This is a genomic window from Acidobacteriota bacterium (genome assembly GCA_040752915.1).
GTDB lineage: Bacteria > Acidobacteriota > UBA4820 > UBA4820 > DSQY01 > JBFLVU01.
Window position 1 is genome coordinate 1 of the sequence record JBFMHB010000018.1, and the last position, 46,065, is coordinate 46,065.

Sequence of the window (46,065 nt, forward strand, 5' to 3'; positions counted from 1 at the left end):
AGGCTCCGGGCCGCCGCCGCGGGCAGCACCAGGAGGGCGAAGGAGAGCAGGACCCCGAGGAGCCGGATGGAAACCGACAGCATGAGGCCCAGGCCTCCGAAGAAGGCCGCCTCCACGAGCGCCACCCGGTACCCCAGGACCTCCGAGGTCTCCGGGTCGAAGGCCGTGGCGAGGAACCATCTGTGGCCGAGGAGAGCCACGGCCCCCACCGCCGCCCCCACGACCAGAAGGACCCATACGTCGGACCGGACGACGCCCAGAAGCGATCCGAAAAGGAGCGTGGCTTCGTCCATCCCGCCGTGGGCGCTCCGGCTCAACAGGATCACGGTGACCCCGCCCAGGACCACGTACAGGACGCCGAGGACGGCGTCTCCCGGCAGGAAACCCCTCTCGCCCCGGCCTCGGGCCAGGGCGGCGATGACGAGGGACGTGGCCAGGAAGGCCGTCGCCCGGGGATCCGCGTGGAGGAAGGAGGCGGCCGCGGCTCCGGCCATGGCCGCCTGGGCGAGGGTCACGCTGACGAAAACCATGCGCCGTTCGAGGAGGAAGACACCGTAATATGCCAGGGGAAGGGCCGCCACGAGCACGCCGGCCAGGGGCCACTTCAGGAGGAAGAGGGTCTCAAACACGGTCCACCTCCCCCTCCTCGCAGGTCCAGGCCAGGGAGGGGCCCGACGGACCTTGAACGAGGGCCAGGCCGCCTCCGTAGGCGGCCTTCAATCGGTCATCCGAGAAGACCTCCTCCATGGAGCCGGCCAGGCACAGGCCCTCCCGCGCGTCGAGCCAGAGGATCCGGTTCACTTCGGGTCCGATCTCCCCGAGGTGGTGGGTGACGAGGAGGATCGCCGTGCCCTCCCGGTTCAGGTCCCTCAGCAGGTGCATGAGGGCGTGGCGGGTCAGGAGGTCCACGTTGTTCCCCGGCTCGTCGAGAACGAGAACGTCGGGGCGCCGGTGCAGCGCCCGCGCCACCATCACGCGCTGGCGCTGGCCTCCGGAGAGGGAGGCGAAGGGGGCCTCGGCCAGGCCCTCCAGCCCCAGGCGGGCCAAGGCCTCCTCCGCCTGAGAGAGGCCGCGAAGGTCCAGGGCGCCCAGATCCACAACCTGCCGCACCGAGAGGGGCAGGCTGTCCCCCAGAGTCGAGAGCTGGGGCACGTATCCCACGCGCAGGCCGGGCTTTCTGTCCAGCCGTCCGGCGAGGGGCTTCAGGACCCCCAGGACGGTCTTGATGAGGGTCGTTTTGCCGGCCCCGTTCGGGCCGAAGATGCCCCAGTAGTCCCCGGCGCACACCCGGGCGTCGATCCCCGACAGGAGGGGCCGCCCGAAGCCGACGGCGACGCCTTCCAGGGTGATGAGGTTCTCACCCCCGGGCCGCATCCGCCAGCCTCGACGCGAGCGTGCGCATCATCTCCCCGTACGTGGCGGCGCCCTCCTGCCCCCCCGTGTAGGCCGGGACGAGGACGAGGCGCGCGCCCGTGTCCTGGGCCACCCTCCTCGCCACCTTCAGGTCCATATAAGGCTCGGCGACGACGACCCGGACGGCCCTCTCCCGCATGGTTCTCTCCAGTTCGAGGAGGCTGGCCGGTCCCGGCTTGATGCCCGGCTTGGGCTCCACGTACCCCGCCACGGGGATCTCGTAGCGGAAAAAGAAATAGTTGAGCGTGGAGTGGTAGGTCACGACGGGAGACCCGCGAAGGGGGGCGAGCAGACGACCGAGTTCGGCGTCCAGGTCCAGGAATTCGCGGGCCGCCGCCTCTCCCCTCCTCCGGTGGCCTTCGGCTCCCGCTGGATCGATGCGCCCGAAGGCCTCGGCCATCCCTCGCGCCAGGGCGGCCATGTTGCGGGGATCGAGGTGGTAGTGCGGGTTTCCGAAGGGGTGAACGTCCCCCATGGAGCGGTCGGCGCCCGCGCGGGGGACCTCGATGGGCGTGACGAATCGGGAGAGATCCACATGGCCCGGGGCGCCCGGCTGAATCTTCTTGTTGCCCGACTGTTGAAGCAGGGCCGGAAGGAAGCCGACCTCCAGGTCCAGGCCGTTCAGGAGGAGTGCGTCGGCCCTGTGAAGGGCCACGAGGTAGCTGGGTTTGGCTTCCACGTAGTGGGGATCCTGGCGTCCGTCGGCGAGGGCCGAGACCTCCGCCCGGTCGCCTCCCACGGCCCGGGCCAACTGTGCGTACACGTCGTAGGTGGCCACCACCCGGAAGCGGTCCCCGCCGTTCGCCGCGATCCCCGCCAGGAGAAGAAGGGCGGTCAAGGTCGTCTTCATGTTCGTCCTTTCTCGAACGAGCCGGGGGACCGGCTCAATACGGGTGCGCGCCGTGGGGGCCGAGGGAGAACCCGTACTCCACGACGAGCGCGTTCTTCGGGCCGAGCACGGCGTAATCCACGCGCTGGAATTGGACCCTCAGTTTCTGGTACTCGCTGGGATACCAGGTGAGCACGAGGGCTCCGCCCTGATCCCTGCGGCCGGGCCCCGGATACCGGACCCAGTCGGCCCGGACGCCCACCGACCAGCCGCGGGCCACCTGCCAGTCCACGTAGGAAAAGAGGCCTTCGGTGCGCTCCGTCCAACGCATCGGGGAGGAGGAAACGCCGGTGCCCGGCGCGGGGCCGTGGACCCGGTAGTCCCTCCGCATGTACTCGGTGCGCCACAGAAAGGTCCGGTAGCGGTCCGAGAGCGGCCGCCGGCGGTAGGTCAGGGACAGGTTGCCCAAACGCGTGGCCCCGCCCGTCGCGTTCCGTCCCCCCAAGCCCGTGAGGAGCGCCTCCACGCTGGACCCTTCCGACAGGTCCAAAAAGTGGCGCCACGCCAGGAGGTAGGCGAGGTCCGACCGCCGACCGCCGAAGAGATCCTCGGACCGCCCGCCGAGCGCTTCGACGGTGACATCGCTCAGCCAGGGAGTGGGCAGGATCTTTGTCGCGCCGATCCCCACGTCGCTCAGGCCGTGGCCCTCCCCTCCCAGGACCGCGTTCAGCGCCAGGGGTCGGTCGGCCTGGCGCCACGTGTGGGTGTGCTGCCCGTTCTCTTTGCCGAAACCCGCGTAGAAGCGCCCCGCCTTCAGCGTCCAACCTCCCGGAAGTCCAGGAAAGACGGCGTACGCCTCCTCCACTTCGGCGGTGTAGCCCTCCGAATGGGCGCGCTCCTCTTCCGCTCGGCCCCCTGCCCCCGCGAAGCGGTCCGCGAGCGCGTCGCCGTGTCCGTGCCTGTGCAGGGCCACGGACGCAAAGGCCTGGGCATAGGGGTCCACGCTGGCGGAGAAGGACAGCTCCAGCTCCCTCAGCGAGGCGGCGTCGGTGGCCCTCCAGCGCGGGTCGTTGCCGGCCGAGAAGGCGAAGTCTGGGATCACGGAAAGGGCAGGGTTGAGCAGGTTGGCCGCGGGGCGCGAGGCGGGGGCGGACGGCAGGCCGTGGGCCTCGTGCCCGGACGTAGCGGCCTGCCTCAGGGCGGCCACCTCCCTCCTCAGTTCTGCGATCTGGGCTTCGTACCGCGCCGCCAGGTCGGCCATGCGGCCTTCGAGGACGGCCAGTTTCTTCTCGATTTCCTCCGGTCCCGTCTGCGCCCTGGAGGCCGTCGGAACGGCCAGGGACATGCAGAGGGCCGAGAGGAGAAGGATCTTCCTCATGAGCGAGCCTCCCGAAAACGAAGCGAGTCAAGAATTCGAAGGCGGTGGAGCCCGATCCGGAAAGGGGATCAGGCGGGAGGCGCTCGGCCCTTGGGCGTCTCCCTCCCGCAGGAGGCCGGGCGCGATCGCTCGGTGGCCGGGGGCGGAGAGGCCGGCGCGTCCGGAGAGCCCAGGGAGGGCGGCTCCCCGGGCCGGTCCAGGCCCGCGCCGACGCTCGCGCAGACGGGGCAGGGGCGGTCCGCACGGCGGAGCCCTTCGCCGCCCGCCGGAGCGTGAAGGTGCACGAGCAGGCCAAAAAGGCCCGCCGCCAGCAGGATCACGAAGGTATTTTTCAGGATCCTCATGGCCCGCACCCTCAGGCTACTCTAACACGCGCGACCTTGAGCCATTTCCCGACCTTCTCCTCAATCGGGGAGAGCCTCGTATTTCCGCCGCCGTCGCCGGTAGGCCGCCGCCACTGCGGCGAAGAAGAGGAGGAGCACCCCCGTCCACAGGAGGCCGGGCGAAGAAAGGACCACCACCCACTCCCCCCACCAGGGGAGGTTCTTGGCCCACGCTCGGAAGGCGGCGTCGGGCGGCATCCCGAAGGTCACGGCGAAGGCGGCGTCCACCGACCCCATCCGTCGCGCCTCGTCCAGGAAAAGCCGCAAGGACGCGTCGTCCTTGAAGAGGTCCCGCACGAAGCCCTTGGCCAGCGCGTAAGAGCGCCGCACGGCGCCCTCGCCCTGGGCGAAGTCCTCCTCCATCTGGGCGATCCGCCAGCGGCCCCGGGCCACGTCCCTCAGGGCGAGCGCCGCGTTCCATTCGTCCCGAAGGTCCCACTCCCCCGAGGCCCGCATGGCCAGGCCCTCGTCGAACCAACGGGGGGGGCGCTTGCCCAGGGCCCGGTAGAGGGCCACGTGGGAGACCTCGTGGACGAGGGTCTGACGACCGTCGCCGAAGGGGTAGCGACCGCAGCGGGAGAGGATGACGACGATCCTCCCCTCCTCCTCCACCGCCGCGCCCGCCGCGAAGGACGGAAGACCGGCCCATTCGGCAGGCAGTTCGCCCGGCACGGCGGCCACCGTCACCCGGATGGGGGCTCCCCTCAGGGCCGGGGGCACCCCGTAAAGGCCCTCCAGGCGGGCCCGCGCTTCCAGGAAGACGCGCTCGTACTCACGGGGATCGGGCTGGCCGAGAACCGCCATCGAAAACAGGACGGCCGCCGCCGCCCGGACCGCCCTCTTGCTCACCGGGCCCTCCCGCGGGTCATGGCGGGCATCGATTTCTTCCGCTCTTCCCGCAAGACGACGGTATGGGCCACACGGTCGTGGGGCATGCGGCGGTTGGGGTCCCGCCATAGGGACAGCAGGGCAAGGCCCAGCGTGCCGGCGATCTCAAGGTATCCCGCGAAGCGCTCGAAGCTCTCCAAAAGGGAGAGCCGTTCGCCGCCGAGGTGGGCCACCCGGATGCCCGCCATCCGCTTTCCGAGGGTTCGCCCCCATCGGGCCGTGAGCACCGTGAAGTAGAGGGCCGCCACGCCGAAGAGCGAGATCCAGCGGAGGGGGCCGGGAATGGCCTTCTCCACCCTGAAGACGACCGTCCCCTCCTGGCGTTTCAGTTCCTCGTGCTCCCCGATGGCCAGCGCGATGAGGAGGTGCCAGTCCAGAAGGGCCTGGGCCGCCTCGTCGAGGTCCCCGCGCTCCACCGCGTCGGCGGCGCGGGGCGGAACCCCTGGAGATTCCAGGCGCACCAGAAGAGGAGCCAGGTCTCTCCACGCCCGCCGGACCGTTTCCGGTTCCTCCCTGACGTCGGCGCGCTGGAGGGCCCAGAGGGCCTTCACGGCGGCGGGATCGGTGATCCGGAGGGAGACGTACGCCGCCGCGACGGCGACGGCCAGGGTGGGCAACAGGAGGATCAGACCGTCCAGGAAGAGGGCCAGGAACCGCCGTCCGGGGGAGGCGAGGGGCTTTCCCACGAGGGCCTGAGCCACGTGGAGGACGTCCGCAGTCAGGCGGCGGGGCTCCCTGGGCTTTCCGGCGCGGGGAGCCGGGGCTTTGGGCCCGGCGGTCATCGGATCACGGCGTGAGAACCGGCGTGGGCCGGCCCTGCGCGTCCAGCGCCACCATGTGAAACAGCCCGGAGGTGCACAGGTGGCGCGCGCCCGTCGCCGCCTCCTCCCGGGACATCTTCACCTCAACGACCATGGAGGTCCGGCCCACGGTGAGAACCTGCGCCTCCACCACGGCGATGTCCCCCCACTTGACCGGGACCTTGAAATCGAGGCGCTCGATGGAGGCCGTCACGCAGGTCTTGCCGGATAGGCGGATGGCCGCAAGCCCCGCCGCGATGTCCATCCACTGGACCGCCCGGCCGCCGAAGAGCGCCCCGAGGGGGTTCGTGTCGATGGGCAACACGAGGTGGCTGGCCGACGCCCTTCCCTTGCTCAGGTCCAGTTCCATGGTGGCCTCCCGATCGGAACCGCCCCCTCACACATTGAAGCGGAAGAGGCACACGTCGCCTTCCCGCATGACATAGTCCCGCCCCTCGGACCGGTAGAGCCCCCGCTCCTTGACCTTCTTCTCGTCCCGGGAGCAGGCCACCCAGTCCTCGTAGGAGTAGACCTCGAGGCGGATGAAGCCCCGCTCCAGATCCGAATGGATCTTGCCCGCGGCCTGGGGCGCCCGGGTGCCGCGCGCGATGGTCCAGGCGCGGGTCTCCTTTTCGCCGGCCGTGAGGAAGGTCATGAGGTCCAGGGAGGAGAAGGCGGCGTGGATCAGCTTGGAGAGACCCGATTCGCTCAGGCCGTAGGCCGCCATGAATTCCTGCCGGTCGGCCTCGGGCAGGAGGGCCATTTCGGCCTCCACCTTTCCGCAGATTCTCAGGCAAGCGCGGCCTTCGCGCGCCGCCAGGGCCTCCAGGGCGGAAGCGTGAGGGTGGCCCGGATCGAGGCCGGCTTCGTCCACGTTGGCCACGTAAATGACGGGCTTGACGGTGAGGAGGAACAGGTCGGACAGGAGGGGCGCCTCTTCGGGGCGGACCTCCGCCTGGGCGGCGAAGCGTCCCTCCTCCAGGACCGCCTTGAGTCGTTCCAGGACTTCCATGAGTTTCCGGGCGGGCGCGTCCCCCGAACGGGCCAGCTTGATCGTCCGCTCCATCCGCCGCTCCACGGCCGACAGATCGGCGAGGGCCAACTCGAGGTTCACCGTCTCGGCGTCACGGACGGGATCCACGGAGCCCTCTTCGTGGGGAACGTTCGGGTCGTCGAAGCACCGCACCACGTGGACGACGGCGTCCACTTCCCGGATGTGGGCCAGGAACTGGTTTCCGAGCCCTCCGCCTCGAGACGAGCCCCGGACCAGGCCGGCCACGTCCACGAACTGGAGGGTCGTAGGGGTGATCTTCTTCGACTTGAAGACCCGCCCGAGATCCGCCAGCCGCGGGTCAGGCACCTGGGCCTGGCCGATGTTCGGATCCGACGAGGCGCCCGTAAAGCCGCCCACCTCCGCGCTCGACGCGGTGAGGGCGTTGAAAATGGTCGTCTTGCCCGCCTTGGCCGACCCCACGATGCCGCACGACAACGCCATGCTTCCCTCCGGCCCGCGCCACCGGAACCCGCCGGGGACGCGGCCATCCTAGCACAGGCGCCGCGGATTGCGCTCCCATCCTGGAAGCATCCTTGACAGGGGACGCGCTTCTGTCCTCTCCGCGTCGACACTTCGGGCACGCTCCGCGCAGGGCCCTTGACAAGCAGGCGGGGGGCTCCCATGTTGGGAGGAAACGGAGGCGAGGATGTACACGGTGAAGGTGGATTACAACGAGTGCGAGGACAACAGGATGTGCCTGGAAGTGTGCCCCGAGGACGTTTTCGAGGTCGTGAATTCGCTCATCAAGGTCGTCCGCGAGGAGAGCTGCACGGGCTGCAACCTCTGCGTGGAGAACTGCCCACAGGGCGCCATCACCGTGGATTGAGGAACTGGGTTCTCGGCGGCCGATCTTCCCTGGCTCCGCGTCTCCCGTCTCACGTCTCCCGTCCCCCCTCTCCCGTCTAACGTCTCGCGATTCTCCCCAGGATCTCCGTCGTCGCGTGGTTTTTCGGGTCGCCTACGATGGCCACCCGGCCGCCGTGAGCCCGGACGGCCTCCCGTTCGGGAACGGTCTCGGCCGTGTAGTCGGTGCCCTTGCAGTGGACGTCGGGTTCCAGGGCCTCGATGAGGGGGACCACGGTGTCCTCCGGAAAAACGGTCACGTAATCCACGCAGGCCAGCGAGGCCACGATCTCGGCACGGTCCGCCTCGGTCTGCAGGGGCCGTCCCTCGCCCTTGAGGCGGCGCACGGAGGCATCCGCGTTCACCGCCACCAGGAGGAGGTCTGCCTCGGCCTTGGCCCCCTGAAGGTACCGCACGTGGCCCACGTGGAGGAGATCGAAGCACCCGTTGGCGAGCGCCAGGGTCTTGCCCGAGCGGCTGGCGCGGGACAGGAGAACCTCGGCCTCCTGGCGCGTCAGGACTTTTCTGGCGACGGCTTCGGAGAAGCCGGTCCCGGGAGTCCCCATCAGAGCCGCCCCTCCCCCCAGGCCTGGAGGGTCCGCTTCAATTCGACCACACTCGTGGTGGCCGTGCCGTGCTTCTGGACCACGATGCCTCCCGCCACATTGGCCAGGGCGGCCGCCTCGAGAAAGGAGGCCCCGGAGCAGAGCGCAAGGACGTACGTGCTGATGACCGTGTCGCCCGCTCCCGTCACGTCCACCACCTGGTCGGAGCCGACGATCGGAAGGAGAACCGGCGGAGCCCCTTCCTCGAAAAGGGCCATCCCGCGGGCCCCCCGGGTCACGAGGAGGGCTTTCAAGCCCTGCCGGGCTCGAAGCGCCTCCCCCCTCACCGCCAGGCCGGCCTCGTCGTCTCCGGCCGGAGCGCCGCAGGCGTCGTCGAACTCCTCCTCGTTGGGCGTGGCCGTCGTGAGCCCGGAATAGCGGAGGAGGCCAAAGCGCGAGTCGAGGGCCACGATGGGGACCTTTTCCACGCAGTCCGGACTCCAGGCCGCCTCCACGAGCCCGTACCCGTAGTCCGAGAGAACCAGGGCCCGGGCCCCGCGCGCGGCCGCCTCCAGGCGCGTGCGAACCTGGGCCAGGAGGTCGCCGGGGAGGGCGTTCTCCTCGCCCGAATCCACGCGGACGAGCTGCTGGCGCGGCCCGTGGAGGGTGCCGGCGAGGACCCGAGTCTTGGTGGGCGTCTCCCATCCGGGTCGAGAAACGATCCCGTCCACGGACAACCCGCGCTCCCGGAAGAGGTCCAGGAGCTGGCGTCCTGTTTCGTCTTCCCCGGCGACGCCCACGGGCCGCACGTCGGCGCCGAGGGCGGCCAGGTTCCAGACGGTGTTGGCGGCGCATCCGGGCAGAAGGCGCGCGCGGGTGAGGCGGACGATGGGGACGGGCGCCTCCCGGGAGATGCGTTGGACGGCGCCGTACCAGAACCGGTCGAGGACGAGGTCGCCGAGGACGGCCACAGGGGTCCCCGCGAAGGCGTCCGCCACGTCGGCCAGGCGCCTCCACCTGTCTCGGAGATCCACGGTTTTCGCCGAAATTCCAGCACTCATGGGCGGCCCTCCCCGGACGTCCCCTCCGCCTTATGGGCCAGCCCCTCCTGCCCAAGGATCCAGCGCACCGCGCCGTACGCGTCCTCGGCCACATGGTCGGGCGTCACCGTCCACTGGTCCCGCTGAAAGGCGTGTTCTCCTCGCCCGTAACCCGTGAGGACGAGAACTCCCTTGGCCCCCGCGGCCCGGGCGAAGCCCACGTCGCTGATCTTGTCCCCCACGACATAGCACCGTGCGAGGTCCAGCCCGAAGGCTTCCGCCCCCCGAAGGAGCATGCCCGGTCTGGGCTTGCGGCAGTCGCATGCCGTCCGGTAGGGCGCGGGGCCCACGGTGGGGTGGTGGGGGCAGTAGTACAGCGCGTCGAGGCGCGCGCCCAGCCGGGCGAGCAGGTCCTCCAGGCGCTTCAGGACCTGCAGGACCATCTCCTCGGTGAAGTAGCCGCGCGCCACCCCCGCCTGGTTGGTCGCCAGGATGGCGGGAACCCCGACCCGGTTCAGAAGGGCGACCGCTTCGGCGGCACCGGGAATCAGGGCCAGTCGGTCGGGGTGGTTCACGTAGCCCACCTCCTCGGTCAGGGTTCCATCGCGGTCGAAGAAGACCGCCCACCGGCCGCCGCCGCTCCTCTCCATCCGCCACTCCTTCGCAGAAGGACAGTATGCCGGATGGAGGGCCAATCGGGAATGGGTCAGGGCCCGTCGTCGGGGCCGTCGGGACGGGTCCGCCACCGCCGGTGCATCCAGAACCAGGCCCCGGGGCAGGCGCGGACCGCCTCTTCGATGCGGGCCGTCGCCGCCGCCGTCACCGAGATGGCGTCGGCCTCGGGGTCTCCCGTGGAGGGCGCCTCGATGGGAGGGCCGTAGACGATCCGGTACCAGCCGCCTTCCTCCGGGAACGCAAAGACGGGAAGGACGGCCGCCCCGGTCCGCACGGCGAGGCTGCCCAGGACGGGCGTGGTGGCCGCGGGGCGGCCGAAGAAGGGAACGAAGACCCGGCCCGGCTCCCCGAAATTCTGGTCGATGACGAGGGCGATGCCCCGGCCCTCGCGCAGGCCCTTGACCATCTCCCGCACGGCCCGTCTCTTGTGGATGACCCGGTTCCCCGTGCTCTCGCGCCGCCGGGCGAGGAAGGCCTCCAGCCTGGGGTTATCCAGGGGCCGGGTAATCATCCAGAGAGGATAGCCGAGGGCCGCCTGGAGAAGGGCGACCCTCTCCCAGTTCCCGAAATGGGCGGAAACGAGAAAATACCCTCGACCCGCCTCGGCGGCGGCCCTCAGGTGCTCGAGGCCCTCGAATCGGCAGCGGCCCAGCAGGGCCGTGGGCGGCTCCTTGTGCTCCAAGATCTCCACGAGAAGCCGGCCAAGATGAGAGAAAGCACCCCTGGCGACAGCCCGGCGCTCCCGGGAGGAAAGGGCGGGGAGGGCGCGCTCCAGGTTATGCAGGGCCACTCGGCGGTGGCGGGCGTCCAGGAGGTAGACGGCCGACCCGAGGGCCCGCCCCAGGGAGCGGCGCGTGGCAGGGGTGAGCCGGGAGACCAGGTGGGCCAGGGACTGCACCGCGGCGAACTCGACGGCCCAGCGGGCGGACTTAAAGGACACCGCGATTCTCCAGGAGCGCGAGGATTCGCCGGTGAACCGTTTCCACGCCCCCCGAGGCGTCCACGGGGTGAATCCGCTCGGGGAATTCGGCGGCCAGCGCCTCGTACCCTCTCGCCACCCTCCCGTGGAACTCCATGGACTCGTCCTCGAACCTTCCCTCCCGGCTCGCCCTCGCCCCGTTCCTCGCCCGGGCTCGGGAAAGGCCCTCCTCTGGAGGGAGGCGAAGGTAGAGCGTGAGGTCCGGCTCCAGCCCTTCGGTGGCCGCAAGGTGGACCGCCTCCACCACCTCCCTCGGAAGGCCCCTCCCGAAGGCCTGGTACGCACGGGTCGCATCCCCGTACCGATCGCAGAGGACCCATACCCCCCGCGCCAGGGCGGGACGGATCACCCGGGCCACGTGCTCCGCGCGCTCGGCGCCGTAGAGAAGGAGTTCGCACCGGGAACTGGGGGAGTACTCGCCGGAGAGGAGCAGGTGCCTCAAGGCCCCCCCCACCGGAGAGCCGCCGGGCTCACGCGTGAGCAGCACCTCCCGCCCTCGGCTCCGCAAAGCGTCGGCCAGCAGGGACGCCTGCGTCGACTTGCCGCTCCCCTCGATGCCCTCCAGCGTCAGGAACACGACCGGGCCTCCCCTCCCGAAGGCCCGCCGCGGAGCCCCCGCCGGCGCGCCCTCGTGATCCATGGTACCAGATGCGGCCCTGGACTCCCTCCGTTGAGGGCCGGGAGCGTTTCGAAATTCCACTTATCACATGGGGCATATCCCCCAACACTTGGGGCATATGGCCTTCGCGAGGTTTCTGACCCCGCCGGCCCGGCGACCGGCGCGGCCGCGGAGTGTATGTTTCCTTCGGAGCCCGTCCGCTTCCGTTCCGTCGGCCCGACCGAGGGGCCGAAACCATCGGTTCGGGCCCGGGGGAAGATCATGCGGATTCAGCTCAAGGATTCCATCACTTCGGAAGCCCTTCTGGAGGATCTGGTCCAAGCCTCCTTTTCCGTCTTCGAATGCCACTGTTCGCCCGGGCTTCGGGACGATCTTCGGATGGGATTGTACGTGGCTCTCCGCCAGGTGCTGAGCGCGGATCTCGTGAAGCGCTCCGCCTGCGGCAACCTGCCCGATTGCGCCGACCTTCCCGAGGACACGGCCTTTCCCCCTACGGAACGGTACGCGCGACCCCACCACTCGATGCACCGCGCCTGAAGCGCCCGCCCCCGGCGCGGGCTGCCGCACCACGTCCCGCCGCGCTCCCGCAGGCTCACTTCCGCCTTCGGGTTCCCTGGCCGTCCTCGCGGCGGAGCAGGGCCGCCGCCTCCTTGGCGAAGTACGTGAGAACGATGGACGCCCCGGCCCGCTTGATGGCCGTGAGGGATTCCATCATGGCCCGATCGTGGTCGATCCAGCCGAGCCGCGCGGCGGCCTTGATCATGGCGTATTCCCCGCTCACGTTGTAGGCCGCCACGGGCATCTGGAAGGTCTCCTTCACCCGCCGGATCACGTCCAGATAAGGCAGGGCGGGCTTCACCATGACAATGTCCGCCCCTTCCTCGATGTCGAGGGCCACCTCTCGGAGGGCCTCTTCCGAGTTGGCCGGGTCCATCTGGTAGGAGCGCCGGTCTCCGAACTGCGGCGTCGAATCGGCCGCGTCCCGGAAGGGGCCATAGAAGGCTGAGGCGTACTTGGCCGAGTAGGCCAGGATGGGAACCCGCTCGAACCCGGCCCCGTCGAGGGACGCGCGGATGGCCCCCACCCGGCCGTCCATCATGTCCGAGGGCGCCACCACGTCCGCTCCGGCCTCGGCGTGGGACAGGGCGGTCTTGCAGTGGATGGCCACGCCCGGATCGTTGAGGATCCGCCCCTCGGCGACGGGGGCGCAGTGTCCGTGGTCCGTGTACTCGCACAGGCACACGTCGGTGATCACGAGGAGGTCGGCGCCGAAGGCTTTCTTGGCCGCTCGGATGCCCTTCTGAATGATGCCCTGGGGGGCGTAGGCCTCCCGGCCGAGGGGATCCTTCCTCGAAGGAATGCCGAAGAGGATCACCGACCGGACCCCGAGGGAGAGGACCTCTTCCATCTCCCTCAGGCCCTGATCCACCGACTGGCGGAAGACGCCCGGCATGGATCCCACCTCCTGCCGGACCTTGGAGCCCTCGCACAGAAACATGGGGTATACGAAATCCTTCGGGAAGAGCCTCGTCTCCTCCACCATGGACCTCAGGATCGGGTTTTCGCGGAGCCTTCGGGGGCGGTGCGTCAGCTCGAGATGAACCTCATAGGTCGTCGACTTCGCCATCTTCGCCTCCCCAGAAAAACTCGTTCGCGCAGTGCCGGCCGCAGAAGTCCTTGCCGCCGTATTGGTACCGGCATTCGTCGCACACGAATTTGTGGCACATGGGACACTTGCTCATGTGGAGCCAGAAGCCCTTGACGCCGCAGAGGTCGCACGCCTCTCCGGGCTCCCCTTTGGGCTTGGCTTCCTCTTCATCCTCCCAGTTGCCCATAGAGGCCTCCTTTCCCACCCTACAACGGCCCGGCCGTCCGCCGCAACCGGAGCATCGGAAAGGGGCGCAGGGAGGATGGAGGAAGGGTCAGGAAGCGGCGCCGGTACGATCGCCGTCGAACACGGCTTCAAAGTCCCGGTGGGAGGAGAGGAAGGCCTCCAGGACGGAGGGATCGAAGTGGACCGGCAGGACCCGGCCGTCCCCTTTCGCCAGCACCTCCAAGGCCTCCTGGTGAGAGTACCCCTTTTTGTAGGGTCGTTCGGTCCGGAGCGCGTCGTAGACGTCGGCCAGCTTGACGATCCTCGCCTCGAGGGGGATCCGCTCCGCGGCCAGGCCGTCGGGATAGCCCGTGCCGTCGAAATTCTCGTGATGGTGCCGCGCGATCCGTGCGGCCATGGCCAGTTGAGGCGAATGGCCGAGGAGCCGGGCGCCGTTCACGGTGTGGGCCCGCACCCGCTCCCACTCCCCGGGATCGAGAGGCCCCCGCTTGTTGAGCAGGGAGCCCGGAAGAGTCAGTTTGCCCACGTCATGGAGCTGGGCGCAGTGCGAGATCCACCGCACGAATCGTGAACTTTGCCCGAGAAGCCGGGAGAGATTCCGGGCGTATGTGTTGAGGCGGCGCACGTGGCCGGCCGTGGTCGAATCGTGGAATTCGGCGGCCAGGGCCAGGGCCTCCATGGCCTGGAAGTTGGCCTCCTCGGTCTTCCTCGCCTCCCGCCAGATGCGGCGAAAGACGGACCACTGGCGGAGGGAGGCCTGAAGGAGAGGCAGGTCATGGATGGTCACCTCCCACGGATATCCGGCCGCCAGGAGGGCGTCGTCCTCCCGGAAGATGGCGGCGAAGTTGGGCAGGGAAAGCTCTGGACTCACGCCGAGGACGGCCTTCAGGCGGCCCGGAAGGGGCGCGTTGCATATGAAGCGGCCCGGGGCGATGGCGTACGGGCGGAGGAGCTTCTCCAGCTCCCCCGATGGACACCGCGTCACGAGGCTGTGCCAATCGCCGTTGGTGCGATAGCAGGCGATGCCGTGGCGGCGGCCCCGGATGACCGCCGACCCCCAGATAAAGCTCGGCCGTTGAGGGGTCCCTTCCCTCGGGCTCAGGAGAACGGAGGCCATGCGCGCCGCGAGGTCCTCGGGCCTCCAGTCCGCCACGATCTGATCGGCGTACGTCTCGGTGAAGCCACTCAGTTCGTCGAGGTGGAAGTAGGCAAGCCGGAGGCGGTCCGCCAAGGCCTTGGTCTTGAGGAGGGACCGGACCCGGGCCGTCACCTGCGGCATGCTGAGCGGCCCGAGGAGTACGTCATCGGGGTAGAAGACACCTTCCGTCACATCGCTCTCGCGCCCCTCCCGGGCCAGAAGGAGGACCGGCACATTCCGGTCCGCCTGAAGGGCCGAGAGTTGCTCGAAGAACGGCCGGCTCCCGTTCCCTCGGGGGCAAGAGCCCAGCACGACCAGGTCGGGAAGGCAGGTCTCGATCTCCGACACCGCCTGGGCGGGGCTGGTTGCCGGGATGACTTGCCGGCCTTCGGAGGCCAGCCATGCCGTCAAGGTCTTCGCGTGGTCGGCGTTTCCATCCAGAACGAGTATCCGATGGCTCACGTCGTCGAGCCCCCCTCCCCGCCAGTTCCTGCCTCGCTCGGCCCCACCGTGGTCTCTCCCCCCAGGCGGCGGGGGCATCCGGCGCGGTTTTCCCTCTTGCCGGACCGTTCTCCCCAAGAAATTGTGAACGATCTACCCTCCTTGACTTTGGAAAGTATAGGGCAGGAACAGAATGATTTCAACTGGGCAAAACGATAACCTGGTTACCAAGAAGGAGGTCGTTTCGTGAACTCTGTTTACACTCCCCTGGTTCCGACTTGACAGGTGCGCCCATTCCGGACCGCGCGGCGGCCAATGGCCTTTACCAGTCCCGAGAAGATGATCCGGTGGATGGGATAGAGGGCGTACCAGTACAGAAGGCCCGCCAGCCCGCGGGAATCGAAAAGGGCCCTCTGAATGATCCAGCTTGATTCGGATCCCTCGGGACGCACCCTGAATTCGAGCCACGCCCTCCCGGGGAGTTTCATCTCCGCACGGAGGCGCAGAAGGGAGGGAGGGACCCAGGCCTCCACCCTCCAGAAATCCACCGGGTCTCCGGGCCGGAGGAGGGTAGGGTGTCTCCGGCCCCTACGCATGCCCACCCCACCCGCCAGGAGATCCAGGAACCCCCTCCATTTCCACAGGAAATCGGCGTAGTACCACCCGTTGTCGCCTCCGAGGCTGGAAACGGCGCCGAAGACCTTCTCGGGGGGGGCGTCCACCCTCAGGCGCCGCTCCTCCACAATCAGTCCCTCCTCGTCCCGGAGGAAAACGGCCTGGTCCGCCGATTCGGAGGCGGGCGAGAAAGCCAGGGTCCAGGAGGTCTCCACGCGCTGCTCCTCCAGAGAGGCCACGGCCTGGCGAAGCGCCTCCGCGCAGGGGACGGGTCGGATCTCCGGGAACACGTCCAGGGCCGAGGCGCCGGAGCACACGGAATCGGTCCGGACCCCTTCGATGAGTTCCCGTGCCACGCCCGTGGGGACCGGGGTCACCAGGCCCAGCCAGTAGGAGGAGAGCCGGGGGGTGAGGACGGGGACCGTGTAGATCCTGCGCCTCAACCCTCTCGTCCGGGCGTAGGCCAGCATGATCTCCCGGTAGGTCAAGATGTCCGCGCCCCCGATTTCGATAACCCTCCCGGAGGACTCGGGGTGTTCCAGGGCCTTCACGAGGTAGGAGAGGACGTCCCGGATTCCGATGGGCTGGCAGAGGGAGCCGACCCACCGGGGAGCGACCATCACGGGAAGGCGCTCGGTGAGGTACCGGATGACCTCGAAGGAGAGGCTCCCGGAACCGAGAATCACCGAGGCCCGAAACTCCGTCACCGGAACGGGCCCCGCCCTCAGGATCTCGCCTGTCTCCAGGCGCGACCGCAGATGGGGAGACAGGGTCTCATCCCCGTGGGCCAGGCCTCCCAGGTAGATGACACGCCTCACCCCCGCCCGGGCGGCGGCCTCCCGGAAATGGGCCGCCCCGGCCCGGTCGCGTTCCTGGTATTCCCTCCCCGTGGCCATGGAATGGACGAGGTAATAGGCGGGGCCGACACCGTGAAGGGCCGGTTCCAGGCTCGCCGGGTCCAGGACGTCCCCTCGGACAACTTCCACGCCCTCCCAGCCACGGCCTTCCAGGCGCGAAGGGTCCCGGGCCAGACACCGGACCTTGTAGCCCGCCTCGAGAAGTCGGGGTACGAGGCGTCCGCCCACATAGCCCGTTGCGCCCGTGACCAAGACCCTTTCCTGCATCGTTCCTCCCCCCATAATGCGCGCGCCCCACACTAAGAACGGCTGGAACCGGACGGATGTGCCCGGGAGGATCCCATTCCCAACCTCCCGCTGGGGTACGCGTCTCCTGTACGGAGACCAACAACACCAGCCTGCATGAGTTTCCCAGGAGGCACCAGGGGAGGTCGGGCCCCTTCGGGAATCACCCAGGCCGGGACACTCGTGCGCCCCCCATCAGATAAACCCTTGTGACGGCCCAGTTGGAGAGGATCGTCGCCGCCCCGAAGAGGAGGAGCCCCACGCTCATGAGGGCCCATCCAGAGAGGATGTTCCCGATGACGCATCCGTTGGCGAACCAGGCGCCCATCCCCACGAGGACCCCGCACAGGTCGCCCTTGTGCAGAAAGAACCCGAAGAGGAACCCCAGGGGCAGGCCGACGAGGGCCACGAGATCGCGAGAAAGAGCATAGGCCAGCGTGGCGCCCAAGAAGAGGAGCGACGCCAACAACCAGAAGACCCAGTTTCGGCTCTTCACCGCGCTCTCCTCCTTCAGAACAGGATGTTGAAAAGGTACCCGACCATCAGAATGCCCACCGCCACGACGCCGAAGTAGACGGCGATGAGTCTGAGCTTGAGCACCTTGCGCAGGATGATCGCCTCGGGCAGGCTCAGGCCGATGACGGCCATCATGAAGGCGAGCACCGTGCCGAGCGCCGCGCCCTTCTCCATGAGCGCCTGGACGATGGGGATGATGCCCGCGGCGTTGGAGTACATGGGCACGCCCACGAGGACCGCGGCGGGAACGGCCCACCAGACGCCCTTGCCCATGAACTGGGCCATGGCGTTCACGGGCACGTACCCGTGGATGCCCGCCCCGATGGCGATGCCCGCGAGCACGTAGGGCCACACCCGGCCCACGATGTCGCGTACGGACTGCAGACCTGCCTCGATGCGCTCCGACCAGGAGAGGCGCACCTCGCCATCCATCCCAGGTCCGGCGGAGGTAAGGTAGACCCACTCTTCCACCCAGCTTTCGAGCTTCAATCTCCCGATGACGAAACCCGCGAGGATGGCGATGGCCAGGCCCGAGCCCGCATAGATGGCGGCCACCTTCCACCCGAAGAGGCCGAATAGCAGGACGAGGGCCACCTCGTTCACCATGGGCGCGGCGACGAGGAAGGAGAGCGTCACGCCCAACGGCACGCCCGCCGTCACGAAGCCGATGAAGAGCGGAACGGCGGAGCAGGAGCAAAAGGGCGTGGGGACGCCCAGGATCGCGGCGAGCACGTTGCCCACCGATTCCCGCTTCCCTGTGAGCATCCGGCGCGTGCGCTCCGGCGTGAAAAAGCTCCGAAGGATGCCCACGCCGAAGACGACGAGCAGCAGGAGCATGAGAACCTTGGGCGATTCGAAAATGAAGAACTGGACGGCCATTCCCAGGTGCGAATCGGGAGCCATCCCCGCCAAATCGAAAGTGATCCACTTGGAGGCGGGCTCCAAGATCCAGTACACGCCGGTCCAGAGGGTGAGCAACGGGAACCCCACGAGGAGGTACCGCCCCAGCCCAGCCGTCCCCAGAGGTCCGGCCGACCCGGCGCCCAAAGTGCCGGATCCCAAGGATGGCGCCGGCTTCATCTCTTGACCCATCTCCTCACGTGTCACGATTCACTTCTCGCCTTTCATCGCCTCAAGGATGTACCCTTTCACGATGCCCACGGTGGGCACCTTCCCCTGGAGGACCACCTTTCCGTTGAGGATGAGGCCCGGGGTCATCATGATGCCGGCTTTGGCGATATCCTGATAATCGGTGATCTTCATGACCGTGGCCTCGGCCCGGAGCTCCTCCAGCGCCTGTTTGACCCGGGTTTCCAGCTCGACGCAGTTCCGGCATCCCGGTCCCGCCACCTTGATGTCCAACATGGGTCCTCCCTCGTTTTCTTGGTGCTTTCCCAAACCCGTTTTACGCGAGAAAGACGAAACGAATCGTCAAGTAGATTCCCACGCCGATAATCACCGCGCCCGTGATCCGGAGGGACCACTTCTGCACCCTGTCCAGCCGGTGGAGGGCCGATCCCAGGGTCCGCTCTCCCCCGGAAAGCAGGGCCGCCACGACTACCACGGGCAGTCCCGTGCCGACCCCAAAGAGCATGGGCAGGAGGATCTTGGAGCCCTGCGCCACGGCGAGAGGGATGAGGCTGCCGAAGAACAGGGCCGCGGAGACGGGGCAAAGGGAGAGGGCAAAAAGGATGCCCAGGAAGCCAGCGCCCCAGACGCCTCCGCCCGCCGCGCGCTCCCGGAGGACCTGGCTTCCGATGGACGTGGCGAGCGTGAAGCCCAAGAGTCCTAACAGATGCATGCCCACGAGGATGAGCAACGGTCCCAGGAGCTTGTTCATGTACCGCTGGAGAAAGTTGGACACACCGGGCACGGAGAGGAGTCCGAATACGACCACCGCGCCCAGCCCCGTGTAGGCCAGCGCGCGGCCGAGGCTGTAGGCCAGGCCGGAATGGGTGGCCTTCATGGCTCCTTCGGCGCGCCGGCCGATAAAGGAGATGGCCGCGATGTTGGTGGCCAGCGGGCAGGGACTTATGGAGGTCAGGATCCCCAGCCAGAAGGCGGAGGCGGCCGCCAGCAGGAATTCCGTCACGATACGTCCTTCAGATACTCTCGGACTTCATCGTCCACGTACTTCACGAAGGCCTGCGAGTCACCCAGGTAGTCCCAGACTTTGTCCAGGCGTTTCCAGCGGACCTCCTTCCCGTCCAGGATCTCCGATACCACGACGGATTTCGTGAACAGTCCGTAGTCGTCCACGAAGTGCGCGTTGTCGGGCTCCTCCACGTTGAGAACCTTCCACTCCAGCCGTCCAGCGGAGAGCGGCCCGGCAAGAGGGCCGTTCACGGCGGCCTCGGTATACGCTTCGATCTTCAGGCAGCTCGGGCACCGGGCCGTCGTGTGGAGGTAATAGACGATGACCTTGGACCGAATGGGCCCGGCGGAGGGATTGGGAGCCGTCGGCTGGCTGGTCGATCCTTGAACCGGCTTCGTGGGTGCGGGCGTCGGCGCCGCATCCATCGCCGGTTCGGGACCTTTCGCCGCGACTCCCTCGGCCGGCTTGGAAGCCTCGGGAGAAACCGCAGCGGGTCGAGGAACCTCGGTCGGCGTCGCGCGGGAAGGGGATGCGGGTTGCGTCTCGATCGCCTTCAGGGCCTTCCACCGCGCGGCCTCCTTCACGCCCAGCCACGTCAAACTGGCCGCGACGAACAGAAGAAGCGCGGCGGTGATGAGCCTTCGGGGATTCATGATGCCTCCACCCGGACACCTCGGACCTTGGGACGGCACGCGCAGGGCAACCCCGCGGCCCTCATGATGGGCAGGACCGAGCGGTCCGCGATCCGGTAATAGACCATGGCCCCTTCCCGCTCGTCCTCGATGAGTCCGTGGCCCCTCAAGATCGCGAGGTGGCGGGAGAGGGTGGGCTGGGGGACCTCCAATTCCGGGAGCATGCGGCAGACGCACTGTCTCCCCTCCCGCGCCAGGAGGCAGAGGATCCGGAGCCTCACCGGATGGCCCAGGTCCCGGAACAGGCGGGCGCGCGTTTTGATCGGATCGGCCACGGCACCTCCACGGACCATCAGAGTATCCGCATAACCGAATATGCTGTCAAGGACGCCGACGTGTCTGGCCGCGCGCCATCGAGGCCGGGGCCGCGCGATCCGGCCTTCAGCCCTTGACGGCCCGCACCTTGACGCTGACCACCGCCTCCGCCGCCGCCCTCACGTCTTCGGGCGGAAGCCCCTGGGCGAAGACGGCGAGTTCCGACGCGTCCGCCAAAAAGGCCCCGATGGGATAGGCGTCCTCGGAGAGCACTTTCACGCCCTGAAATCCGGATTCCGCCATGGCCCTCAGGTAGTCTTCCTTGAGCATGGCTCCCGCGATGCACCCCGCGTAGGCCTCGACGGACCCCCGCACGCTCTCCGGCAAGGGCCTGAGGAGCACGAGGTCGGAGACCATCAGGCGGCCGCCGGGCTTCAGCACCCGCAGGGCCTCCCGGAAGACCTGGGGCTTGTCCGGGGAGAGGTTGATGACGCAGTTGGAGATGACCATGTCGGCGGAGCCATCGGCCACGGGCAGGTGCTCGATCTCGCCGAGGCGAAATTCCACGTTGGACGCGCCGCTCTTGCGGGCGTTCTCCCTGGCCTTCTCGATCATCTCGGGCGTCATGTCCACCCCGATGACTCGGCCGGCCGGTCCCACCTTGCGTGACGCGAGGAAGCAGTCGAAACCCGCGCCCGAGCCCAGGTCCACCACCGTCTCCCCCTCTTTCAGGTCCGCAAAGGCGAGGGGATTCCCGCAGCCCAGCCCAAGGTTGGCTCCCTCGGGCACGGCGGCCAGGTCGCTCTCCGAATACCCGACGGCCGCCCCCACGGCGCGGGGGTCCGACAGTCCGCAGCAGTTGGTCGCGGCGGGCGCCGGGCCGCAGCATCCCGGGGCCGCCGGCGCGGGACCGCAGCATCCCTGAGGCCCGCGGGCCGCGGCGGCGTAGTGCTCTCTAACCGATTTGCGGATAGCGTCTTCGTCCATTGGAGCCTCCGATTCTGGTCACAGCAAAAGTTCGTGGAAACGGCGGAGCCTCCTGCAGGGCCCCTTCCGTTGCCGGGATCCGGTCTCCCCGCGCCGCATGGGCCCCGGGGAGCCCGCTTCATAGAGCCAGCTCCCTCCTCACGAGGGGGACCAGGCGGTTGCGGATCTCGTCCCGCACCTGACGGAATGTGTCCAGGACCTCCTCGTCCGTTCCCGAGACGCCCGCAGGGTCCGGGAAGGATTCGTGAACCTGTCTTCGCGCGCCCTGAAAACTCGGGCAGGCCTCCCGGGCGCCGTCGCACACCGTCACCACCAAGTCGAAAGGCCGGCCCCAGAACTCCAGGACGGACCGGCTCAGGTGCCCCGAAAGGTCGACCCCGGCCTCGCCCATGACGCGCACGGCCATGGGGTGGACGAAGGAGGGCCGTGTCCCCGCGGAGTGAACCTCCACGAGGTCCCCGAGGTCCTCGCGGATCCACCCTTCGGCCATCTGCGAGCGGCATGAGTTGCCCGTGCACAGGATCAAGACGGTCTTGCGTGGGCTCACGGGGCGGCCTCCTTGGGGAACCAGTTCCGCGTGCGGTTGCAGAAGCCGCACACCGAAAGCATGACGGGCACCTCCACCAGGACCCCGACCACCGTGGCCAGCGCCGCGCCGGATCCGGGGCCGTAGAGGGCGATGGCCGTGGCCACGGCGAGTTCGAAGAAGTTGCTGGCCCCGATGAGGGCCCCGGGGGAGGCCACGTTGTGGGGCACCTGGAAGAGCTTCATGAGGCCGTAGGTGAGGCCCGAGTTGAAGTACACCTGAATCAATATGGGGACGGCGATGAGGACCACGTGAAACGCTTTCCCTGTGATGTTGTCGGCCTGGAAAGCAAAGATGAAGACCAGGGTGGCCAGCAATGCGAGGATCGTCACGGGATGGAAGAAGGCGAGGTACTTCTTCTCGAACCACTCGGCGCCTTTGGCTCGAAGGAGGATGGCGCGGCTGAGGCTCCCGAGGGCCAGCGGAATGACGATGAAGGCCACGACGGAGTATACGAGCACCTTGAAGGGAACCGTCAGGTTGCTCGCCCCGCTCACGAGGAAGGTCACGATGGGCGCGAACAGGACGAGCATGATGAGGTCGTTGACGGAGACCTGCACCAGCGTGTAGGCGGGGTCCCCGTCGGTGAGGTAGCTCCAGACGAAGACCATGGCCGTGCAGGGAGCCGCGGCGAGGATGATGACCCCCGCGATGTACTGGTCCGCCATCTCCGGTCCGATGAGCGGCAGAAAGAGGTGCTTGAAGAAGAGCCATCCGAGGAAAGCCATGGAGAAGGGCTTCACGAGCCAGTTCACGAACAGGGTGACGAGCAGGCCCTTGGGCTTCTTGCGGACCCCCAGAATGCTCGTGAAGTCGATCTTGAGCATCATGGGGTAGATCATCAGCCAGATGAGCACGGCGATGGGGATGTTGATCTGGCTGCCCTCCCCGAACTCCATCCGCCTCAGGGCGTCCACGAGGCCGGGCGCGAGCTTTCCTATGCCCACTCCCGCCACCATGCAGAGGGCCACCCAGAGGGTCAGGTAGCGCTCGAACCGATTCAGGCGCTTCGCGCTTCCCCCCGTCATGGCCGCGTCCTCCGAACCCGCGCCTTCGGCCCGCAGCAGGAGGGGAGGGAACGGATCTTCTCGCTGGCCGCCCTCGCCCTGTCCCGGTCCACGTCGGGATCCTCCCCCGCGCAGCACCGCACGAGGGCCAGCAGGCGCCGGGCCTCCTCCTGGGTCGGCCGGGCGATGCCGTAATAGGTCCACTTCCCCCGGGGCTCGTCCTCCAGAAGGCCCGCCGCGCAGAGGATGGAAAGGTGCCGGCTCACGGCGGACTGGGACAGGCCCAGCGCCTCCACGATCTGGCACACGCACAACGGACCCGGTTCGAGCATCTTCAGGATCCGCAGGCGAGTTCGGTCCGCGGCCGCCTTGAGGAGTCTCTCGGCTTGTTTGAGCACGTCCTTCTCCTGTACCAAATCTCCATATGGCGATATGAAGGACCTAAAATAATCCCTCCGCGCTCTCTTGTCAAGCCCTTCCTCCGAGCCAGGTTCGGGGGCGAGAGCGGCGGGGTGCGGCGGCTTACCCGGGTCAGCCCTTCAGGCTGGAGGCGTCGATGACGAAGCGGTAGCGCACGTCCCCGCTAAGGACGCGCTCATAGGCCTCGTTGACTCCCTGGACGGGGATGACCTCCACGTCCGAGACGATTCCCTTCGCCCCGCAGTAGTCGAGCATCTCCTGGGTCTCGGCGATGCCGCCGATGAGGGAGCCGGCCAGGCGCTTGTTGCCTCCGATCAGGGAGAAGGCCGAAACGGGCGCGGGCTGGGGTGGCGCACCCACCAGCACCATCGTGCGCTCGGGCTTCAGGAGCGCCAGGCAGCGGTTGTAGTCGTGGGGGGCGGAGATGGTGTCGATGAGGAAGTCGAAGCGGCCGGCGAGCCTCTCGAAGACCGAGTCGTCGGTGGAGAGGGCGAAGGCGGCGGCCCCGAGCCGGCGCCCGTCGGCCTCCTTGGACTTGGATGTGGAGAACAGGGTCACTTCCGCGCCCATGGACGCGGCCAGCTTCACGGCCATGTGGCCGAGCCCTCCGAGGCCCACGACGCCCACGCGGTCCCCCTCTTTGCAACCGAATCGCCTCAGGGGCGAGTAGGTGGTGATCCCCGCGCAGAGAAGGGGCGCGGCTCCCGCCGGATCCAGGTTCTCGGGCACCTTGAGCACGAAGCGCTCGTCCACGACCACCGCGGAGGAATAACCGCCGTAGGTCCGCGTCGTCCGGTCCATCTCCGTGCCGTTGTACGTGAAGGCCGCCCCCTTCTCGCAGAACTGCTCCAGGTCCCTCCGGCAGGGGTCGCACTCCCGGCAGGAGTCCACCATGCACCCCACTCCCACCAGGTCTCCCTTGCGGAAGCGCTTGACGCGGGCGCCCGCCTCCCGCACCCGCCCCACGATCTCGTGGCCGGGCACCATGGGGAAGAGGGAGCCGCCCCATTCGTCACGGACCTGGTGGATGTCCGAATGGCAGATCCCGCAGAAAAGGATGTCGATGGACACGTCGTGGGGTCCCGGATCCCTGCGCTCCACCACGAAGGGGGCCAGCGGGGATTTCGAGTCGGCGGCGGCATAGGCGGAGACTTTCCTCATGAACGCTCTCCTTGATGAAGAAGGGGACGCGCCTCCCCACAGAAGTGCGGCGCCCGACTCCACAACGTTGGAGACCTCCCGGATCATCCCGGACCCGCGGGGCCGACGGAGGGAGGACCGGGCCACGAAGGCCCCGGAGGCGCGAACCTTCCCCCCGACGCCGGTTTGAGGGGGAGCAGGCAGGTTCGCGAGCACGGCGGCACGGCAAAGGCGAATCCATTCGCCCGAGGCGCGCCCGGCGCCTGACGTGATCTGTGCGGCGACAAGAAGGGGAGCGGGGATTCCCACTCGGAGAGTGAGCGGGAGTGAACGAATTGGTCGGGGCGAGAGGATTTGAACCTCCGACCCCTTGGTCCCGAACCAAGTGCGCTACCAGGCTGCGCTACGCCCCGACCAGGGCCCCTATTCTACACGGAAGGGGCGTTTTCGCAACCCCCCCCGAAGGGTCTCCCGGCCGGCCCGGGGGCCACCCCGCACCCAAGGCGCGGGGTTTGAATCACGGAGCGGCGCTGCGGTCGCGGACGCGGCCCTCGCTCTCGTAGGCGACGGTCCCCAGCTTCTGAATGTAGCTTTTCAGGACGTCGTATTCGAGGTCGGGAAGCACCTGCAGGTCGGTGACCTCGATGCCCATCTTGGGCAGGAGCGCCACCACGCCCGTGTTGGCCGTCACCGTGTAGGTCTTGCCCCACCGGATGGGCTTGCCGTGGATTCGGATGGTCCCGGTCCGAACGCGGAAGAAAGCCGGGCGGTTCACGTTGTAGGCGAAGCTCATGCCGGAGACCTGGAGAAACACGTCCTCGTTGTAGGGCAGGTAGTACAGGCCCGTTTCCAGCCCTCGCCACAGCATGGCCGCCGAGATACGGAAGGTGGCGATCTGGAGGCCGAGCCCCGTGGCCGGATCGTAGCCGTAGCTCACGGGGCGGAAGATGTCGGCGCCCACGATGGGCCCCGCCGAGAGCCCTTCGGAGATGAGCCCGTTGGGCGTGATGGCGATGTCCGTGCCGGTGCGGTCCCTCAGCGCGTCGGCGATGAGGTTGCCCATCCCCGTGTCGCGGGGCCGGCGGTCCGGGTCGTAGGTCGTGGTCACGTCGGACGGAGCGTGGGCCACCACCGTGTGGTAGACGTCGCCGTACTGCTGGACGATGCCCGCCTTGAGCTGGTTCACCAGGGCCTGGACGGCCGGCGCGTTGGGCACCGAGGCGTCCAGGGGAACGATCTGGTAGTCGTCCACCGTCACGCCTCCCGCGGCGTACGTGAAGCGCATCTTCCCGACGGAGCGGTAGTGCTTGCCCGCCTGCACGTACGGCACGGCCTTGCCGAGCGGGTTCGTGAAGAGAACGGGGGCCTCGAAGAGGTAATGGTCGTGGCCGCCCACGATGAGGTCGATGCCCGGGACGTTCTCGGCCACCGCCTCGTCGTAGAGGTAGCCCAGGTGGGAGAGGAAGATCACGACCTGGGCGCCCTGGGCCCGCAGGGCCGCCACCTGCTGGTAGGCGAGGCCCACGAGGACGGCCGGGTCGTCCCCGCCGAGGATCACGACCGGGTCCGGCATGGACGTGGGCACGTTGGGGACGGTCATGGAGAAGATGCCGATCTGGACGCCGTCCACCTCCTTGATGAGGTTGGGCTGGATCCACGTGGCCAGGGCCGGGTACCCGGTCAGGTCGAGGTTGGCCGACAGGAGCGGCAGCGTCGTGGCGCCGTAGGCCTGGTTGAGGGCCATGGCGAGCACGCCCGGACCGAAGTCGAATTCGTGGTTTCCCACGGCCATGGCGTCGAACCCCAACTGCTTCATGAGCTGGAACTCGGGCACGCCGAAGTACTTGTTGAAGAAGAGGTCGCCGTGGAAGACGTCCCCGGCGTGAAGGACCAGCACGTTGGGCTCCGTCGCCCTGGCCTGGCCGATGACCGTCGCGGCCTTGGCGAGGCCCCCTTCGGTGCCGTCGAGGTTGGCGTCCTTGGGTCCGGTCATGTCCAGGTGCGAATGGGTGTCGTTCACGTGGAGGAGCGTGAAGGTCTGCGCGAGGGGCAGGATGCTCGAAAGAAGGAGCAGGGCAACCGAGCAGGCAACGAAGCGGACGATGCGGATCCCGGGGGCGGCCCCGGCGGCGGACGGCTTCCGAACCATGGTCCCCTCCTCCTCGTCAAAGGCTCCCGGGCGAGGGACCGCGCGCCGTAAAGGTCCGAATCTCGACTCGATCGCGCGCGACCCTTGGGAGCGACTTCGACTGTATCACGGATCCTCGTAAAGGCGGACGGTCACCGTCCCGTCGGCCTCGACCCAGGCCCGAAACATTCCGGGCGTGTTGAAGGAGACGGCCCGGTTGCCCCTGGCGTCCAGGGCCACCACGCCGCCGTCCCCCCCCAGGGCCTCCACGACGGCCAGGGCGGCGTCGGCGGCGGACTGGAGGGACTCCCCCCGGTAGGCCACGCGGCACCGGATGTCGTGGGCCACGGCCGCCCGGATGAAGTACTCCCCCCACCCGGTCGCCGAGACGGCGCAGGCGGAGTCGTCGGCATAGGTCCCCGCTCCGATGACCGGGGAGTCCCCCACCCGGCCCCAGCGCTTGTTCGTCATGCCTCCGGTGGAGGTGGCGGCGGCCAGGTGGCCGCACCGGTCCAGGGCCACCGCGCCCACGGTTCCGCGCTTCTCGGGGGGCGGCTCGGTCCCGCCGGGCGGCCCGCCCCTGCCCTCTTCCTGCTCCCGAGCACGGGCCCGCTGGAAGTCCCGCCAGCGCTCTTCCGTATCGAAGAAGGAGGGCAGGACCAGATCCACGCCCTGCTCCCGTGCGAAGGCCTCGGCGCCCTGCGCCACGAGAAACACGTGGGGAGATCTTTCCATGACCCTTCGGGCCAGAACGACCGGATTCTTGACCCGACGTACGCCCGCCACGGCTCCCGCCCTGAGGGTTGCGCCGTCCATGATGGAGGCGTCCAGTTCGTGGGCCCCTTCGTGGTTGAAGACGGCGCCCTTGCCGGCGTTGAAAAGCGGGGAGTCCTCCAGGATCCTCACCGCCGTCTCCACGGCGTCCAAACTGGAGCCGCCCCCCTGGAGGATGTCCCACCCGGCCCTGGCCGCCTCTGCGAGCGTCTCCCGGTAGGCCGCCTCCTTCCCGGGGGGCATCTGGTCCTTCCGGATCGCTCCCGCCCCGCCGTGGAGGACCAGGGCCACCGGCGCCTGGGATCCTCCGGACGTCTGGGCTCGAGGGCCCGACATGGAAAGGAAAACGAGGGCAGCGGCACCGGTCACGAGCCATCGCATGGCATCCCTCCGAGGTTCAGGCCTCAGGGTATCCGGCACTCCTTCCCCTGAAAAGCCCCCGCCCCCCACCGGCCGCCGCCGTGGTACCCTGGGGCCACCGGGAAGGGGGAAGGGGATGAACCTCCGCTACGGCGACCTTTCGGAGATCCGCGAGAAGCTGTCCCCCGCGGAGGAGCGCTTCGAGGCCCGGCGGAGAACGGCGGGCCTCTATCTCGGCCCCGCGGTCTTCCTTCTGCTTCTCCTGGCGCCCCTGCCCGCACCCTCCGCGGCAGCCTCCCGCCTCGCCGCGGTGGTGGCGTGGGTCCTGGTCTGGTGGATCACGGAGGCGGTCCCCATCCCCGTGACGGCCCTGCTCGGCCCGTCCCTCATGGTGCTCCTGCGTGTCTCGGGACCGGGCGAAGCCTTCTCCCCTTTCGGGGACCCCGTGATCTTCCTGTTCCTGGGCTCCTTCATGCTCGCCGAGGCCATGGCCGTCCACGGGCTCGACCGGCGCGTCGCCTTCGCCCTGCTTTCCTCGCGCCTGGTGGGGGGCTCCGCCGCCCGGGTCCTCCTGGCCTTCGCTGGGCTGGCGGCTGGCCTCTCCATGTGGCTCTCGAACAGCGCCACGACGGCCATGCTCTTCCCCATCGCCCTGGGCGTCCTGGGCGCCATGGCGCGACTCCTTTCCGCGGGCGGAAGGGAGGTGGACCCGACGCGGCTCCGGTTCGGTACGGCGCTCATGCTCCTGTGCGCCTTCGCCTCCTCCATCGGCGGCATCGGGACTCCCGTGGGAACACCGCCGAACCTCATCGCCATGGGATACCTGGACAAGCTCGCGGGCGTAAAGGTCCCGTTCTTCCAGTGGATGCTCCTGGCCCTTCCGATCCTCCTCGTCATGCTCTCCGCGGCCCTCGTCCTGATGCGCCTCCTCCTGCCCCCCGAGGTGCGGAGCATCGAAGGGGCCTCCGAGATCCTGAGGCGGGAGCGGGCGGCCATGGGCCCCATGTCACGGGGGGAGTGGAATGTCCTTTCCGCGTTCCTCCTCGCCGTGGTCCTCTGGGTGCTTCCCGGCGCCGTGGCCGCCGTGGCGGGCACATCCAGCGGGCTCTACGTCCTTCTCCAGAGCGTCCTTCCCGAGAGCGTCGTGGCCTTGGCCGCCTCCTCCCTCCTCTTCCTCCTCCCCGCGGACCGCGCGTCCGGCACCTTCACCCTCACCTGGAACCAGGCCGTGCGCATTGACTGGGGCACGCTCCTCCTCTTCGGCGGCGGGCTCTCCCTCGGCGCCGCCATGTTCAAGACGGGGCTCGCGGGGGCCGTGGGACAAGGCCTCGTTTCCGCCACGGGCGCTCGCTCCACGCTGGCGCTGACCTTCCTGTTCGCCGCCGTGGGAATCGTCGTCACCGAAGTCACCTCCAATACGGCGGCGGCCACCATGCTCGTCCCCCTCGCCATCGCCGCCGCCGCAAGCGCCGGCGTGTCGCCCCTGGAGCCCGCCGTCGCCTGCGCCCTGGGATGCAGCATGGCCTTCATGCTGCCCGTCTCCACCCCTCCCAACGCCATCGTGTACGGCTCCGGCTGCGTCCGCATCACTCAGATGATCAAGGTGGGGGTGTCCTTGGATGCGGTGGCGGTGGTCGTCATCCCCCTGGGGGTGTATATCGTGGCGCCGCTCGTCTTGGGAGGGGGGGGGCCGTGATCCGCGTGACGCCGTCCATTTCTCTCCGCGACGAGGAGGTCGTGGAGGAGTTCGTCCGGGCTCCGGGCCCCGGGGGCCAGAACGTGAACAAGGTGTCCACGTGCGTCCAGCTCCGCTTCGACGCCGCGGGCTCGCCGTCTCTTCCCGAGGAGGTGCGGGAACGCCTGCTCGCCCTTGCCGGGGCCCGCCTCACTTCCTCGGGAGAAATCCTCATTACGGCCCGGCGCTTCCGGTCGCGCGAGCGAAACAGGCAGGACGCCGTGGGCCGCCTGGTGGCCCTCATCCGGGAGGCCGCCCTCGTCCCCCGGAAGCGGGTGGCGACGGCGCCCACCGCCGCCTCGCGGGAGCGGCGCATCTCGGAAAAGAAACGGCGCGGCGCCCTAAAGGGCCGGAGAGGGGCGCCGGAGGAAGAGGATTAGCCGCCGGGGCGAACCGCAGGAGGGCGATGGCTTGGCTTTCGCCGACTGCGAGTTCCGCCATCTCCCGCATCCCCAACCCCCCTCTTCCCGGCGCCTTCGCTGACCCTACGAACGCCCGCGCGGCCGGGGCGTTCTCTCCCGTCCGAAGCCAGGCGCGGCTGACGCCTGGGCGAGCGAGCCGGGAAGGGAGCTCGAACGCCCCCTTTTTTCGGGAGCCCGCCGGTGTTAGGGTATGGAGGACCGTCGGGCAACTCCGCGAGCCTCGGTGGGAAGCAGGGGGTCCTCATGGCAGGGGTCCAGGAAATCTCGGTCATTTCGCCCATCGATCCGGCGCTCCAGCACACCCGCCGCGTCCTCTTCGAACACTTCGACCTCAAGAAGTGGTTCGTCATGGGCTTCTGCGCCTTCCTCGCCCATCTCGGGGACGGAGGGGGAGGCTTCAATCCCGCGGGGAACTTCGGCGGACGGGGCCGCGGCGGGCGCGACGATCTGGACGATTTCGGGCGGGGCGCCGGTCAGTGGATGGCCGATCACTGGGGCCTCGTGATCCTCATCGCCGGGGGAGTGATCCTCTTCGTCTTCGCCCTCGCCACCCTCCTCACCTGGCTCTCCAGCCGGGGCAAGTTCATGTTCCTCGACAACGTCATCAAGAACCGCGCCGCCGTCAGCGAGCCCTGGGAGCGCTTCCGCGCCTTCGGGAACACCCTCTTCGTCTTCCGCTTCCTCGTGGGCCTTACGGGTCTCGGGGCCTTCGCCCTCATCGGAGGCTTCTGCTTCGTCCTCGCTTACCCCAACATCCGCGACGGCCGCTTCGGGGCTCGGTCCGTCACGGCCCTCCTGCTCGGCCTCCTTCTCCTCGCCATCCTTCTCGTCTGCCTCGCTCTCCTCCAGATGGCCGTCAACGACTTCGTCGTGCCCATCACCTACCGGCGGGGCGCACGGCCCGTGCAGGCCCTCCGGATCTTCCGGGACGAGATGCTGGCCGGCCACGAGGGCGTGTTCCTGCTGTACGTGCTGGCCAAGGTCGTCATCGCCATCGTCGCCGGCGTCCTGGTTCTCATCGGCACCTGCGTGACCTGCTGTATCGCCGCCCTGCCCTATCTCAGCAGCGTGGCTTTTCTTCCCATTTTCGTCTTCGTTCGCTCCTATTCCCTTTACTTCCTGGAACAGTTCGGGCCCGAATGGCGATTCTTGTCGCAGGCTGCCCCCGCGCCGCAGACCCCGCCGGCGCCGGCACCCGAGGCGCCGATGCCGGCGCCCATGCCTTTCGAGCCCCTTCCCGAGCCATCGGAGGCGACCGGCGCCTCCGCTCGGGAAACGGCTCCCTCGCCGCCCCAGGACCCCACATCCGAGGCCCCAAAATGACCGAATCCGAACCGAACAGGCCCGCCGAACCCCTCGTCGAGCCCGACAACGCCCTTCCTGAAACGACCCTGGAGGCCCTTCCCGAGGCCGTGCGCGAGGCCGCCGCGCGGGCCGGCTGGTCCGCCCTCATGCCCGTTCAGGCCAAGGCCATCCCCTACTTGCTCCAGCGCCGGGACCTGATGGTTCAGTCCCGGACCGGAAGCGGGAAGACAGGCGCCTACATCCTTCCCATGGTGCATCAGTTGGACCCCGCTTCGGCGACCTGCCAGGCCCTGGTTCTGACGCCCACCCGCGAGCTGGCCCACCAGGTGGCGCAGGCCGCCACGCTCCTCTTCGGCGAAAGGGGCCTGCACGTGGTCTCCGTGTACGGGGGGGCGGCCTACGGACCCCAAATCGAAGGGTTCAAGCGGGGCGCCCACCTCGTCGTGGGCACCCCGGGGCGGATCCTGGACCACCTCATCCGAGGAACCCTGAGCCTCGACGGCCTGAAGTTCCTCGTTTTCGACGAAGCCGACCGGATGCTCTCCATGGGCTTCTATCCGGACATGCGCCGGATCCAGTCCTTCCTCCCCCGCCGCCGCGTGCACGGCTCCATGTTCTCGGCCACTTACCCCCCCTACGTCCTTCGCCTGGCGGAGGAGTTCCTGGACCACCCCGGGTTTCTCAGCCTGAGCAAGGACCATGTCCACGTGGCCGAGACGACCCACCTCTTCACCGTCTGCCCGCCCATGCGGAAGGACCGGTCCCTCGTGAAGATCCTCGAGGTGGAGAACCCCTCCTCCGCCATCATTTTCTGCAACACCCGGGAGAATGTGGGATTCGTCACGACGGTCCTCCAGCGCTTCGGCTACGACGCCGACGCCCTCAGCGCCGACCTCACCCAGGCCGCCCGCGAGAAAGTCATGGCCAGGCTCCGGGAGGGCTCCTTGCGGTTCCTCGTGGCCACCGACGTGGCCGCAAGAGGCATCGACATCCCCGAGCTGTCCCACGTGATCCAGTACGAGCCCGGCGAGGACCCCGAGTCGTACGTGCACCGCTCCGGCCGAACGGGGCGCGCGGGGGCCGCCGGCACCGCCATCACCCTGGTGGCGGGCATGGAGGAGATCCGGTTGATGGAAATCGCCCGCGCGTACAACCTCCCCATGGAGGAGCGGCCCCTCCCCACCGACGAGGAGGTGGAGGCCCTTGTGGCCCAGCGCGTCACGGCGCTCCTCGAATCCGAATTCCGCGCCCTCGACAACATCCGGAAGGAGCGCCTCAAGCGCTTCCTTCCCCTGGCGCGGAGCCTCGAACAGGAGGCCGACGAGACGGATCTCGTCGCCATGCTCTTGGACAATTATTACCAGCGGAGCCTCCACGGTCCCGAGACGCCGCCCCTCGGCGCCGCCCGCCCTCCCGCGCCGTCCCGCGAAAACAGGCCTCGCCGTCCCGAGGGCCGGTCCCGCGAGGGCCGTGACCGCCGTCCCCCCAGGAGACGGTAGGGAGGGGCCGCCTCCAGCGCGTGCGCCGAAGCACGAAGCGGGGAAGGCGCGGCCGTCCCCTCGGCCCCGGATCTTCCGCTCTTTCCGGCCCGAAAAGAGAGGGGGCCAGGCGTCACCGCCCGGCCCCTTCGATGATTTGCCTTCCGCCAACTAGTTGACGCCGACGGCCGTCCAGGCCTGGCCCACCCTCGTCACTTCCGTGCTGGAGGCGCCGTAGAGCTGGGTTGCGGCCGCGATGCAATCCTGACGGGCCATGGCGAAGGTCTCGGAAGGATCGAAGTAGCCCGTGTTCGCCAGGTAGCAGATGGCGAGGGCCTTGTCGATCCCGATGCCCGTCACGCTGATGCCGGACGTCTTGTTTGTCCCGCCCGCCGCAAGAAGGTAGAACATGTTGTTCCAGATGCCGGAGGAGTAGTGCACGTCGATGCTGGAGGTGTAGAGGCTGTAGTGGTCGATGCTCCGGCCGTCCTTCTTGGGGTCGTCCATGTACCGAAGGGCGTCGCCCGCCGTCTTGGGCGTGTAGATGTCTTCACCGATCCAGTAGTCCGGAACGGTCGTGGCGCCGTGGGCGGCGGCCCAGAACTCGACGCCGCAGGCCATGATGTCGGAGAAGGACTCGTTCATTCCGCCCGATTCGCCCGAATAGATGAGGGCCGAAGTGGCCGCCGTGACGCCGTGGCTCATCTCGTGGGCCGCCACGTCCAGCGAAGTGAGGGGAGAGAAGGTCGTGCCGTCCCCGTCGCCGTAGGTCATGCACTTGCAGGAATCCGACCAGAAGGCGTTGTTGTACGAACGGCTGTAGTGGACCCTGGAATAGGCGCCCTTGCCGTCGTTGAAAATGCCGTTGCGGCCGTAGGTCAGCTTGTAAAAGTCCCAGGTGGCCTGCTGGCCGTAGTGGCCGTCCACGCCGATGGTGGCCCGGGTGGCCAGGGTGTGATCTCCCCAGACGTTCGTGGCGTTCACGAAGAGCGCTCCGCCCGTCTTCTTGTTCAGCATGTCCATCGTGTAGCTGTTGCCGCGGCTCGGATCCACCAGGGAATAGCTGGCCGTGAGATCGGACTTCTGTGCCGTTCCGATGGTCACGTCGGCGCTGTAATAGGAATGGCCGGTGGCTGTCTTGGGCACCGTGTACGGGGTGATATCCACGGTGTGCAGGTCATCCCAGTCCGCGATGGGAGCGCCGCTGTGCGCGTCGATCACGAAGACGTGCTCGGCGGGGGTGAGGTTGTCCTGCATCACGTTGGATACCCGGACGACGTACGCCAGGTCGTAGCCCGAGCAGTTCGGGTAGATGAAGAGTTCCGCCCGCGCCGAGGCCTTCCCGGGGCCGTGGAGCGAACGGAACTGTTCCTTCGCCATCCTCTCGGCCTGGTGCGCGCCGAAAGACGGGGTCACGTCGAGGTCGGGGATCGCCTCCACGCGGGTCGTGAGCGCGAAGACACCACCCACGGCGTTGTTGACGTGGGCGATGACCTCCTGTCCGAAAACCGGGATGCCCTTGTAGAATTGCGCGAAGCGCACGTGGCTCGCGCCAAAGGGGTCCACGTCCGTGCTCCTGGGAAGAAACGTCAGGTTTTCGTCGCCGAGGCCCAGTCTCCCCTGAGCCTCCGCAAGGTAGTTCGCGGCCTCCGCTTCCGCGTTCTGCCTGGCCATCTCGACATCGGGAACGATTCCGCCCGCCGGCATGGGGGCCGGTCCGGGGACGATCCCGCCGGGCGCCGCGGCCAGGGCCGCGATTCCGAGGGCCAGTACAACCAGGGCGATCCACGTCCTCTTCACCATCCACACCTCCTATGAAAGGTCCTAACAGGGAGGCGAAATACGCAAGGGACGTGCCCAATTCGGAAAAGTCAGCAAAACGACTCCTCTAGTCGTTCTCACAGTTATCTTCTAACCGATAATTCCGTTCACGCATCCGCGACGCAGTGGACCATGGTCAGATGGTGATTCAATATATTTTTAATAGGTTTATTGTTGCCGTAACCTGCGTTTATAGCAATTCGTGTACTCAGGTTACGATTTGGCCTCAATCGGGGTCCCGCCGGAGCCTGATTCGAATGGGTGAACCCGCTCGGAACCTGGGGCCTTGATTTGCAGACGATCGAGGAGATCAGGAGAACCGCGTTCCCGGTGACGGGGACGCTTCGCCTGGCCCAAAGGCGGCGCGGCGGGATCCGCCTGGCTAGGGCATCCCCGTCCGCTCCAAGAGGCCAAGGATCCTCCCCACCGCTTCCCGGATTCGTGGAACCGGAACGGCGAAGGAGAAGCGCATGAAGCCCTCGAGGCCCAGGGCGGAACCGGGGATGGCCATGACCCCGGCCTCATCAAGAAGTCGAGTCGCGAGAAGGTCCGACGTGTCCGCCCCCAGCCGCTCCATGAGCCCCGTGACGCGTGGAAAGATGTAGAACGCGCCATCCGGTCGGAGCGCTTCGATTCCGGGGAGGGACAGGAGACCCTGATACAACGCATCGCGCCGCACGGAGTAGTCGCGCAGGACGGGCCCGAAGAGTTCCTCCTCCCGCCGAAGGGCCTCCAGTCCGCCCATCTGAGCAAAGGTCGTGGCGCCGTTCATGGAGTGGGCCTGGATCCGGCCCGCGGCGGAAATCCCCTCGGCGGGCCCCAATGCCCAGCCCAGCCGGTAGCCCGTCATGGAGAAGGTCTTGGAGAAGGAACCCGCGCAGAACACGGGCCTGCGGGCCTCGGGGTCGAGGTGGGCCGACGTGGCGTAGAGGCCCTCCTCGTAGACGTACCGGTCATAGCATTCGTCCAGGATAATGAACATCCCCCGTCCCTCGGCGAAGGCCACGATCTTCTCCAGAAGGTCCCGGGGCACGACGGCCCCGGTGGGATTGCACGGGGAGTTGAGGACGATCCCCCGGGTCCTCGGACCCGAGGCCGCCTCCAGCGCCTCCACCTCCGGTAGGAAGCCGTTTTCGAAGCGGCAAGGAACGAGGCGGGGGGTCCCGCCCCACAGCCTGACGATCTGGGGCGTGGAAACGTAGTACGGCACCGGGACGAGGACCTCCTCGCCGGCGTCCATGTGGGAGCCGATCACGTGATAGAGGGCGCCCTTGGCCCCGGCGGTGATCAGGACGTTGGCCGCCGTGTACTTCCCGCCGTACAGCCGGTTGTACCGGTCGGCCACGGCCTCGCGCAGGGCGGGCAATCCCATCACCGGGCTATAATAAGTGTAACCTTCGCGGAGGGCGCGTTCCGTGGCCTCCAGAATGGGGCCGGGCACGGGAAAATCGGGTTGACCGGGTCCCATATCCACGAAGGGGACGCCCCTTCGCTTCAATTCCTGCCCCTGAACGATCAGATCGAGGAGTTTGGATGCCTCCACGGCCTCCATTCTGCGGGCGGTCATTTCGAGAACTTCTCCTTGAGCATCCGGAGCACCGGGGCGGGAACCAGACCTTCCACCGGCCCTCCCAGGCGCGCCACCTCGCGGACCAGACGGGAGGACAGATAGGTGTACTCCTCCCGCGGCATGAGGAAGACCGTCTCCAGATCGGGGGCCAGGCGTCGGTTCATGAGGGCCATCTGGAACTCGTATTCGAAGTCCGACAGGGCTCGGATTCCACGCAGGATGTGCCGAGCCCCGCGCCGGCGCACGTAATCCACCAGAAGGCCGTCGAAGGCGTCCACCTCCACCCGGTCCACGTCGCGAAGACTCTCCCGGAGGAGACGGACCCGTTCCTCGACGGTGAAGAGCCCCTCTTTTTGAGTGTTTCGCAAGACGGCCACGACGACGGTCTGGAAGATGCCCGCACCCCGCATCACGAGGTCCACGTGACCGTTTGTCACGGGATCAAAGGACCCGGGGTAGATCGCCATCGCCTTCATTGGGTCGCTCCTCCCTTCGCTTCCACGAAGGCAGCGAGGGTGCCTACGTTTTGGAACACCTTCGGGCCCAGGTCCTCGTCCGCGATGCGGATCCCGAACTCCTTTTCAAGGGCCACCACCAGTTCAAGGGCGTCAACCGAATCCAGTCCGATCCCTTCCCCGAAGAGCGGCGTCTCGTCCCCGATGTCCTGTGGTTTCACCTTTTCCAGCCGCAGTTTCTCGACGATGAGGACCCGAATGCGGTCCTTCAAATCGGCCATGCCTCCTCCCACGCGCAGGCACCATTCTAGCCGAACCTTCCATCGATGGGAAAAGGGGGCGGTCTCCAGCGAATCGACACGGACCGGCGCCCACCCTGCGGCCGCTCCCTCTTCGGTCGCGCCCTCGGAAGGGCCCCGAAGGGCCTCCCGCCCTTCTCGTCCCCCCGGGCTTCCTTACCGAGATGCCACGCGCGAAGCGGGATTCACTCCCGCTGGAGCGCGGACCTCTCCAGGTGGGGGGATCAGCGGCGCGACCGAAGGGAGCAGAGCGCAAAGGGGGGAGGGCTGGATGCCCTCCCCCCTTGCCATCTTTGGTGCGCCCGGCAGGACTCGAACCTGCGGCCATCTGCTTAGAAGGCAGATGCTCTATCCACCTGAGCTACGGGCGCACAAGGTGGTAGTATAGCGCAATCAGAAGCCCCGTGGGACGGGACGTCCGGGGGGGAGGTCCGGAATGGATGCGAAGCGGCGTGTGGCGATTTCCTCCGTGGCCGCGGCCTGCCTCCTGACGGGCGCGAAGCTTGGGGTGGGCCTCTGGACCGGGAGCCTCGGGATCCTCTCCGAGGCGGCCCATTCGGCCCTGGACCTCTTGGCGGCGGGCCTTACGTGGTGGGCCGTCACGGTGTCGGACCGGCCCGCGGACCGGGACCACCCGTACGGCCACGAAAAGATCGAGAACCTCTCGGCACTCCTGGAGACTCTCCTGCTCCTCGTTACCTGCGTCTGGATCGTCTACGAGGCCGTGGCCCGGCTGTATTTCAAGACCGTTGAAGTGAAGGTGAACGCCTGGAGCTTCGGCGTAGTAGTGCTGGCCATCGTGGTGGATGTATCTCGCAGCCGGGCCCTTTCCCGCGTGGCGCGGGAAACGCGCAGCAAGGCACTGGAGGCGGATGCTCTCCACTTCTCCAGCGACATTCTGTCTTCCTTGGTGGTGCTCGGGGGCCTGGTCTTCACCCTGCTGGGCTACCCGCAGGCCGACGCCATCGCCGCCATCGGCGTCTCCCTCTTCGTGGTCTGGATCTCCGTCCGTCTCGGCATGCGGTCCGTGGACGCCCTGACGGACCGGGTTCCAGGGGATCACGTGGGGAAGGTCGCCCGGGCGGCCCAATCCGTCCCCGGCGTGGCCCGAGCCTACGACGTGCGCGTCCGCGAGGCAGGGGCCCGGCATTTCGTGGACCTGAAGGTGGGCCTCGATCCGGGAATGCCCCTCGAGGCGGCCCACGGCGTCACCGAAGCCGTGGAGCGAGCCGTCCAGGGAGCCCTGAGCCGGGCCGACGTGCTCGTCCACGCCGAGCCCGATGGGGCTCCGATTTCGATGGAGGAGGAGAGCCGGCTGATCCGTGAGGCCGTGCAAGAAATCCCCGAGGTCGCGGGCTGCTCGAAGGCTCTCCTCTTGAAAAGCGGGGAGGGCACCCACGTGGTCCTGACGGTGAGCCTTCCGGGATGCCTCTCCTTTGCCGAGGCCCACGCCGCGGCGGACCGTATCGAAAAGACGGTAAGGGAGGCGGTGGCCGGACCCGTGACGGTCACCGTGCACGCCGAACCGGCGGAGCCGGTCACGAAGGACTCTGGAGGAGGCGGACGAGCCTCCGCACCAGAAAGCGCGGAGTAAGCCGCACGGAAAAAGCGCCCAGCCGGTTTCGAAGGCCCGGGACCGCGACGACCCGGCCCCGCTTCCAGGCATCGTAGCCGGTCTCAGCCACTCTCCGGGGATCCATGGCCCCCATTCGAAACAGGCGGCTACCTTCCATGTCCGCCACCGCCGCAAACTCCGTTTCCGTCGCCCCCGGTGCAAGACAGGAGACCTTCACTCCCGAACCGCGCACCTCCTCGGCCAGGGCCTCGGTGAAGGAGAGCACGTAGGCTTTCGTGGCATAGTAAACCGCCATGTAGGGGCCAGGCTGGAAGGCCGCGGTGGAGGCCACGTTCAGGACGCCGCCGTCTCCGAGGGCGAGCATCTTCGGAAGGAGGAGCCGGGTCAGGGAGGTCAGGGCCAGGACGTTCACGTAGATCATCTCTGCCTGTTTCTCCAGGGAGATGTCCTGGACTCCCCCGCGGAGGCCGAAACCCGCGTTGTTGACGAGAGCGGAGACCTCCACTCCCCTCCCCTCGAGCTCCTTCACGATCCTGACGGGGGCCTCGGGGAGAGTCAGATCGGCGGGCAGGACCTCAACCTTCACTCCCCGTCGCAGGTTCAGATCCGAAGCCAGGGACGAGAGGCGTTCGGCGCGGCGCGCCGTCAGGACGAGGTTCCACCGGTCCCGCCCGAAGAGATCCGCGAACTCCTTCCCCAACCCCGACGAAGCACCTGTGATGAGGACCCACCGCGGCTTCATGAACGGCTCCCTTTGGGGGCCCGAACGGGGCCGTTTCCCCGAACGCTCGACACGGCCCCGGGCTTCCCGCTCGGGACTCCGGGAAACCCTTCGCCTCCCCCCTGCGCCGCCTCTCCAGGACGAACAGACAGGAGTTCCGCGATCACCGTGGTGGAAACGAGGAACCCTTTCGGGGTCAGGCGCAGCCGGTCGCCGTGCAGCTCGGCGAGGCCCTGATCGGAGAGCCTCCCCAAAAGGTGGGCCAGCCGGTACTCGGTTCCGGCGAAGAGGCCCTGGACTTCCGCGAGGGGCACTCCCTCCGCCAGACGGAGCCCGAAGATGAGCCGGTCTTCCAGGAGGCGCTCCGGAGTCAGGACGATCTCTGTCTCCCAGGGCGGGAGGCCTGCCTCCAGGGCCTTGGTCCAGGCCACGTCGTCGCGGGGGTTCCCGAGTAGACGCCCCCGGATCCGGCTCCAGGAGGAGGGCCCGAGACCCACGTACTCCCCTCCGCGCCAGTATTTCAGGTTGTGCCGGCACTCCCCCCCCCGCCGCGCGAAATTGGAGATCTCGTAGTGGCCCCAGCCTTCCCTCGTCAGGACTTCGTGCGTGCGGTCCAACATCCGGGCGCACAAGTCATCGCCGGGAAGGAGCACCTCACCCCGCTCCGCACGCTGGGCAAGGGGCGTTCCGGGGTGAAGATCCAGGGCGTACACCGATATGTGGTCCACCGGAAGATCCGAGGCCCGCCGGAGGTCCTCCTCGAGGCCTTTCAAGGATTGTCCCGGCACGCCGGCCATGAGGTCCACGGACAGCCGCTCGAAGCCCGCCCGGGCGGCCGCGACCACGGCCTCCAGGGCCTGTCCTGCCGTCGCGCGGCGCTGCAGAAGTTCGAGAACCCCAGGCTGGAAGGACTGGACGCCCAGCGAAAGACGGTTCACGCCCGCCTGCTGCCAGCCATCGATCGAGGCGCTCGTCACGGTCTCAGGATTGGCCTCGAGGGTCGTCTCCGCCCCATCCGCCACGCGGAACAGCCGGCGCAGGCCGTCCAGGAGGGCCGCCAAGCGGCGCACCGGCAGGAGAGAGGGTGTCCCGCCGCCGAAGTAGATCGTGTCCACCTCTCGCACCGAATCCCGATGGTGGAGGCGGGCTTCCAGGAGGACCCGGTCCTCGTATCCCGCGGGAACGCCGTCGGGACTCACCGCTCGGTGGAAGTCGCAGTACCCGCACAAGGAGGCGCAATACGGAACGTGGACGTATATCCCAAGGCGTCCGTCGTCGCCGGGCCAGACGGGCCCGGTCTTTACTGGTCGCCGCCTCGCGTCCATCCGGATCCTCCCGGAGCCTACCCGACCACCAGAACCCACAGGTCCCTCAGATTGTTGCCGGCGGGTCCGCGCGGGATGAACGTCCCCTCCCTTCTCCAAAGGGATGCCGTCTCCCTCCTGGCCAGGGCCTCCTTCAGCGCAGACGGGTTCGGGACGTGGCGGTCGTCCGTAAAGGCCCCTCCATCCCCGCTGCCGTCCATCCCGTCCGTCGCCAGGACCGTCAAGGACCACCGCGCAGAAGGCGCGGCTTCCCGCAGGAGGAGGGCCAGGGCCGCGGCGAGGTGGCTGCACCGTCCGCCGGCCCCCCGGTGGTTCCCCACATCCACCGTTGCCTCCCCGACCCCGACCCAGGCTCGTGGAGGACCGCCCCCGCCCCGCGCCGCGACCGCGAGCGAGACGAGCCGCGCCGCAAGAACATCCGCCCCTTCGCCCTCTCGCACCGGCACTTCCCTCACGCGCAAGCCCCGTGCCCTCAGTGAATCCGCCGCCAGGCGACGCAGGAAGAGCCCGTCCGCCAGCAGGAACCAGCGGTCCCTGGGCCTTCGAGCGGCGGGCGATGGGGCTGGGAGCCCCCGGGGGGCTGAGATCCCCAAGGCCCGAAGCACCTGTCCCGCCGAAACGGCCGGCCTCCAGGGAAGCGTGGGGCCCGAGCCCACGAGACGTGCCTGGCCCGGCCCCACGTCCGACCAGATGCCCGTGGCGCAGGACCAACCGCCCAGATCTTTCAGGAGACCACCCCCCTTGACCTCGGAGAGCGCAAGCCGAACGGCGTTGACGTCCCGGATGGGAGCCCCCGACGCGAGGAGCCGGGCGGCCAGCCCGGCCTTCTCCCTCAGGGTCCACGGTGGACGGGGCGCGACGAGCAGGGCGGAGGTGCCTCCAGAGACGAGCGCCAGAAGCCCTCCCCGGCCTTCCCGCAACCAGTCCCGCACTTCCCGCGTGCGCCGGACGTTTCCTGGCGTCGGCTCGGGATGGTCGCCGCGCAGGTCCAGAAAGCCCGGAGGAGCCGGCCTTCCAGGCACCCCGTAGAGGAGCCCGGGGACATATGGCCAGACCGCCCGAGCCGCGGCGGCGAGGCCCGGCGCGGCTTTGCCCAGGCAGAGAACCCGGTCCGGGACCGACCTGCCTTCGAAGTGGGCCCGGAGAAGCGGCGGGGCGACGCGTTCCGGGGCCGAGTCGGCCAGAAAGTCCCGGAGGACGGACGCCAGAGCCATGCCCTCAAGAAGCGCGTCCCTCACGCTTTCACCTTTTTCTATATGCCAGAATCCTCACCGCCAGGGAGTTTCCGGGGATAGCTCCGCCTGAACCCCTTGACAGGCGGGAGTTCCAGCCCTATATTGTGCCCAGAACCTTTATAGGAGGTACGGATGAACAAGGCTGAACTGATTGGGTCGATTTCCAACCACGCTGGGCTGAGCAAGGCCCAGGCCGCCAAGGCCCTGGACGCCTTCACGGGCGCGGTCCAGAAGGCCCTCAAGAAGGGCGACAAGGTCACGCTGGTCGGTTTCGGCACGTACGCGGTGGGCAAGCGCAATGCCCGCACCGGCCGCAACCCCAAGACCGGCAAGCCCATCAAGATCGCGGCCAAGAAGGTCGTGAAGTTCAAGCCCGGCAAGGGTCTGGCCGACAGCGTTCGGTAATCTCGAATTCCATCGGTCGGAAGCGAGGGGCCTTCGGGCCCCTCCTTTTTTTTCCGCCCCGGCGGGCGCCCGACGTGGGGGAGGACTCGGCCGGCGAGGGGTAGGCCCGCCGGACACCTTCGCTTCACGCCTCCTCCGCGGGCGCGATCACCACGAGGTCCGCGCCGCCCACCACGCCCTCCCCCTCCTTCACGCGGATGTCCCGGACGATCCCGTCCGTCAGGGCCTGTAGCTCGTTCTGCATCTTCATGGCTTCGACGACGATGACGCCCTGGCCCTTCCGCACCGCCTGGCCCGGCTCCACGAGGATCTTCACGACCTTCCCCGGCATCGGCGCCTTCACCGCGGCCCCGTGGCCGGCTCCCCCGCCCGACTGGCCCCGCAGCACCAGCCCGATGGGGCTCAGAAGCTCCACTCGGCGGGTTCCGTCGTACAGGTGGACGTTGTACACGTCCGGCTCGGGCGAATAGACGCTCACCTCATAGCTCTTTCCGTCCACGAGGAGAGAGTAAAGGCCCGGGAGGAGAAACTCGCTGTCCACTTCCCAGGTCTTGCCGTCCAGCGTGATCACGTACCCCCCGTTCCGAGGGGCCAGCTCCACGGGTATCTCCCGGCCGTTTCTGAGGATCACGTACCGCACGTCCGCCTCCAGGAATGGGGTCCCCCGCCGCGTCCTAGCGGAGGCTTCGCCTCCACGCGCTCACGCCGCTCCCGGCTTCAGGTCGGGGCTGGCTCCGCACGGCCGACTCGTACGCCGCGATGGCCGCCGCGATGTCCGCCACCGGATGGGGCTCGGGCCTCCGGTACTCCCCGGGGCCCAGGAAGCGCGGGATGAAGTCCGTGCTCAGGTTCCCCGCCAGAAACTCGGGATGATTCACGATCTCGATGAGGAAGTGTCGGTTGGATCGGATCCCGACGATCTGGAACTCCTGGAGCGCCCGGTTCATTGTGGCCACCGCCCCGGCGCGATCATCGGCCCAGGCCACGACCTTGGCGATCATGGGGTCGTAGTGGATGCTCACCTCCCCCGACCCGTACAAGGACGAGTCCACGCGCACGCCGGGCCCCTCCGGGAAGCGCACCGCCACGATCTTCCCCGGGCATGGGAGGAAGTTGTTTTCTGGATCCTCGGCGTAGATCCGGCACTCCACGGCCCACCCGCGCTGGGAGACGTCCTCCTGTTTGAGGCGAAGGGGCTCTCCGGCCGCCACACTCACCTGCAGTTTCACGAGGTCGAGGCCGGTGACCATCTCCGTGACGGGGTGCTCCACCTGGAGGCGGGTGTTCATCTCCATGAAGTAGAAGTCCCCCTCCTGGCTGGCCAGGAACTCCACCGTTCCGGCATTCACGTAGCCCACGGCCCGGGCCGCTTTCACCGCGATCTCGCCCATCCGCCTTCGCATGTCGGGCCCCACGAAGGGGGAGGGGCACTCCTCGATGACCTTCTGGTGTCGCCGTTGGATCGAGCATTCTCGTTCGCCGAGCCAGAGGCACGTTCCATGCCCGTCCGCCAGAATCTGCATTTCGATGTGGCGAGGGTTCAAGACGGCGCGCTCGAGGTACACCGACCCGTCTCCGAAGGACTGCACGGCTTCCGAGGACGCGTCCCGGAACGCGCCGGCCATCTCCTGTTCGGTCCGAACGAGCCGCATCCCCTTGCCGCCACCGCCCGCCGCCGCCTTGAGCATGATGGGAAAGCCGATGCGGCGCCCTTCGGACAGGGCCTCCTCCTGGCTCTTCACGGGTTCGAGGGTGCCCGGCACCACGGGGACCCCGGCGGCGGCCATGATCTGCCGGGCGCGGGTCTTCTCGCCCATGGCATGAATGGCCTCCGGAGGGGGCCCGATGAATATCAGCCCCTCTTCCGCGCATCGTGCGGCGAAGGACGCGTTCTCGGAAAGGAAGCCGTACCCCGGATGCACCGCATCCGCCCCGGCGCGGCGCGCCGCCGCCAGGATGGCCTCCACGTTCAGGTAGCTCTGGCTCGAGGGGGCGGGGCCGACCGGATAGGCCTCGTCGGCCAGACGGACGTGGCGGGACTGCCTGTCGGCCTCGGAAAAGACGGCCACGGACGCGATCCCCATGTCTCTCAGGGCCCGGATAATCCGGACGGCGATCTCCCCGCGGTTGGCTATGAGGACTTTTCGGATCACGAGGTCACCTCCAAGAAACGGAAGGTCTCCCCCTCGAGAAGGAGCCGGCTTGGACGCCGCCACCGGGCGTCGTCCCTCTCCGGGTGGTCCTGCCGGTAGTGGCCCCCGCGGCTCTCGCACCGGTACTGGGCGGAGGCGGCGATGGCGTCCCCCAAGAGGGCCATGTTGGCGGTTTCCAAGACCCTGCGGTGAAAGCACCCGTCCCGGAGGTTTCTGCGGATGCCTTCAAGCTCCAGCCGGGCGGCCCTCAGGCCGCGGGCCGCGCGGATGATGCCCACGCCTTCCCACATGACCGCCCCGCACCGCTTCCTCAAAGCGTTGACGATTTCCAGGTCGGCGCACCCCGACAGCCTCAGGGGCGGCACCTCGCGTTCCTCCGGGGCCTCGGGGCGGTCCCGAAGGGCGGCGCGGGCCGCCCGGGTCCCGAAGACGAGCCCTTCCAGGAGGGAGTTGCTGGCCAGACGGTTGGCACCGTGGACACCCGTGCAGGCCGCCTCCCCTGCGGCGTAGCAGCCGGGAAGGGAGGTGCGCCCCTCCCGATCGGTCTCGATCCCGCCCATCATGTAGTGGGCGGCGGGATAGACGGGGATGAGGCGGCGGGTGATGTCCAATCCGTACCGGAGGCAGGTGGAGTGGATCGTGGGAAAGCGCTTTCGGACGAAATCCGGGGGCAGGTGGGTCAGGTCGAGCGTCACGGGGCGCCCTTTTTGGGCCTGGATTTCGGAGACGATGGCCCTCGTGACCACGTCCCGTGGGGCCAGTTCTCCCTCCGGGTGGTACTTGTGGGCGAAGCGCTTGCCGTCCGCGTTCCTCAGGACCGCCCCTTCTCCCCGCATGCTTTCCGAAAGCAGAAACCGCGGCGCGCCGGGTAGGAACAGGGCCGTAGGGTGGAACTGGACGAATTCCAGGTTGGCCATGACGGCCCCCGCTCGAAGGGCCATGGCCATGCCGTCCCCCGTCGCCACGGCTGGGTTCGTGGACTGCTGATACAGACGCCCGATGCCCCCCGTCGCGATCAGGACGGCCCGGCCGAGTACGGGCCGCCCGCGGTTTTCGCTTTCGTCCAGGATCCACACGCCCCGGCACCTCCCCTCCTCGAGGATGAGCGCGATGCCCGTGTGAAAAGGGAGAACGCGGATGTTCTCTTCCCGCCCGGCCGCCGCCGTCAGGACCCGCTCCAGTTCCTGGCCCGTGGCGTCGCCGTGGGAGTGGAGAATGCGGCTCCGGCTGTGAGCCGCCTCGCGGGTGTAGTGAAGTTCCCCGGCCTTCCGGTCAAACTCGGCGCCCCAGGCAATGAGCTCCTCCACCCGGTCGCGCCCGTCTTCCACCAGGACGCGGACGGCCGACTCATCGCACAGGCCGTCCCCCGCCGCCAGGGTGTCGGCGAGGTGGCGCTCCCGATCCTCCGGATCGGGAAGGGGAACGGCGATTCCGCCCTGGGCGTATTCGGTGTTGGATTCCCTGGGAAGGTCTTTCGTGACCACGATGACGCGCCAACCCGCCCGGGCGGCTTCCACCGCCCCTCGGAGCCCGGCGATGCCCGAGCCCAAGACCACGAGATCGCACATGAGAGGGGCTTCGGAGGTCAACGCTTCGGCTCCCGCCGGCCCGGAGAGCGCCGGCAACTCTTCAGCCTCGGACCCATTCCGACCTCCGGGACCATTCTACGCAGGCCCGCCCCGCACAGGCAACCGCTCGGCCCCGGGCCCGGGCGCGCCCGCGCCTCCGTCCGCGGCCATCCGCCCGCGCGTGGCGGAGAGGCGCGGGCGGCGGCGCACATGGAGCGCGCCCTCTTCGCCCGGCGCCTCGTCCCGGCACCGGAGGGGCCCATGCGGTCCGCCGGAGCGCCGGATCAAAGGAATCCGCGCTCCCGCATCCAGTCGTCGTTGAAGATGGTGCTCAGGTAGCGTGAGGCGCCGTCGGGAAAGATCGTGACGATGCGCGAAGGGCGATCGAGATTTCGGGCCAGCTCCAGGATGGCCCACAGGG

General features: G+C 68.2%; 49 protein-coding genes and 2 tRNA genes. 8 read left to right on the forward strand and 43 right to left on the reverse strand.

Annotation, left to right across the window (positions count from 1 at the left end; all coding sequences use genetic code 11):
* The 9 genes from AB1824_05085 to ychF form a co-directional block, all read right to left on the reverse strand.
* Positions 1–629, reverse strand: a 629-nt coding sequence (locus AB1824_05085; GenBank protein MEW5764332.1) for a metal ABC transporter permease, incomplete at its 3' end; no start/stop codon positions are given.
* Positions 622–1,374, reverse strand: coding sequence for a metal ABC transporter ATP-binding protein (locus tag AB1824_05090; protein MEW5764333.1), 753 nt, complete (start codon positions 1,372–1,374; stop codon positions 622–624). The genes AB1824_05085 and AB1824_05090, both read right to left, overlap by 8 nt.
* The gene (locus AB1824_05095) at positions 1,358–2,263 is read right to left on the reverse strand and encodes a metal ABC transporter substrate-binding protein (protein MEW5764334.1); all 906 of its coding nucleotides are present in this window, start codon (positions 2,261–2,263) and stop codon (positions 1,358–1,360) included. Before AB1824_05095 ends, AB1824_05090 begins: the two co-directional genes overlap by 17 nt.
* A gap of 34 nt (positions 2,264–2,297) precedes the next feature.
* Positions 2,298–3,620: a hypothetical protein gene (locus tag AB1824_05100; GenBank protein MEW5764335.1), complete on the reverse strand. Its 1,323-nt coding sequence runs from the start codon at positions 3,618–3,620 to the stop codon at positions 2,298–2,300.
* 68 nt (positions 3,621–3,688) lie between these two features.
* Positions 3,689–3,964, reverse strand: a complete 276-nt coding sequence (locus tag AB1824_05105; protein MEW5764336.1) for a hypothetical protein — start codon at positions 3,962–3,964, stop codon at positions 3,689–3,691.
* 60 nt (positions 3,965–4,024) lie between these two features.
* Positions 4,025–4,852: a hypothetical protein gene (locus AB1824_05110; protein ID MEW5764337.1), complete on the reverse strand. Its 828-nt coding sequence runs from the start codon at positions 4,850–4,852 to the stop codon at positions 4,025–4,027.
* Positions 4,849–5,673, reverse strand: coding sequence for an RDD family protein (locus tag AB1824_05115; GenBank protein ID MEW5764338.1), 825 nt, complete (start codon positions 5,671–5,673; stop codon positions 4,849–4,851). Before AB1824_05115 ends, AB1824_05110 begins: the two co-directional genes overlap by 4 nt.
* 4 nt (positions 5,674–5,677) lie before the next feature.
* A complete protein-coding gene (locus AB1824_05120) occupies positions 5,678–6,061 on the reverse strand; it encodes an acyl-CoA thioesterase (GenBank protein ID MEW5764339.1) in 384 nt (127 codons plus the stop codon).
* Positions 6,062–6,088: 27 nt separating this feature from the next.
* Complete coding sequence (ychF, locus tag AB1824_05125; GenBank protein MEW5764340.1) at positions 6,089–7,186, reverse strand: redox-regulated ATPase YchF; 1,098 nt, start codon at positions 7,184–7,186, stop codon at positions 6,089–6,091.
* Between the two features lie 205 nt (positions 7,187–7,391).
* On the opposite strand from ychF, the gene AB1824_05130 reads away from it, so the two are divergent.
* Positions 7,392–7,571 carry a 4Fe-4S binding protein gene (locus AB1824_05130; protein ID MEW5764341.1) on the forward strand — a complete coding sequence of 60 codons (180 nt, stop codon included), beginning with the start codon at positions 7,392–7,394 and terminating at the stop codon, positions 7,569–7,571.
* A 76-nt stretch (positions 7,572–7,647) separates the two neighbouring features.
* Here the strand turns inward: AB1824_05130 and AB1824_05135 are convergent, their stop codons facing one another.
* Genes AB1824_05135 through tmk form a run of 5 tightly spaced genes read right to left on the reverse strand, consistent with a single transcriptional unit; the run spans position 7,648 to position 11,404 of the window.
* Positions 7,648–8,154 (reverse strand): adenylyltransferase/cytidyltransferase family protein, encoded by a 507-nt coding sequence (locus AB1824_05135; GenBank protein MEW5764342.1) that lies wholly within the window; start codon positions 8,152–8,154, stop codon positions 7,648–7,650.
* Positions 8,154–9,194 carry a PfkB family carbohydrate kinase gene (locus AB1824_05140; protein ID MEW5764343.1) on the reverse strand — a complete coding sequence of 347 codons (1,041 nt, stop codon included), beginning with the start codon at positions 9,192–9,194 and terminating at the stop codon, positions 8,154–8,156. The genes AB1824_05135 and AB1824_05140 overlap by 1 nt, the downstream gene beginning before the upstream one ends.
* Positions 9,191–9,823, reverse strand: a complete 633-nt coding sequence (locus tag AB1824_05145; protein ID MEW5764344.1) for an HAD family hydrolase — start codon at positions 9,821–9,823, stop codon at positions 9,191–9,193. Before AB1824_05145 ends, AB1824_05140 begins: the two co-directional genes overlap by 4 nt.
* A 56-nt stretch (positions 9,824–9,879) precedes the next feature.
* Positions 9,880–10,788 (reverse strand): lysophospholipid acyltransferase family protein, encoded by a 909-nt coding sequence (locus AB1824_05150; protein MEW5764345.1) that lies wholly within the window; start codon positions 10,786–10,788, stop codon positions 9,880–9,882.
* A complete protein-coding gene (tmk, locus tag AB1824_05155) occupies positions 10,778–11,404 on the reverse strand; it encodes a dTMP kinase (GenBank protein MEW5764346.1) in 627 nt (208 codons plus the stop codon). Before tmk ends, AB1824_05150 begins: the two co-directional genes overlap by 11 nt.
* Positions 11,405–11,707: 303 nt before the next feature.
* On the opposite strand from tmk, the gene AB1824_05160 reads away from it, so the two are divergent.
* A complete protein-coding gene (locus AB1824_05160; protein MEW5764347.1) occupies positions 11,708–11,983 on the forward strand; it encodes a hypothetical protein in 276 nt (91 codons plus the stop codon).
* A gap of 55 nt (positions 11,984–12,038) precedes the next feature.
* On the opposite strand, the gene hemB is transcribed toward AB1824_05160, so the two are convergent.
* The 18 genes from hemB to AB1824_05250 form a co-directional block, all read right to left on the reverse strand.
* Positions 12,039–13,073, reverse strand: coding sequence for a porphobilinogen synthase (hemB, locus tag AB1824_05165; GenBank protein MEW5764348.1), 1,035 nt, complete (start codon positions 13,071–13,073; stop codon positions 12,039–12,041).
* Positions 13,051–13,281, reverse strand: coding sequence for a hypothetical protein (locus tag AB1824_05170; protein ID MEW5764349.1), 231 nt, complete (start codon positions 13,279–13,281; stop codon positions 13,051–13,053). The genes hemB and AB1824_05170 overlap by 23 nt, the downstream gene beginning before the upstream one ends.
* A gap of 87 nt (positions 13,282–13,368) precedes the next feature.
* The gene (locus AB1824_05175; protein MEW5764350.1) at positions 13,369–14,880 is read right to left on the reverse strand and encodes an HD domain-containing phosphohydrolase; all 1,512 of its coding nucleotides are present in this window, start codon (positions 14,878–14,880) and stop codon (positions 13,369–13,371) included.
* Between the two features lie 236 nt (positions 14,881–15,116).
* On the reverse strand, positions 15,117–16,598 hold the full coding sequence (locus AB1824_05180) for an SDR family oxidoreductase (protein ID MEW5764351.1): 1,482 nt from the start codon (positions 16,596–16,598) through the stop codon (positions 15,117–15,119).
* A gap of 181 nt (positions 16,599–16,779) precedes the next feature.
* The gene (locus tag AB1824_05185) at positions 16,780–17,112 is read right to left on the reverse strand and encodes a hypothetical protein (GenBank protein MEW5764352.1); all 333 of its coding nucleotides are present in this window, start codon (positions 17,110–17,112) and stop codon (positions 16,780–16,782) included.
* Between the two features lie 14 nt (positions 17,113–17,126).
* Entirely contained in the window at positions 17,127–18,212 is a 1,086-nt protein-coding gene (locus AB1824_05190; protein MEW5764353.1) for a permease, read from the reverse strand.
* A gap of 30 nt (positions 18,213–18,242) precedes the next feature.
* On the reverse strand, positions 18,243–18,497 hold the full coding sequence (locus tag AB1824_05195) for a thioredoxin family protein (protein ID MEW5764354.1): 255 nt from the start codon (positions 18,495–18,497) through the stop codon (positions 18,243–18,245).
* 40 nt (positions 18,498–18,537) lie between these two features.
* Positions 18,538–19,224, reverse strand: coding sequence for an aromatic aminobenezylarsenical efflux permease ArsG family transporter (locus tag AB1824_05200; GenBank protein ID MEW5764355.1), 687 nt, complete (start codon positions 19,222–19,224; stop codon positions 18,538–18,540).
* On the reverse strand, positions 19,221–19,880 hold the full coding sequence (locus AB1824_05205; protein MEW5764356.1) for a nitrophenyl compound nitroreductase subunit ArsF family protein: 660 nt from the start codon (positions 19,878–19,880) through the stop codon (positions 19,221–19,223). The genes AB1824_05200 and AB1824_05205 overlap by 4 nt, the downstream gene beginning before the upstream one ends.
* On the reverse strand, positions 19,877–20,194 hold the full coding sequence (locus AB1824_05210) for a metalloregulator ArsR/SmtB family transcription factor (protein MEW5764357.1): 318 nt from the start codon (positions 20,192–20,194) through the stop codon (positions 19,877–19,879). The genes AB1824_05205 and AB1824_05210 overlap by 4 nt, the downstream gene beginning before the upstream one ends.
* A 106-nt stretch (positions 20,195–20,300) precedes the next feature.
* On the reverse strand, positions 20,301–21,161 hold the full coding sequence (locus AB1824_05215; GenBank protein ID MEW5764358.1) for an arsenite methyltransferase: 861 nt from the start codon (positions 21,159–21,161) through the stop codon (positions 20,301–20,303).
* Positions 21,162–21,279: 118 nt separating this feature from the next.
* Complete coding sequence (locus AB1824_05220; protein ID MEW5764359.1) at positions 21,280–21,708, reverse strand: arsenate reductase ArsC; 429 nt, start codon at positions 21,706–21,708, stop codon at positions 21,280–21,282.
* Positions 21,705–22,775 carry an ACR3 family arsenite efflux transporter gene (gene arsB / locus AB1824_05225; protein MEW5764360.1) on the reverse strand — a complete coding sequence of 357 codons (1,071 nt, stop codon included), beginning with the start codon at positions 22,773–22,775 and terminating at the stop codon, positions 21,705–21,707. Before arsB ends, AB1824_05220 begins: the two co-directional genes overlap by 4 nt.
* Complete coding sequence (locus AB1824_05230) at positions 22,772–23,152, reverse strand: metalloregulator ArsR/SmtB family transcription factor (GenBank protein MEW5764361.1); 381 nt, start codon at positions 23,150–23,152, stop codon at positions 22,772–22,774. Before AB1824_05230 ends, arsB begins: the two co-directional genes overlap by 4 nt.
* A 133-nt stretch (positions 23,153–23,285) precedes the next feature.
* Positions 23,286–24,335, reverse strand: coding sequence for an NAD(P)-dependent alcohol dehydrogenase (locus AB1824_05235; GenBank protein ID MEW5764362.1), 1,050 nt, complete (start codon positions 24,333–24,335; stop codon positions 23,286–23,288).
* 315 nt (positions 24,336–24,650) lie between these two features.
* Positions 24,651–24,727, reverse strand: a tRNA-Pro gene (locus tag AB1824_05240).
* 104 nt (positions 24,728–24,831) lie between these two features.
* Complete coding sequence (locus tag AB1824_05245; GenBank protein ID MEW5764363.1) at positions 24,832–26,463, reverse strand: 5'-nucleotidase C-terminal domain-containing protein; 1,632 nt, start codon at positions 26,461–26,463, stop codon at positions 24,832–24,834.
* 105 nt (positions 26,464–26,568) lie between these two features.
* Complete coding sequence (locus AB1824_05250) at positions 26,569–27,597, reverse strand: isoaspartyl peptidase/L-asparaginase (protein MEW5764364.1); 1,029 nt, start codon at positions 27,595–27,597, stop codon at positions 26,569–26,571.
* Between the two features lie 115 nt (positions 27,598–27,712).
* On the opposite strand from AB1824_05250, the gene AB1824_05255 reads away from it, so the two are divergent.
* The 4 genes from AB1824_05255 (at position 27,713) to AB1824_05270 (ending at position 32,537) form a co-directional block, all read left to right on the forward strand.
* Complete coding sequence (locus AB1824_05255; GenBank protein MEW5764365.1) at positions 27,713–29,272, forward strand: DASS family sodium-coupled anion symporter; 1,560 nt, start codon at positions 27,713–27,715, stop codon at positions 29,270–29,272.
* Positions 29,269–29,691, forward strand: coding sequence for an alternative ribosome rescue aminoacyl-tRNA hydrolase ArfB (arfB, locus tag AB1824_05260; protein MEW5764366.1), 423 nt, complete (start codon positions 29,269–29,271; stop codon positions 29,689–29,691). The genes AB1824_05255 and arfB overlap by 4 nt, the downstream gene beginning before the upstream one ends.
* 285 nt (positions 29,692–29,976) lie before the next feature.
* Positions 29,977–31,056, forward strand: coding sequence for a hypothetical protein (locus tag AB1824_05265; GenBank protein MEW5764367.1), 1,080 nt, complete (start codon positions 29,977–29,979; stop codon positions 31,054–31,056).
* Entirely contained in the window at positions 31,053–32,537 is a 1,485-nt protein-coding gene (locus AB1824_05270; GenBank protein MEW5764368.1) for a DEAD/DEAH box helicase, read from the forward strand. Before AB1824_05265 ends, AB1824_05270 begins: the two co-directional genes overlap by 4 nt.
* 150 nt (positions 32,538–32,687) lie before the next feature.
* Here the strand turns inward: AB1824_05270 and AB1824_05275 are convergent, their stop codons facing one another.
* The 5 genes from AB1824_05275 to AB1824_05295 form a co-directional block, all read right to left on the reverse strand.
* Positions 32,688–34,319 (reverse strand): M4 family metallopeptidase, encoded by a 1,632-nt coding sequence (locus AB1824_05275; protein ID MEW5764369.1) that lies wholly within the window; start codon positions 34,317–34,319, stop codon positions 32,688–32,690.
* Positions 34,320–34,719: 400 nt separating this feature from the next.
* Positions 34,720–35,904, reverse strand: coding sequence for a pyridoxal phosphate-dependent aminotransferase (locus tag AB1824_05280; protein ID MEW5764370.1), 1,185 nt, complete (start codon positions 35,902–35,904; stop codon positions 34,720–34,722).
* Positions 35,901–36,383, reverse strand: coding sequence for a pantetheine-phosphate adenylyltransferase (coaD, locus tag AB1824_05285; protein MEW5764371.1), 483 nt, complete (start codon positions 36,381–36,383; stop codon positions 35,901–35,903). The genes AB1824_05280 and coaD overlap by 4 nt, the downstream gene beginning before the upstream one ends.
* Positions 36,380–36,643, reverse strand: a complete 264-nt coding sequence (locus AB1824_05290) for a phosphopantetheine-binding protein (GenBank protein MEW5764372.1) — start codon at positions 36,641–36,643, stop codon at positions 36,380–36,382. Before AB1824_05290 ends, coaD begins: the two co-directional genes overlap by 4 nt.
* A gap of 312 nt (positions 36,644–36,955) precedes the next feature.
* Positions 36,956–37,032, reverse strand: a tRNA-Arg gene (locus AB1824_05295).
* 65 nt (positions 37,033–37,097) lie between these two features.
* On the opposite strand from AB1824_05295, the gene AB1824_05300 reads away from it, so the two are divergent.
* A complete protein-coding gene (locus AB1824_05300; GenBank protein ID MEW5764373.1) occupies positions 37,098–38,255 on the forward strand; it encodes a cation-efflux pump in 1,158 nt (385 codons plus the stop codon).
* On the opposite strand, the gene AB1824_05305 is transcribed toward AB1824_05300, so the two are convergent.
* From AB1824_05305 to AB1824_05315, 3 genes are read right to left on the reverse strand one after another with little or no spacing between them, the layout of a single operon-like run.
* Positions 38,200–38,979, reverse strand: a complete 780-nt coding sequence (locus tag AB1824_05305) for an SDR family oxidoreductase (protein ID MEW5764374.1) — start codon at positions 38,977–38,979, stop codon at positions 38,200–38,202. The genes AB1824_05300 and AB1824_05305 overlap by 56 nt on opposite strands.
* Positions 38,976–40,283 (reverse strand): radical SAM family heme chaperone HemW, encoded by a 1,308-nt coding sequence (gene hemW / locus AB1824_05310; GenBank protein MEW5764375.1) that lies wholly within the window; start codon positions 40,281–40,283, stop codon positions 38,976–38,978. The genes AB1824_05305 and hemW overlap by 4 nt, the downstream gene beginning before the upstream one ends.
* 17 nt (positions 40,284–40,300) lie before the next feature.
* Positions 40,301–41,521: a DUF4147 domain-containing protein gene (locus AB1824_05315; GenBank protein ID MEW5764376.1), complete on the reverse strand. Its 1,221-nt coding sequence runs from the start codon at positions 41,519–41,521 to the stop codon at positions 40,301–40,303.
* Positions 41,522–41,650: 129 nt separating this feature from the next.
* Here AB1824_05315 and AB1824_05320 point away from each other — a divergent pair, with 129 nt between their 5' ends.
* Positions 41,651–41,923 carry an HU family DNA-binding protein gene (locus AB1824_05320; GenBank protein ID MEW5764377.1) on the forward strand — a complete coding sequence of 91 codons (273 nt, stop codon included), beginning with the start codon at positions 41,651–41,653 and terminating at the stop codon, positions 41,921–41,923.
* 124 nt (positions 41,924–42,047) lie between these two features.
* Here the strand turns inward: AB1824_05320 and AB1824_05325 are convergent, their stop codons facing one another.
* Genes AB1824_05325 through nadB form a run of 3 tightly spaced genes read right to left on the reverse strand, consistent with a single transcriptional unit; the run spans position 42,048 to position 45,665 of the window.
* Positions 42,048–42,563, reverse strand: a complete 516-nt coding sequence (locus tag AB1824_05325; GenBank protein ID MEW5764378.1) for a biotin/lipoyl-containing protein — start codon at positions 42,561–42,563, stop codon at positions 42,048–42,050.
* Between the two features lie 34 nt (positions 42,564–42,597).
* On the reverse strand, positions 42,598–44,076 hold the full coding sequence (gene accC / locus AB1824_05330) for an acetyl-CoA carboxylase biotin carboxylase subunit (GenBank protein ID MEW5764379.1): 1,479 nt from the start codon (positions 44,074–44,076) through the stop codon (positions 42,598–42,600).
* Positions 44,073–45,665 (reverse strand): L-aspartate oxidase, encoded by a 1,593-nt coding sequence (nadB, locus tag AB1824_05335; GenBank protein MEW5764380.1) that lies wholly within the window; start codon positions 45,663–45,665, stop codon positions 44,073–44,075. Before nadB ends, accC begins: the two co-directional genes overlap by 4 nt.
* Between the last annotated feature and the right edge of the window lie 400 nt (positions 45,666–46,065).

What these genes read in the sequence shown, in the direction of transcription:
- AB1824_05270 (MEW5764368.1), top strand. Translation starts at nt 31,053, where the DNA reads ATGACCGAATCCGAACCGAACAGGCCCGCCGAACCCCTCGTCGAGCCC.
- AB1824_05130 (MEW5764341.1), top strand. Translation starts at nt 7,392, where the DNA reads ATGTACACGGTGAAGGTGGATTACAACGAGTGCGAGGACAACAGGATG.
- AB1824_05320 (MEW5764377.1), top strand. Translation starts at nt 41,651, where the DNA reads ATGAACAAGGCTGAACTGATTGGGTCGATTTCCAACCACGCTGGGCTG.
- AB1824_05265 (MEW5764367.1), top strand. Translation starts at nt 29,977, where the DNA reads ATGGCAGGGGTCCAGGAAATCTCGGTCATTTCGCCCATCGATCCGGCG.
- AB1824_05255 (MEW5764365.1), top strand. Translation starts at nt 27,713, where the DNA reads ATGAACCTCCGCTACGGCGACCTTTCGGAGATCCGCGAGAAGCTGTCC.
- hemB (MEW5764348.1), bottom strand. Translation starts at nt 13,073, where the DNA reads ATGGCGAAGTCGACGACCTATGAGGTTCATCTCGAGCTGACGCACCGC.
- AB1824_05205 (MEW5764356.1), bottom strand. Translation starts at nt 19,880, where the DNA reads ATGAATCCCCGAAGGCTCATCACCGCCGCGCTTCTTCTGTTCGTCGCG.
- AB1824_05300 (MEW5764373.1), top strand. Translation starts at nt 37,098, where the DNA reads ATGGATGCGAAGCGGCGTGTGGCGATTTCCTCCGTGGCCGCGGCCTGC.
- coaD (MEW5764371.1), bottom strand. Translation starts at nt 36,383, where the DNA reads ATGAAGGCGATGGCGATCTACCCCGGGTCCTTTGATCCCGTGACAAAC.
- AB1824_05275 (MEW5764369.1), bottom strand. Translation starts at nt 34,319, where the DNA reads ATGGTGAAGAGGACGTGGATCGCCCTGGTTGTACTGGCCCTCGGAATC.
- AB1824_05100 (MEW5764335.1), bottom strand. Translation starts at nt 3,620, where the DNA reads ATGAGGAAGATCCTTCTCCTCTCGGCCCTCTGCATGTCCCTGGCCGTT.
- ychF (MEW5764340.1), bottom strand. Translation starts at nt 7,186, where the DNA reads ATGGCGTTGTCGTGCGGCATCGTGGGGTCGGCCAAGGCGGGCAAGACG.
- AB1824_05105 (MEW5764336.1), bottom strand. Translation starts at nt 3,964, where the DNA reads ATGAGGATCCTGAAAAATACCTTCGTGATCCTGCTGGCGGCGGGCCTT.
- AB1824_05195 (MEW5764354.1), bottom strand. Translation starts at nt 18,497, where the DNA reads ATGTTGGACATCAAGGTGGCGGGACCGGGATGCCGGAACTGCGTCGAG.
- AB1824_05140 (MEW5764343.1), bottom strand. Translation starts at nt 9,194, where the DNA reads ATGAGTGCTGGAATTTCGGCGAAAACCGTGGATCTCCGAGACAGGTGG.
- AB1824_05190 (MEW5764353.1), bottom strand. Translation starts at nt 18,212, where the DNA reads ATGAAGCCGGCGCCATCCTTGGGATCCGGCACTTTGGGCGCCGGGTCG.
- AB1824_05090 (MEW5764333.1), bottom strand. Translation starts at nt 1,374, where the DNA reads ATGCGGCCCGGGGGTGAGAACCTCATCACCCTGGAAGGCGTCGCCGTC.
- AB1824_05170 (MEW5764349.1), bottom strand. Translation starts at nt 13,281, where the DNA reads ATGGGCAACTGGGAGGATGAAGAGGAAGCCAAGCCCAAAGGGGAGCCC.
- AB1824_05215 (MEW5764358.1), bottom strand. Translation starts at nt 21,161, where the DNA reads ATGGACGAAGACGCTATCCGCAAATCGGTTAGAGAGCACTACGCCGCC.
- AB1824_05095 (MEW5764334.1), bottom strand. Translation starts at nt 2,263, where the DNA reads ATGAAGACGACCTTGACCGCCCTTCTTCTCCTGGCGGGGATCGCGGCG.
- AB1824_05235 (MEW5764362.1), bottom strand. Translation starts at nt 24,335, where the DNA reads ATGAGGAAAGTCTCCGCCTATGCCGCCGCCGACTCGAAATCCCCGCTG.
- AB1824_05145 (MEW5764344.1), bottom strand. Translation starts at nt 9,823, where the DNA reads ATGGAGAGGAGCGGCGGCGGCCGGTGGGCGGTCTTCTTCGACCGCGAT.
- AB1824_05180 (MEW5764351.1), bottom strand. Translation starts at nt 16,598, where the DNA reads ATGCAGGAAAGGGTCTTGGTCACGGGCGCAACGGGCTATGTGGGCGGA.
- AB1824_05290 (MEW5764372.1), bottom strand. Translation starts at nt 36,643, where the DNA reads ATGGCCGATTTGAAGGACCGCATTCGGGTCCTCATCGTCGAGAAACTG.
- AB1824_05305 (MEW5764374.1), bottom strand. Translation starts at nt 38,979, where the DNA reads ATGAAGCCGCGGTGGGTCCTCATCACAGGTGCTTCGTCGGGGTTGGGG.
- AB1824_05250 (MEW5764364.1), bottom strand. Translation starts at nt 27,597, where the DNA reads ATGCGATGGCTCGTGACCGGTGCCGCTGCCCTCGTTTTCCTTTCCATG.
- AB1824_05115 (MEW5764338.1), bottom strand. Translation starts at nt 5,673, where the DNA reads ATGACCGCCGGGCCCAAAGCCCCGGCTCCCCGCGCCGGAAAGCCCAGG.
- AB1824_05245 (MEW5764363.1), bottom strand. Translation starts at nt 26,463, where the DNA reads ATGGTTCGGAAGCCGTCCGCCGCCGGGGCCGCCCCCGGGATCCGCATC.
- AB1824_05160 (MEW5764347.1), top strand. Translation starts at nt 11,708, where the DNA reads ATGCGGATTCAGCTCAAGGATTCCATCACTTCGGAAGCCCTTCTGGAG.
- AB1824_05120 (MEW5764339.1), bottom strand. Translation starts at nt 6,061, where the DNA reads ATGGAACTGGACCTGAGCAAGGGAAGGGCGTCGGCCAGCCACCTCGTG.
- arsB (MEW5764360.1), bottom strand. Translation starts at nt 22,775, where the DNA reads ATGACGGGGGGAAGCGCGAAGCGCCTGAATCGGTTCGAGCGCTACCTG.
- AB1824_05280 (MEW5764370.1), bottom strand. Translation starts at nt 35,904, where the DNA reads ATGACCGCCCGCAGAATGGAGGCCGTGGAGGCATCCAAACTCCTCGAT.
- AB1824_05135 (MEW5764342.1), bottom strand. Translation starts at nt 8,154, where the DNA reads ATGGGGACTCCCGGGACCGGCTTCTCCGAAGCCGTCGCCAGAAAAGTC.
- hemW (MEW5764375.1), bottom strand. Translation starts at nt 40,283, where the DNA reads ATGGACGCGAGGCGGCGACCAGTAAAGACCGGGCCCGTCTGGCCCGGC.